At 69.6% G+C, this 57671-nt stretch carries 29 protein-coding genes (2 of these 29 cut by a window edge); 15 read left to right on the top strand and 14 right to left on the bottom strand.

Going from position 1 to position 57671, the window contains the following annotated elements; all coding sequences use genetic code 11:
* The 4 genes from LXT12_RS06815 to LXT12_RS06800 form a co-directional block, all read right to left on the bottom strand.
* Window positions 1-725: the 5' portion of an N-acetylmuramic acid 6-phosphate etherase gene (locus LXT12_RS06815; protein WP_233390669.1), read on the bottom strand. Its footprint begins 169 nt before the window's first position; the window shows 725 of its 894 coding nt (coding positions 1-725); the start codon lies at window positions 723-725; the stop codon falls past the left edge of the window.
* Window positions 726-733: 8 nt separating this feature from the next.
* Window positions 734-3571 (bottom strand): TonB-dependent receptor, encoded by a 2838-nt coding sequence (locus tag LXT12_RS06810; RefSeq protein WP_233390668.1) that lies wholly within the window; start codon window positions 3569-3571, stop codon window positions 734-736.
* Window positions 3572-3609: 38 nt separating this feature from the next.
* Window positions 3610-4386, bottom strand: coding sequence for a GntR family transcriptional regulator (locus LXT12_RS06805; protein ID WP_233390667.1), 777 nt, complete (start codon window positions 4384-4386; stop codon window positions 3610-3612).
* 166 nt (window positions 4387-4552) lie between these two features.
* Entirely contained in the window at window positions 4553-5776 is a 1224-nt protein-coding gene (locus tag LXT12_RS06800; protein ID WP_233390666.1) for a serine hydrolase domain-containing protein, read from the bottom strand.
* A gap of 215 nt (window positions 5777-5991) precedes the next feature.
* On the opposite strand from LXT12_RS06800, the gene LXT12_RS06795 reads away from it, so the two are divergent.
* Complete coding sequence (locus tag LXT12_RS06795; protein ID WP_233390665.1) at window positions 5992-6198, top strand: hypothetical protein; 207 nt, start codon at window positions 5992-5994, stop codon at window positions 6196-6198.
* Between the two features lie 12 nt (window positions 6199-6210).
* Here the strand turns inward: LXT12_RS06795 and LXT12_RS06790 are convergent, their stop codons facing one another.
* Complete coding sequence (locus LXT12_RS06790; protein ID WP_233390664.1) at window positions 6211-6984, bottom strand: ThuA domain-containing protein; 774 nt, start codon at window positions 6982-6984, stop codon at window positions 6211-6213.
* Between the two features lie 369 nt (window positions 6985-7353).
* Here LXT12_RS06790 and LXT12_RS06785 point away from each other — a divergent pair, with 369 nt between their 5' ends.
* The 14 genes from LXT12_RS06785 to LXT12_RS06720 all read left to right on the top strand — a co-directional run bounded on the left by LXT12_RS06785 (window position 7354) and on the right by LXT12_RS06720 (window position 36281).
* Window positions 7354-8436, top strand: a complete 1083-nt coding sequence (locus LXT12_RS06785; protein ID WP_233390663.1) for a LacI family DNA-binding transcriptional regulator — start codon at window positions 7354-7356, stop codon at window positions 8434-8436.
* A gap of 184 nt (window positions 8437-8620) precedes the next feature.
* Window positions 8621-9721 carry a glycoside hydrolase family 5 protein gene (locus LXT12_RS06780; protein ID WP_233390662.1) on the top strand — a complete coding sequence of 367 codons (1101 nt, stop codon included), beginning with the start codon at window positions 8621-8623 and terminating at the stop codon, window positions 9719-9721.
* A 145-nt stretch (window positions 9722-9866) separates the two neighbouring features.
* Window positions 9867-12041: a glycoside hydrolase family 9 protein gene (locus LXT12_RS06775; RefSeq protein ID WP_233390816.1), complete on the top strand. Its 2175-nt coding sequence runs from the start codon at window positions 9867-9869 to the stop codon at window positions 12039-12041.
* Window positions 12042-12247: 206 nt separating this feature from the next.
* Window positions 12248-13738: a tryptophan halogenase family protein gene (locus LXT12_RS06770; protein ID WP_233390661.1), complete on the top strand. Its 1491-nt coding sequence runs from the start codon at window positions 12248-12250 to the stop codon at window positions 13736-13738.
* Between the two features lie 282 nt (window positions 13739-14020).
* Complete coding sequence (locus LXT12_RS06765) at window positions 14021-15442, top strand: hypothetical protein (RefSeq protein ID WP_233390660.1); 1422 nt, start codon at window positions 14021-14023, stop codon at window positions 15440-15442.
* Between the two features lie 173 nt (window positions 15443-15615).
* A complete protein-coding gene (locus LXT12_RS06760) occupies window positions 15616-18786 on the top strand; it encodes a TonB-dependent receptor (RefSeq protein ID WP_233390659.1) in 3171 nt (1056 codons plus the stop codon).
* Window positions 18787-18933: 147 nt separating this feature from the next.
* The gene (locus LXT12_RS06755) at window positions 18934-21276 is read left to right on the top strand and encodes a discoidin domain-containing protein (RefSeq protein WP_233390658.1); all 2343 of its coding nucleotides are present in this window, start codon (window positions 18934-18936) and stop codon (window positions 21274-21276) included.
* Between the two features lie 73 nt (window positions 21277-21349).
* On the top strand, window positions 21350-24013 hold the full coding sequence (locus LXT12_RS06750; protein ID WP_233390657.1) for a WD40/YVTN/BNR-like repeat-containing protein: 2664 nt from the start codon (window positions 21350-21352) through the stop codon (window positions 24011-24013).
* A 192-nt stretch (window positions 24014-24205) separates the two neighbouring features.
* Entirely contained in the window at window positions 24206-26590 is a 2385-nt protein-coding gene (locus LXT12_RS06745; RefSeq protein WP_233390656.1) for a cellulase family glycosylhydrolase, read from the top strand.
* Between the two features lie 89 nt (window positions 26591-26679).
* Entirely contained in the window at window positions 26680-28152 is a 1473-nt protein-coding gene (locus LXT12_RS06740) for a tryptophan halogenase family protein (RefSeq protein ID WP_233390655.1), read from the top strand.
* 196 nt (window positions 28153-28348) lie between these two features.
* A complete protein-coding gene (locus LXT12_RS06735) occupies window positions 28349-29299 on the top strand; it encodes a PA14 domain-containing protein (protein WP_233390654.1) in 951 nt (316 codons plus the stop codon).
* Between the two features lie 23 nt (window positions 29300-29322).
* Window positions 29323-30756, top strand: a complete 1434-nt coding sequence (locus tag LXT12_RS06730; protein WP_233390653.1) for a DUF1593 domain-containing protein — start codon at window positions 29323-29325, stop codon at window positions 30754-30756.
* Between the two features lie 384 nt (window positions 30757-31140).
* The gene (locus LXT12_RS06725) at window positions 31141-32961 is read left to right on the top strand and encodes a hypothetical protein (protein WP_233390652.1); all 1821 of its coding nucleotides are present in this window, start codon (window positions 31141-31143) and stop codon (window positions 32959-32961) included.
* Between the two features lie 176 nt (window positions 32962-33137).
* Window positions 33138-36281 carry a ligand-binding sensor domain-containing diguanylate cyclase gene (locus tag LXT12_RS06720; RefSeq protein ID WP_233390651.1) on the top strand — a complete coding sequence of 1048 codons (3144 nt, stop codon included), beginning with the start codon at window positions 33138-33140 and terminating at the stop codon, window positions 36279-36281.
* On the opposite strand, the gene LXT12_RS06715 is transcribed toward LXT12_RS06720, so the two are convergent.
* The 9 genes from LXT12_RS06715 to LXT12_RS06675 form a co-directional block, all read right to left on the bottom strand.
* Entirely contained in the window at window positions 36239-41155 is a 4917-nt protein-coding gene (locus LXT12_RS06715; RefSeq protein WP_233390650.1) for a family 78 glycoside hydrolase catalytic domain, read from the bottom strand. The two genes, LXT12_RS06720 and LXT12_RS06715, sit on opposite strands and share 43 nt — an antisense overlap.
* Window positions 41152-43332, bottom strand: a complete 2181-nt coding sequence (locus LXT12_RS06710) for a cellulase family glycosylhydrolase (RefSeq protein ID WP_233390649.1) — start codon at window positions 43330-43332, stop codon at window positions 41152-41154. Before LXT12_RS06710 ends, LXT12_RS06715 begins: the two co-directional genes overlap by 4 nt.
* Before the next feature lie 69 nt (window positions 43333-43401).
* Complete coding sequence (locus tag LXT12_RS06705; RefSeq protein WP_233390648.1) at window positions 43402-45972, bottom strand: glycoside hydrolase family 2 protein; 2571 nt, start codon at window positions 45970-45972, stop codon at window positions 43402-43404.
* Window positions 45972-47861, bottom strand: coding sequence for a glycoside hydrolase family 127 protein (locus tag LXT12_RS06700; protein ID WP_233390647.1), 1890 nt, complete (start codon window positions 47859-47861; stop codon window positions 45972-45974). Before LXT12_RS06700 ends, LXT12_RS06705 begins: the two co-directional genes overlap by 1 nt.
* A 145-nt stretch (window positions 47862-48006) precedes the next feature.
* Complete coding sequence (gene galA / locus LXT12_RS06695) at window positions 48007-50469, bottom strand: beta-galactosidase GalA (RefSeq protein ID WP_233390646.1); 2463 nt, start codon at window positions 50467-50469, stop codon at window positions 48007-48009.
* A 24-nt stretch (window positions 50470-50493) separates the two neighbouring features.
* Window positions 50494-52794, bottom strand: coding sequence for a PDZ domain-containing protein (locus LXT12_RS06690; protein ID WP_233390645.1), 2301 nt, complete (start codon window positions 52792-52794; stop codon window positions 50494-50496).
* The gene (locus LXT12_RS06685) at window positions 52791-54851 is read right to left on the bottom strand and encodes a beta-galactosidase (RefSeq protein WP_233390644.1); all 2061 of its coding nucleotides are present in this window, start codon (window positions 54849-54851) and stop codon (window positions 52791-52793) included. Before LXT12_RS06685 ends, LXT12_RS06690 begins: the two co-directional genes overlap by 4 nt.
* Before the next feature lie 92 nt (window positions 54852-54943).
* A complete protein-coding gene (locus tag LXT12_RS06680; RefSeq protein ID WP_233390642.1) occupies window positions 54944-56944 on the bottom strand; it encodes a GGDEF domain-containing protein in 2001 nt (666 codons plus the stop codon).
* A 150-nt stretch (window positions 56945-57094) separates the two neighbouring features.
* On the bottom strand, window positions 57095-57671 hold the 3' portion of the coding sequence (locus tag LXT12_RS06675) for a glycoside hydrolase family 43 protein (RefSeq protein WP_233390641.1). Its footprint extends 473 nt past the window's final position; only the last 577 of its 1050 coding nucleotides appear in the window; its start codon lies off the right edge, out of view; it ends in the stop codon at window positions 57095-57097.

Raw genomic sequence — 57671 nt, 5'->3', positions numbered from 1 at the left:
CGCACGACCAGGTCGGTAGCGCGGGCGACGAGCTTGGCGTTGGTCGCCTTCAGGTCGACCATGAGATTGCCGTAGACCTTCTCGAGCTGCACCATGATGCAGCTGGACAGGGTGTTGAGCGCGATCTTCTGCGCCGTGCCGGCCTTGAGCCGCGTGCTGCCGGCGATGACCTCCGCGCCGGTGTCGAGCACGATGCCGTGCTCGGCCAGGGCCAGCATGGGGGCGCCGGGGTTGTTGACGATGGCGATGGTCAGCGCCCCTAGCGGTCGCGCCGCGCGCAGCACCGCCATGGCATAGGGCGTGCGGCCCGACGCGGCTACGCCGATGACGACGTCGTCGGCCGTCGGCGACAGGGCCATCAGGTCGTGCTCGGCCTGGGCGGCGTCGTCTTCCGCGCCTTCGACGGCCTGGTGCACGGCACCCGGGCCGCCGGCCAGCGTGGCGATGGCGCGCTGTGCCGGCCAGGAGAAGGTCGGCACCAGCTCGACGGCATCGAGCAGGGCGAGCCGCCCCGAGGTCCCCGCGCCGAAATAAAGCAGCCGGCCGCCGCGCCGCAGCCGCGGCACGGCCGCCGCCGCGGCGGCACCGATGCGGTCGCCGGCGGCGAGGGCGGCGGCGACGGCGCCCTGCTGCGCGGCGATGAAGCAGCGCGCCATGGCCAGCGGGTCCAGGGTGTCCAGCTCGGCGTGGGCCGCGGCGACGGTCTCGGTGGTCTCGATCGGCATGCCGCGCCTCAGAACTTCATGCGCAGGTTCACGTAGTACTGCCGGCCGCTCTCGTACCAGTTGGCGGGCGCGTTCTCGGTCAGCATGTAGGTGTGGCGCACCGGGTTGTTGAGGTTGTTGGCATCGAAGGTGACGCTGACCTGGTCGGTGAACTTGTAGCCCAGCGACAGGGCCAGGGCGCCGTAGCCCTTGAAGTAGTGCAGGCCGTTGATGAGGTAGTTGCCCTTCAGGTCCTGCTTGGTGGTGCCCGAGCCGTCGCCGATGACGGTGTAGGCGTAGTCGTCGCGCCAGTTCCAGGCCAGGCGGGCGTTGAACCTGTCGTTCTCGTAGTAGCCGACCACGTTGTAGGTCCACTTGGAGCTGCCGAGCATGGGCTGGCCGTCGGCGTCGCGCGAGCTGACGTAGGTGGCGTTGGACGAGAAGCCGAAGCCGTTGCCGACGGGCATCTCCAGCGCCACCTCGGCTCCGGTGAGCCGGGCGTCCAGGCCGATGCGCTTGGTCAGCGTGTACTGGCGCGTCGTGCCCGGCGCCGACGGGTCCTCCAGCGTCGCGACCTCGGTGACGGGCTTGACGTAGTTGCTCAGGCGCTGGGTGAACACGCTGCCGCTCAGCGAGGCGCGCGGCGCGAAATACCAGGCCAGCGACAGGTCGCCGTTGTTGGCCGTGATGGGCTTGAGCAGCGGGTTGCCCATGCTGGCGATCAGGGTGTTGCTGTTGATCGTCAGCGCACCGGCCAGCTCGTTGTAGTTGGGGCGGCCCAGCGAGCGGCTCAGCGAGGCGCGGGCCACGAGCTGGCGGTCGATGTCCCAGCGCAGGTTGAGGCTGGGCAGCCAGGCGGTGTGCTTGGTGCTGGTGTAGGCCGGCACGAAGGTGCCGAAGCGCGAGCCGACGATGGCGCCGTTGACGTTGCAGGTCGCCAGCGCCGGGCAGATGTTGCTGGGCAGCTGGGTGTAGGAGGTGGTGTCCACCTGGGTCCGCACCGCGCGCAGGCCGACGTTGCCGGACAGCGCGTCGGCGTCGAACTCGCCCATGGCGTACAGGGCGTTGCTGGTCTCCTTCAGGCCGTAGCCGCTGTTCCACTGCTTGCCGGCGACGGGGTCCCAGTACTGGTACTTGTCGGCGAAGGCGGCGAGCTGGCCCTGGTCGAAGCGCAGCAGGTTGCGCGGGAAGGTGCCGTCCAGGCCGCTGGCGTAGTCGCCCGGCAGGGCCGTCGCCGGGTTGGGCACGGGCATGGGATAGGCGGTCTGGTTGATGAGGGCGCCGCCGGTGATGGCGGTGGTGAAGGGAGCGGTCGCGCCGGGCGCGTCCTGCAGCGTCCAGCGGCTGGTGACGACGTCGACGTTGCGCTTGTGCGTGGCGCTGCGCAGGCCGAACTTGAGGCTGCTGAACAGGCCGTCGCCCAGCTTCCATTCGCCGTCGGCGTGGACGTAGTTCTCCTTGTCCATCGAGGTGATGGCCGGGAGGTTGGCGTTCATCAGCTGGTAGCTGGCGATGTTGGACAGGTCGATGGCCTTGCCGCTGGCGTCGCTGATGCTCCAGTCGGTGGGGCGCGTCCGGTTCATCTGCCAGGCGACGTTGGGGTTGACGACGGCCAGCACGATGTTGGGCTGGCGCGTGGTGTAGCCGGCGCCTTCGGTGGAGCCGGCGCGGCCGGTCAGCGTCAGGGCGGGGCTGACGGCGTATTTCAGGTCCAGGTCGTAGAACTTGGAGGTCGAGCGGGCGCCGTCGCGCAGGAAGTGGTCGTACTCCAGGCCGAGGGCATTGGTCGTCGAGCCGGCCGGGCGTGAGAGCTTGCCGGCGGTGATGACGTCACCGTCGACGATGGCATTGCTCAGCCGCCAGCCGCCGGCCATCAGGTTGTTCAGCGTCAGGAAGCCGGAGCTGTTGTAGTTGACCGCCTTGAGCTCGGAGCTGAAGCCGCTGAGCGTCATGTCGAGCTGCTCGGTCGGCCGCCACTGCAGCGACAGGAAGCCGCCCGAGCGCTTGCGCGCGCCCTCGAACATGGTGGCGTTGAACTGGTTGGGCAGGCGCTTGCCGACGAGGCCGGCCGCGGCCGTGGCGTCGCCGCCGGTCAGCGACAGGGCCTGGGCATTGGTCAGCGCCGTGTAGCTGAAGGTCTCCTGGCCGTCGCGGCGCAGGGAGCGGTCTTCCTTGAAGGCCTGGGCGATGACGCCGAAGCGCTTGTCCGGCGACTTCCAGGCCAGCAGCACGCTGGCCTGCGGGTCGGTCTTGCCGGGCAGGTCGGCGTAGACGGCGCCCAGGGCGGCTTCGCCGCTGAAGCCGGCGCGCATGTCCAGCGGCTTGCGCAGCAGCACGTCCACGCTGCCGGCCAGGCCCCCTTCGGTGAGGTCGGCCCGCTGGTTCTTGTAGACGACGGTCTGCCCGATCAGTTCGGACGGCAGCAGGCCGAAGCCCACGCTGCGGCTGGACACGGCATTGCCCGCGGACTGGTCGCCCACGTGCCAGTCGCCGGCGGAGACGGCATGGCCGTTGATGGTGACGAGGTTGAGGCTGGGCGGCGTGCCGCGGATGGCCACGCGCTCGGCCTCGTCCATGGCATTGGCACCGCCGTACTGCACGTTGACGCCGGACACGCGGGAGATGGCGTCGGCGATGTTCTTGTCGGGCATCTTGCCCACGTCCTCGGCCGAGATCACCTCGACGTTGGTGTTGGCATTGCGCTTGGCCGTCATCGACTTCTCGAGCGAGGCGCGGATGCCCGTCACGACGACGGCCTCCAGCTGTTGCTTGTCGTCGCTGGCGGTGGCCTGCTGCGCGGTGGCGGCGGCATGCAGGGCCAGCAGACCCACGGCAGTCGCGACGGCATGCAGGGATGGGGCTCTCATGGAAATCTCCTCGGGTGGCTCGGCGGTGGCCGAAGGGGTCAGGGGCCGGATGCGCCGATGCGCATCTCGACGACGTAGTCATAGAGGTCGCCGCGGTAGGTCGAACGTGTCCATTCGACCGGCCTGCCGTCGGCGCTGTAGGAATGGCGCTCGGTCTCCAGCACCGGGGCGCCGACGTCGATGTGCAGCAGCTCGGCGATGCGGGCATCGGCGATGGCGGCCCGCACGCGCTGCAGGGCGCGCTCGGGGGCGCGGCCATGGCGGCGGATGGCGTCGTACAGGGAGGTGCCGAAGTCGGCCGTGCCGCCGACGAGGTCGGCGCCCACGACGGCGAGTTCGACGGCGATGCGCTGCTCGTCGGCCGTGCGCACGCGCAGGGCCCGCACGACGCGGTCGTTCAGCGACAGGCCGAGGGTGAAGGCTTCCTGCGGCGAGGGGGCGGTGAGCTTGCGCTCCAGCCACAGCGAGCCCGGCGTCATGCCACGGCGACGCATGTCGTCGGAGAAGCTGGCCAGCTCGGTCAGGGGCTCCACCAGCCGGCCGCTGACGAAAGTGCCGCTGCCCTGGCGCACGGTCAGCACGCCCTCGCTGGCGAGTTCGTCGACGACGCGCCGGATGGTCTGGCGCGAGACCGCGAGGCGCTGGGCCAGCTCGCGTTCGGGCGGCAGGCTGCGGCCCGAGGCCAGCTGGCCCTGCTGGATCAGCTCGCGCAGCGTCGCGGCCAGCCGGAAGTACAGCGGCCCGGCGCTCGAGGCGTCGGCCGTGAGTTCCCGGCCCAGGGCGGCAATCAGTTCGTCGTCGTTCAGCGTTTTCATGGGTGCGCCTGTCAATGGATGCGTTGCCGCATTTGGAGCGCGATTGGAGCGTACCAATTGCGAACCAATGGCGACATGCGGGATAACGCGGAGTGTGAGCGGGTACGCCGCGCGGCCTGGCGGCGCGCGGCGTGGGAGCGAGGGTAAGGGCGGCGCGAGGCGCGGCTCAGCGGCCGGCGCCGGCGTCCAGGGCCTGGAGCACGGCCGAGTGGATGGCGGTGCGGGCCGGACCGATCAGCTTGTTGTCGCGGCTGGGGTTGACGCGGTTGGTCAGCAGCACGACGAAGGCGCGCCGCGAGCGATCGATGTAGAGCGAGGTGCCGGTGAACCCGGTGTGCAGCACGGCGTCGGCCGAGGCCCGCGGCCCGGCGAGGCCGCCGGGCTCGGGCGTGTCCCAGCCCAGGGCGCGGCTGCTGCCGGGCGGCTGGTGCTGGCGGGCGAGGAAGCTGTCCAGGGTCTGCGGGCTGAGGAAGCGACGCCCGCCGGCCTGGCCGCGGTCCAGGATCATCTCGGCCAGCCGCGCCAGGTCAGCCGCGGTGGAGAAAAGGCCGGCATGGCCGGCCACGCCGCCCATCACGTCGGCGTTCTCGTCGTGCACCGTGCCGCGGACCAGGCGATGGCGGTAGTGCTCGTCCTGTTCGGTGGCGGGGATGCGCGGCAGCAGCGAGGCCGGCGGGTTGAAGCCCGTCTCGGCCATGCCGAGCGGTTCGAACACGCGCGTGCTGACGAAGCGGTCCAGCGGCAGCCCGCCGACGCGCTGGACGATCTCGCCGAGCAGGATGAAGTTCTCGTCGCGGTAGTGGAACTCGGCGCCGGGAGGCGCCTGCACGGGCAGCCGGTACACGAGGTCGAGCAGTTCGGCGCGGCTGCCGGCGTGCTTCCACAGCAGCATGGGCGAGGGCAGGCCCGAGTTGTGGGCCAGCAGGTGGCGCACGGTGATGCGCTCGTGGCCCGGAACGCCGGCGAACTCGGGCAGGTAGCGCACGACGGGCTCGTCGAGCTTCAAGAGGCCCTGGTCGCACAGCAGGGCGATGGCCGTGGTGGTGGCCACGACCTTGGTCAGCGAGGCGAGGTCGAAGACGGCATCGACCGGCATGGCCGGGGCGCCGGGCGAGCTGTCGAGCCGGCCGAAGGCCTTCAGCGCCACCAGCCGCCCGTCGACGCCCACCGCCAGCACGGCGCCCGGGAAGGCCCGCTTCGCCACCCAGGCGTCGACCTCGTCGAACACCGGGGCGAAGCGCGCCGCCTGGCCCGCGGTCGCGTCGGCCCAAGGGGCGGCCTGCGCGGCCTGCGGAGCCTGTGGCGCCGGGCCGGTCAGCGGCTGCTGGGCGCACCCGCAAGCGAGAACGGCGAAGGCGAGGGCCGGGAGATGTCGGAGCAGGGCGGTCATGCGGGCGGCGTCGGAAGGCGGGTCGCAGCGTAGCGGCGGTGCCGGTGCCAGGCCAGTCGAAACGGCGGCCTAGCCATGAGCTGAAGTCATGCGCCGGCCCCGCCCGCCGGGCGCGCGGTCTTCAATGCGCGTTTGTCCGACAGCGTCGCGCGCCGGGCTGCTCTAGCGTCGAGCCAGGACGGAGGCGCCATCGCATTCCGTCGCAAGGAGTGGACATGCAAGCACTGCAAGCGGACCCATCGCATCCCGGCTGGGTCAGGGGCTGGCTGGTCCTGCGCGTGAAGGAAGCGCTGCCGGGCGACTTCGTCAGCATGCACGAGCATGCCGCGCAGGCGCAGGAGGAGGCTCACCGCCGCGGCCCCGGGCATCAGGTCTTCCACGGCCGGCGCCGCGAGGACACCGGCGAGATGCTGCTGGACTGAGGGGCGCGGCGCTCAGTCGGCGCTGAACCCCTTGCCCGTGGCCGCCCAGTAGATGCCGCCGAACAGGTGGTGCTGGAAACGCTCGTCGCCATAGGTGGCGCTCAGGTGGCCGAGCGCGGTGTAGAAGCTCCGACCGCCGTCCACCTGCTGATACCAGCTGATGGGGTGCTTGGCGCCCATGGGCGCGACCGGTTTGCCGCCCCATTCGGTGGCGGGGCGGTAGGTGTCCTCATCCACCGTCAGCAACAGCTTCAGGCCCTGCGACTGCGGTGGGCCGAACTGGTACCACTCTTCGGTGAACAGGAAGCGCCTGGGGAAGCGGTCCATGCCGGGGAAGTTGGCGTCCTGCACCACCAGCGTGGCCGTCTGGTTGGCGGGGTGGGCCAGGAACATCCGCCCGACCAGCCGCGCGTACCAGGGCCAGCCGTGCTCGGTGTCCGCCGCACTGTGCACGCCCACGAAGCCGCCGCCTGCACGGATGTAGCGCTCGAAGGCCGCCTTCTGCTCGGCGTTCAGGATGTCGCCCGTCGTGAGCAGGAACACCACGGCCTGGTACTTGGCCAGTTCCTGGTCGTTCATCACGCGGTTGGCGTCCTCTGTCCAGAAGACGCCGAAGTCATGCAGCTGTCCCAGCCGCTGGATGGCGGCGACTCCTGCCGGGATGGACTCGTGATGCCAGCCCGCGGTCTTGCTGAAGACCAGCACCCGGAACTGCTCGGCCTGGGCCGAAGCGGCGACGGCCAGCAGGCCTAACGCCATGGCAAGTTGACGCAGAAGATGGGTCATCGTGTCTCCGGGGGGCGGGGCAAGGGCGTGATGATGCCAAGCGGTGCGCAGGCGGCAAGAGCGGTTCAGCCGGCAAGGCGATGTGCCGCCTTCAATCGGCCCGGTGCATGACTGACGGGCCGCAGCCGCGTCGTCTCGCTGCTAGGGTTTATTGGTAAGACCAAATCAGCGAAAGCTGGCAAAGTTGCCATCGGATTTATCGAGAAATCACCCAAGGCACAGGCGTGGTGACTTGTGAGGCCGTACAGCCGGCGGTGTGCCGACACCCGCACCTGCGAGACTGCGTTCTTTTGCCTGTCGTCATGACACCCTACCTGACCGTTCCGGACTTGAAGCTGTGCTGGGCGGGCCCTGCGAAAGAGCAGGCCCATGTCTGAGCAACCCACGCGCCCGCGCCGCGCTGCAACCCTGGCCGACGTCGGCCGTGAAGCCGGCGTGTCGGCCATGGCAGCGTCCGCCGTCCTCAACGGGGTGTCCACCTCCACTCGCATCTCCAAGGAGACCCGCGAGCGGGTGCTGGCCGCTGCCGAGAAGCTGCGCTACCGGCCCAACCGCACGGCGCGTGCCCTGGTCGACCGGCGCATGAACGCCCTGGGCCTGGTGGGCATCCTGTCCGGTGACGAGCCCAACCTCTATTTCCTGGAAGTCTTCGACGGCATCATGCAGGCCGCCGGTGCGCGCGGGCAGAACGTGACGGTCTTCAACGTCGGCAACTGGGTCGACGCTCGCCGCCTCGTGCCGGAGTACTGCGATGGGCGCATCGACGGGCTCATCATGCTGGCGCCCATGATCGACGCGCCGGCCTCCGAATGGCTGCCCGAGCACGCGCCCGCCGTCACCGTGCACGCCAACCGGGCGGTTCCCGGCGTGCCGGGCCTGCAGTCGGACGACGAGGGTGGCGCCTTCCTGGCCGTCAGCCATCTGCTGAGGCTGGGGCATAGGCGCATCCTGCACGTGGGCGGCCCCGAGGGCTCGACCGGCGCCGACCTGCGCCAGCAGGGCTATGAACGCGCCTTCCGCGAGGCCGGCATCACGCCGCCGCCCGACCATGTGCTGCGCTGCCCCTTCACGGCCGAAGGCGGGCGCACGGTGCTGGAGCCCTGGCTGCTTCGGCACCGCGGCGAGCCCTTGCCCGAGGCCATCTTCGCCGCGAGCGACGCCATCGCGCTGGGCTGCATGGAGAGGTTGCAGGCGCGGGGCTACCGCATTCCCGAGGACATCGCCCTCATCGGCTTCGACAACACCTTGTTCGCCCGCGCCGCGCGGCTGTCGACGGTGGCCCAGCCGCTGGGCAAGCTCGGCCGCATGGCCGTCGAGATGCTGCTGGCGCTGATCGACGCCGAGCAGACGCGCCAGCCGGGCGCCGAAGACCGCGAGGTCGTGCTGGGCACCGAACTGGTCGAGCGCGCCACGCTGGCCGGTCCGCGGGCCGCAGAGTTGCTGATCGCCTGAAGCCCGGACGTTCATCAGGCCGAGGAGGAGACGCCCCACATTCCACCGCACTCCCTAGAGGATGAGTCGCCTGCAGGCCCGGTTGCCGGGCTTGTCGGGATCCTCGTCAATGCATCCAAGTGATGCCCACCGGCCGGTGGTGGAGCGGCAAGTCTCCCCTGCGGCCGACCTGCTGCTGATTTCCATGAACACGAACTTTTCGCGCCGCGATGCGCTGCGCGTGGCTTCGCTCGCCCTGACGGGTGGCTGGGCAGGCCATGCCAGTGCCGCAGAGGGCCAGACGGCGTTGCAATTCGCCGAGCGCATGACTCCGGGCATCAACCTCGGCAACACGCTGGAGGCCTTGCCCAACGAAACCTCCTGGGGCCAGCCGGCGACGACGCAGGCGACGATGGATGGCTTCAAGGCCGCCGGCTTCAAGAGCGTGCGTATCCCGGTGGCGTGGTTCGCCCATGCCGATGCCGAGGACCGCGTCGATCCGAGGTGGATGGCCCGGGTCAGGCAGGTCGTGGACTACGCGCTGCAGGCCGGCTTGATCGCCATGATCAACACCCACTGGGACGGCGGCTGGCTCAACCACACGAGCTACGACAGGCAGGCGTCGCTGAACCGGCGCCTGGCGGGGCTGTGGACGCAGATCGCCACGGCCTTTCGCGACTACGACGAGCGCCTCGTCTTCGCCGGCACCAACGAGGTCGGCATGGAGAACCTGTGGACGCCGCCGACGCAGGAATACGCCGACGTGCAGAACAGCTTCAACCAGACCTTCGTGACGACGGTGCGCGCCACCGGCGGCGCCAACGCCAGCCGCTTCCTCGTCGTGCAGGGCTACAACACCAACATCGGCCATACGCTCAAGTACGCCGTCATGCCCACCGACAGCGTGCCCGACCGGCTGATGATGGAGGTCCATTACTACGACCCCTACGAGTTCACGCTCAACGGCAAGGGCAGGATCTGGCAGTGGGGCGCCAAGGCCAAGGACCCCAAGGCCACGCAGACCTGGGCCGACGAGCCCTGGGTGGAGAAGGAGTTCGCTTCCCTCGAGGAGCGTTTCGTGCGCCGCGGCATCCCGGTGCTGATCGGCGAGTACGGCGCCTATCCCAAGAAGCAGTACCCCGGCATGCGCGCCTATGTGCATGACTGGATCCGCGTCGTGACCTCGTCCATGCGCCGCCATGGCCTGGTGCCGATGTGGTGGGACACCGGCGGCCTGATCGACCGCCGCACCGGCAGGCCGAGGGAGGCGGAAATGCTCCGGCTCATCGTCGACAACGGCCAGTGAGCGGGGAGGGCGCAGACCGCATTGCATCTCAGGGGCGGCCATTGATTGCTGGCCATGGGCCGCCCGACAGGGCGCATCGCGAGATGCGCCGCTACTGCCAGCGTCGTTCCACTGCACACACATCAAACAGGAGACAACCGTGGACATGAAGAAAGGCCTGCTGCTCGCAGCGGTCGCGTTGGGAACGCCCGCCTGGGCGCAAACGTGCCAGCCCACAGCCCTCACCCCCTACCTCAACATCAACGGCACCAGTTCGTGGGTGGCCAAGTCCTCCGCCTCGCTGAACGCCGGCTCGCGCGTCGTGCTGGGCCCGCAGCCGACGTCCGGGAGCTGGTCCTGGAGTGGTTGCGGCGCCTCGGGCAGCTCGCGCGAGCAGACCCTCAAGCTGACGGCCTCCTGCACGGCCACGGCCACCTACGTCAACAGCTGCGGGGCCAGGTCGACGCTGTCCTACCAGTTCAACGTCTGGGCGCCGCCCGCCGCCAACGCCGGCCGCTTCATCATGGTCGACCAGTTCGGCTACCTGACCAACGCCAAGAAGATCGCCGTGATCCGCAACCCCAAGGTGGGTTTCGACAGCAACGTGGGCTTCTGGCCCCAGCAGCTGCGCCTGGTGAACTCGGCCACGGGCCAGATCGTCAAGGACAACTGGTGGCCCAGCTCGAATTGGAACAACTACGGGGTGGACCCCGCCTCGGGCGACCAGGTCCTGTACGCCGACTTCAGCGACGTCACCGCGCCAGGCACCTACGAGGTCGTCGACATCAACACCGGCGAGCGCTCGGCCCGCTTCGAGATCGGCGACAACGTCTACCGCAACGTTCTCATGCAGGCGGTGCGGATGTTCTTCTACCAGCGCGCCGGACAGAACAAGACGGTGGGCAATGCCGGCGTGGGTTGGGCGGACGGCCCCAGCCACGTGAAAGCCGGGCAGGACCCCGAAGCCCGCCGCTTCCTCGACAAGGGCAATGCGGCCACCGCGCGCGACCTGCGAGGCGGCTGGTACGACGCGGGCGACATGAACAAGTACACGAGCTACGCCACCGGCTACATCCAGGGGCTGCTCGATGCCTATCTGGAATCGCCGGCCGCTTTCACCGATGACTTCAACATCCCCGAGTCGGGCAACGGCGTCCCCGACATCCTGGACGAAGTGAAGTGGGGCATGGACTGGCTGGTCCGCATGCAGAACGCGGACGGCTCGGTACTGTCCATCGTCGGCGAGGGCGGCGGCAGCGTGCCGCCATCGACGATCACGACACCGAGCTACTACGGCGATGCCAGCACCACCTCGACGCTGGCCGCGGCCGCCGCCTTCGCGCACGGCGCCAAGGTCTATGCCAGCCTCAACAACCCGGCGTTGACGGCCTATGCCGCTGACCTCAAGCGGCGCGCCGTGAGCGCCTGGCAGTGGGCCATCGCCCACCCCAGCGTGCTCTTCTACAACGACGCCGCCCACGGCAACGGCGGACTCGGCGTGGGCCCGATCGAGACCGACGACCATGGCCGCGACATGCTGCGCCTGACTGCGGCGATCCGCCTGTTCGCCCTGACTGGCGACGCCACCTATCGGCCCTACATCGACGGCAACTACCAGACGACGCAGTTGATGAAGGACTGGACGCTCAGCGGCGTCAACGCGGGTTCCGCGCGCGAACTGCTCTACTACGCCTCGCTGCCGGGTGCCACCGCCAGCGTTGCCAACGACATCCGCTCGCGCTACCAGTCGCTGGTCACTCGGTCGGACTATCCGAGCTGGGGTGGCGTGCTGGGCCAGAAGGACGCCTACCTGGCCTTCATCGGCGACCAGTACATCTGGGGCAGCAACAACCTCAAGGCCAGCCAGGGCAGAATCTTCTTCGACGATCTCGACTACAAGGTCAGCGGCCATACCGCGGACGAGGTCGCGGCGGCGGCAGGCGGCTATCTGCACTACCTGCACGGCGTGAACCCGCTCGGCAAGGTCTACCTCAGCAACATGGTGAGCTTCGGCGCCGAGAACTCGGTGAACCGGATCTGGCACAGCTGGTTCATGGACGGCGACCCGAAGTGGGCCAGCGCCGCGACCTCGACCTACGGGCCGGCACCGGGCTACCTCGTCGGCGGGCCGACCAACTCGCAGTGGAGCTGGGACTCCGGCTGCCCCGGCGTGAGCGCCCAATGCGGCTCGGCGCCGCCGGCGCCTCCCTACGGACAGCCCGCGGCGAAGTCCTACCTCGACTTCAATACCGGCTGGCCGCTGAACTCCTGGTCCATCAGCGAGCCGTCGGACGGCTACCAGGTCTCCTACATCCGCCTGTTGGCGCGCTTCGTGAAGTGAGCCGATGACCCGGGGAGCCACAGCGGCGACGCCGTCCTGCGCTGGCAGGGCGGTTGCAGGTGTGGCTCCTCGCTCGGCTGCCTGCCCCAATCCACCATGAACGCTCTTCAGTCTCATCGCCCGGCCGTTGCGCATGGCCGACTCTTCACCTCCTTGCGCATCGAGGCGGCTGGCTTCGGTGGCGAGATGCTCTCGCGGGAGGTCTCATGAACCCGGCAGTGCCCGCGCGCATCCAGCGCATCGTGATCGTCGGCGGCGGCAGCGCCGGCTGGATGACGGCCGCCGCCCTGGCCACCGGTCTGCGGGGCAAGGGCATCGACATCGAGCTGGTGGAGTCCGAGCAGGTGGCCACCGTCGGCGTGGGCGAGGCGACCTTCCCGTCCATCCTCAACTACAACCGGATGGTGGGCATCGACGAGACCGAGTTCCTGCGCGCCACCGATGGCACCTTCAAGCTCGGCATCTTCTTCCACGACTGGCGGGTCAAGGGCGAGCACTACTTCCACAGCTTCGGCGACCTGGGCCAGTTGGCGGGGCCGCATGCGCTGTGGGGCCAGCATCGGCGGCTGGGGCTGGCCGGCAACCTCGATCACCAGTCCCTACCCGCCGTGATGGCCCGTGAGGGCCGCTTCGTGGTCGCCGAGCCACCCAAGCCGCCCTACGACTACGCCTACCAGTTCGACGCCGCCCTGTACGCCGCCTTCCTGCGCCGCCTGGCCATGCAGCGCGGGGTCAGGCACACCCTGGGGCACATCGTCGACGTGCAGCGCCGGCCCGATGGCGGCGTGGCCGGCCTGCTGCTCGCCGATGGCCGCCAGCTCACCGGCGACCTGTTCATCGACTGCTCCGGCTTTCGCTCGCTACTGCTGGGCCAGACGCTGGCCGAGCCCTTCCTCGACTACAGCCATTGGCTGCCGGTGGACGCGGCCTGGGCCTGCCCGACCGAACGCGTGGGCGAGGCGCTGCCGCCCTACACCCGCGCCACTGCACTCGAAGGCGGCTGGGCCTGGCGCATCCCCTTGCGCAGTCGCACGGGCAACGGGCATGTCTTTTCAAGCCGTTTCATCGACGTCGAGAAGGCGCGCGAGCAACTGCTGCAGCAGCTCGACGGGGCGCCGCTGGCCGAGCCGCGGCTGCTGCGCTTCACCACCGGGCAGCGCCAGCGCTTCTGGGTGGGCAATGTGCTGGCCATCGGGCTGTCGTCCGGCTTCCTGGAACCGCTGGAGTCCACCAGCATCTACCTCATCCAGTGCGGCATCTCGCGGCTGATGGTGCAGCTGACCGAAGGCGGGCCGCTGGACGACGAAGCCGTGGCGCGTTTCAACGAAGGCGCGGCCACCCAGTTCAGGCGTATCCGGGACTTCATCATCCTGCACTACTGCACGACCGCCCGCCGCGACAGCGCGCTGTGGCGGCACGTGGCCTCGATGGAGTTGCCCGACACCCTGGCCTTCAAGATGGAAGCGTGGCGCCGCTTCGGCGTGGTGCACCAGTACGACGAAGAAGCCTTCGGCACCACCAGCTGGCTGTCGGTGTATTCAGGCATGGGCTGCTGGCCGGAATGCGCCGACCCGGTGCTCGACGAACTGCCTCGGCAAGAAGCCGCCCAGGCCCTGGAAGGGCGGGCCCAGGCCATCCGCCGGGCCGTGGAACCGCTTCCAGCCCACCATCGTTACCTGGCCGACCGCTTGCGCTGATCTGCGCAGGTGCCGGCGGATGCCACAGCCCGGCGAAGTGCCAATTGGTCAGACCGCTCGTTTGTCCTAATGGGGGTGATTGATGGTTAAATTAAGATTGCATCCAGAAATTTGATCAGACCACCTGCGGTAACTTTGCGGGGCTTGAAACCGCACAGCGTGGGGGCGTAGTGGCTTGCGGCTTGCAATAGATTCCAGGGCGCGCCGCAAGTTTATCGATAAATCATAAATCTGGACAGGAGACTGCACGTGAAGCAAAAGGTATTTCGGCACGGCCCGAAGTTGACGGCACTGGCGGCATGCGCCGCGTTGGCGGCTTGCGGCGGCGGCGGGGGCGACGGCAGCAGCGGGAAGCTGCAGACCATCACCTTCGCCTTCCCGGGCAACGCCACCTTGGGGGTCGGCGCGGTGAAGCTGGATGCTTCGGCCACGTCCGGCATGCCGGTGCAGTTCACGTCGGGAACGCCGGAGGTCTGCACGGTGTCTGGCGACGCCGTGACGCCCTTGAAGGCGGGGTCATGCGTGATCACGGCCAGCCAGCCCGGCGGCCAGTCGGCGGATGGAGCCACATGGGCTCCCGCCGATGCGATCAACGAGGTCTTCAACGTGGTCAAGGGCACGCAGACCGTGCAGCTGGTGCTGCCGAACTCCTTGCAGAGCACCGACAGCTTGACCGTGCCGCTGACGGCCAAGGCGAAGAACGCCCTGGGCGCCGACAACGGCTTGCCGATCACCTACGCGGTGACGACGCCGGCCGTCTGCTCGATCAATGGCTCCAACCTCGAGCTGAAGGGCAAGGGCCTGTGTGCCGTCACGGCATCGCAAGCGGGCAGCACGGACTACGAACCTGCCCAGACGCTGGGCATCGTCGCCGTCGACCCGGTGCTGGTCGCCGATGGATTCAATCCGGCCACCCTCGGGACGGGTGCGGGCAGCACCACCGCCATTCGCACCAAGCAGGGCGGCGGCGTGTCGGTCAATGCCTGGCACTGGAGCATCGGCCAGGATGCCATCGGCAACGGCGGTTGGGAGAACTGCGATCCCAAGCTGGGCGACTGGTGCTACCAGCAGATTCCTGCCGACGGCACCGCCCTGACCTCGGCCCTGCACACCAAGCAGTCCGCCAACGCGGGTTGGGACAACGGCAGTGCCTTCAACCGCGTCGACATCTTCGTGCCGGGCGTGACCTCGCTGGTCAGGGACAAGGACACGCCTGGCGGCAAGCAGGTGACCACCGAGCAGAGCCTCATCTTCTCCGCCGGCGTGTCGGATGGGCGGGTGACAACGAAGAAGCCCCTGCATGTGGAACTCGTGCTGAGCAAGAACGGCGGCAAGGATTGCAATGTCACGCTCAGCGCGCCGCTCTTCCCGGCCGGGACGGGGATGCGCAGCTATGCCATTCCGCTCAGTTGGTTCGCCACCACCGCGAGCTGCGGAACGGGGGCGGCAAGCACATCGCTCGATACGGTGCGCGGCCTGCCCTTCTACGACCCTGCCGCCCCGGACGCCTTCCTGGCGGCGTTGGACAAGGACCCGCTGAAGTCGGCCCGCGCCTCTGCGGCCACCTTGCTCAAGACCTACCCGACCGTCCAGGTCCGCATCCGCGATCACTCGCTGCAGTTCTCGACGACCTCGAAGGACAGCAAGCAGAACATCATTTTCAACAACGACTTGAAGGTCGGCGGCTTCATCGCGCTGCTCTGACGAGTCATCGGTAGAGCGGGGCGGCTCCCGGTGGCTGGAAGTGACGTACTCCCTGGCCAGGTGGCGCTGGGTGTGCACCGAAAGCTGAGATTCCGGGGAGGGCGGGTCCGCCTTTCCGCCGTGCAGAACACGCCGCCCCATCCATGGGTGAGCAAACAAAGGAAGAGAGACAAATGAAACAACCCAAGCAGACCGCGATCTCCGTCGCTGCGATGCAGCTGGTCCTGATGATCGGCGTGGCGCAAGCGCAGACGGCGGACGAGTCCAAGCCTCAGACGCTCGACACCGTGACCGTGACCGGTCAACGTGCGGCGCTGCAGTCGGCGCAGAAGCGCAAGCAGGACGCCGAGGAAATCATCGACGCGGTGACCGCCGATGAGGCCGGCAAGTTGCCTGACCGGTCCATCACCGAGGTGCTGCAGCGCGTGGTGGGCGTGACGGTGCAGCGCCAGCGGAACATTCAGGACGACGCCTTCCACTTTTCCGAGGAAGGGTCGGGCATCAGGGTTCGCGGTCTCAAATGGGGCGCGTCCAACCTCAATGGCCGGGAGATCTTCTCTGCCGGCTGGCCGGGCAAGGATCTGAGCTGGGGAGCCGTGCCGACCGAACTGATGGTCGGCGTGGATACCTACAAGAACCCGTCTGCAGAACGCATCGAGGGCGCGATCAGCGGCATGATCGATCTGCGCACCGGCATGCCCTTCGACTACAAGCCCAACACGGCGAAGGCAGCGTTCGGCGTGGACTATTCCACGAGTTCCAAGAAGACGTCGCCGCGGGTGTCCGCCCTGTATTCGACGTACTGGGACACCGAATTCGGGCGCGTCGGCGTGCTGGCCGACGTGGCGAGCAACCTGTCGGTCTATGGTTCTGATTCCCTCAGCCTCGGCCCTTACTACCCGCGTACCAATGTGCTTGCGGGCCAGACCGTCTGGGCGCCCAGTGGCATGACCTGGGGTTCGTCGACCGGCGAAACCCGACGTGACGGCTTCTATGGCGCATTGCAGTGGCGCAAGAACGATATGGAGTCGGGGCTGACCTACTTCATCTCCAAGGGGCACGACACCGACAAAGGCACGAACTTCTACTCGAGCATGGAGAACGTGTATCAGTCGGTGATCACGGACGCCGAAGTCGATGACCGCGGCATCGTGGTCAAGGGGCACTACACCTACCCGGGCATGAAGCAGACCGGCGTGGACAAGGATGGCAAGCCCACCTACACGAGCGCCTACGGCTATGGCCCCAACCAGTTCGCTGCCGGCGGTATCGCCATGGGCAACTCGCGCTTCTACAACGTCAACGACACGACGACGGGCGAGCTGGCCTGGAACTTCAAGTGGAAGCTCAACGATCGCTGGAGTGTCCAGAACGACTTGCAGTGGGTGAATTCGAAGTTCGAGACCACGGGCCGGCAAATCCAACTCGGCACCTTCCTGCCGAGCATCGATGTCGACACGTCCAAGGGCGGGCCGGTGCAGCTGAACTTCGACCAGACCACGCGCGACTTCCTCGCCAACCCGAACAACTACTACCTGAACATCATCCAGCCCAAGCTGTACAAGGGCGACTCCAATCTCTATGCCTGGAAGGCTGACGCCAGGTACAACTTCGAAGACCCGGTGCTGCGCGATCTCCGTTTCGGGGTGCGGGTGACGGAGCGGCACTCGGTGCGCAAGGAGGCTTCCTACGCGTCCGACCCCGGTGGTACCGGCTGGAAGTCGTTGGCCGAACCCTGGGCGGTGGCCCAGACCACCGTGGCTGGCACGGAGCCGACGGGCAACGGGCGTGGCAACTTCAGCTATCTCGGCGCGCCGGGCTACTACAACAGTTTCACCGTCCCCACGGAGTTGTTCAACTACTCCAACCTGCTGGGCGGGCGCATGGGCAACCTGCCCGACGTCATCTTCCCGACCTTCGACTACATCCGCGACTTGCGCAGCTACGGCGAGGCGGTTCAGCAGGCGAAATTCCAGCAGTGCAACGACACGTTCAGGAATAGGCCGAACGTCCCCAACACCTGCAAATTCGAGGATTACGCCTTCGACACGACGCTGCTGTACGACCAGGCCCCGGCTCGCACCGCCAGGGCGAAGATGCGCACCGCGGCGCTCTACGGCAACCTGCGCTTCGGCTTCGATGACTGGAAGATTCCGGTGGAGGGCAATGCCGGTGTGCGCGCGGTCTACACCAGCGTCGTCTCACACGGGCACATCTCCTTCGACACCAGCAAGACCTACGACAACGCGCCGGCCAGCCTGCCGCGATTCACGTCTCGCAATGAGCCGCTCGATGTGACCGACAGCCACGTCGACCTGTTGCCGTCGTTGAACCTGAAGGCCAATTTCACCGACAAGCTGCAAGGCCGGATCGCCATGGCGCGCAGCATCTACCGGCCTGACTTCAAGCAGCTGCAGGAAACGATCACGCTGAAGCAGGACTACAACGCAGGCGCCAATGCGGCCACCTACAAGGGCGAGAACTCCGGCAATGCCAAGCTCAGGCCCCTGAAGGCCGATAGCTTTGATCTGTCGCTGGAGTGGTACCCCAAGCGTGGGCAGTCGCTGACCGCGGTGGCCTTCTACAAGCGGGTCAAGGACATCATCTACAACAGCACCTACACCCGCAACTACGACACCGTCGACGGTCAGCCCCAGACCTTCGTGATCACGGGTCCTGCCAACCTGGCCAAGGCGAATCTGCGTGGCATCGAACTGTCGGGGGACACCTATCTCGACCACTTCGATTTCCTGAAGGATGTGTTGCCGACATGGGCCAAGGGCTTCGGCGTGTCGGCCAACTACACCTACATCGACCACGACCAGAAGTTCTATCGCGATGGCAGCTTCACCTATTGCCCCACCGGCGAAGTGAAGAATTCAGCGATGCAGATCTACGGCTGCGACACCAACGGCTTGCCGTTCAAGAACAAGCTGCCGCTGGAGGGCGTGGTCAAGAACGCTGCCAACTTCGCGTTGCGTTACGACGGTGAGGGCTGGTCCCTGCGTCTGGCCTACAACTGGAACAGCCGCAGCCTGCTCGGCCTCGACGCCGGCGGCACCCAGTGCTACGACAACTATTGCCCGGGTGGCACCAGCGCCGATCCGGCGCGGGCGGGCAAGACCGACACCTGGTACGGCCTGCCGCGGTGGCAGGAAGCCTACGGCCAGTGGGACCTGGGCGGCGGCTACACCTTCAGCAACAAGTTCTCGGTGAACTTCAGCATCTCCAACCTCAACAAGGTGACGGTGCGCGAAACGTATCAGCAGAACGGTGGCGTCGTGGGCCATGCCTGGAAGTTCCCGGGCCAGACCTACAGCCTGTCGGGCAACATGGAGTTCTGACGAGGACACCGGTCCGAGGCCGCTCGCCGGGGCCCCGCCCCGGCAGCCAACGGGCCGACGTCAAGCGCGGGTGGCGGCGTCGCTGCCACCCGCATCTTCCTTGCTCGCTGCCGATCCCATCCCGACAGCGCTCGCATGTCACGCGCCATGACCCGCCGAATCAGCGACTTCCTGCCCGACCGTGCCCGTGTGGCGGCCCTTCTCGCCGGCCTGGCCTGCATGGTCGCGCCGAGTGCACACCCGGCGCCCTCCGTCCCCTACGCCCACGAGCACGTCGTCGAAACGGGCGACTCGCCGGCCGTCGTCGCCGAGAAGGCCGCCAAGGTGCTGCCGCGCGCCAACCAGGTCGAGTGGATGCGGCTGGAGCGCACCTTCTTCCTGCACTTCGGCGTCAACACCTTCAACGAGGTCGAGTGGGGCACGGGCCGCGAAGATCCGGCCATCTTCAATCCTGCCGCGCTGGACGCACGCCAGTGGCTGAGCGCCGTCAAGCAGCTCGACGGCAAGATGCTGGTGCTCGTCGCCAAGCACCACGACGGCTTCTCGATGTGGCCGACGCGGTACACGGCGCATTCCTCGGCCGCCAGCCCCTGGCGCGGCGGCAAGGGCGACCTCGTGCGCGAGGTCTCGCAGGCGGCCCGCGAGGCCGGCGTCAAGTTCGCCATCTACCTCTCGCCCGCCGACCTCTACCAGCTCAAGACCAACCCCAAGAACCCGGCCGGCTACTACGGCAACGGCAGCCCCAAGCTGGCCTCCACCATCCCGACCGACCCGGCCAGCTTCAAGACCGACCCGGGCAAGGGCAGGGCGCCCACGCCGGGCTTCAAGATCTACCGCTACGAGGTCGACGACTACAACCGCTACTTCCTCAACCAGCTCTACGAGCTGCTGACCGAGTACGGCCCCATCGCCGAGGTCTGGTTCGACGGCGCCAACCCTGACCCCAGCGTCTCCCAGACCTATGACTACAACGCCTGGTACGACCTGATCCGCCACCTGCAGCCGGGCGCCGTCATCATGGGCAAGGGCCCGGACGTGCGCTGGGTCGGCTCGGAAAGCGGCTATGGCCGCACCACCGAGTGGAGCGTCGTGCCGCTGCCCAAGGCGCCCGAACGGTTCGACTGGCCGGACTGGCAGGGCGGCGACATCGGCAGCCGCGCGCAGCTCAAGCCTGGCTCCCACCTGTGGTGGTATCCGGCCGAGACCAACGTCACCATCCTCGGCAACGGCCAGTGGTTCTGGGCGCGCAGCAAGCGCCCTCGGCCCGTGCCGCAGCTGGTCGACATCTTCTACTCGAGCATCGGCCGCAACGGCAACCTCATCCTCAACCTCTCGCCCGACAACCGCGGCCTCGTGCCTGACAACCAGGTTCAGACCCTGGCCCAGGTCGCTGAGATCGTGCGCGACACCTTCCGCACCAACCTGGCCGCGGGCGCGCGGCTGAGCGCCGACCATGCGGCGCCCGGCCATGGCGCCGGCGCGGCGGCCGACGGCAGGCTCGGCACCTGGTGGGAGGCCGCCGCTGGCCGCACCGACGGCAGCCTGACGCTCAGCCTGCCCCAGCCGCAGACCTTCGACGTGGTGTCGCTGCAGGAGGCGGTGGACAAACGCGGCCAGCGCATCGAGCGGTTCGCGCTCGAAGCCTGGGACGGCCAGCGCTGGGTCGCCCTGCCGAGGATCCGGTCCGACGAGACGACGACGGTCGGCCAGCGCCGCCTGATCCGCCTCAGCCAGCCGGTCACGACCGACCGGGTCCGCGTGCGCATCGAGCAGGCCCGCTTCGCGCCGACGCTGGCCGAGGTGGCGCTCTACCGCCAGTCGCTGGACCTGATGCCGCCCAGCATCGCCGACCGCGACGCCGAGGGCCGTGTGGCCATCAGCCATCCGGCCGGTGGACGCTTCGTCTACACCACGGACGGCTCGATGCCCACCGCCCAGTCTCCGGTCTACGCGGCGCCGCTGGCCCTGCCGTCGAGCGGCATCATCAAGACGGCGCGCCTACAGCCCGACGGGCGCCTGGGCGTGATTGGCGTGCGCAACTTCGTCGGCCTGTCACCGCGCGGTTGGAAGGTCGTCGACGTCGACAGCGAGGAGACCGCCGGCGGCAACAACGCCGCGGCCCTGGCCATCGACGGCGATTCCTCCACCTACTGGCACACCCGCTGGGGCGCCGACCTCAAGCTGCCCCACCACATCACCGTCGACATGGGGCAGGTCCACCGCATCGCCGGCTTCGTCTACCTGCCGCGCCAGGACGGCGTGCTCAACGGCACGGTCGAGAACTACCGCCTGGAGACCAGCGAGGACGGCCAGGCCTGGAGCGTGGCCGTCGACAAGGGCACGTTCGCCAACGTGCGCAACAACCCCGACCTGCAGGAGGTGCGCTTCGCCCCGGTGAAGGCGCGCTTCTTCCGATTCACGGCGCTGGACGAAGTCTGGCGCAACGGCTGGACCAGCGCCGCGGAGCTGTCCGTCATCCCTGCGCAGTAGCGCCCGCATCCAAAGTGCCCGAGGTCGTTGGAGACAAGTTCGCCCGGGCGTTCTCCCTCGAAAGGTCAGACCCATGAAGTCACCACACAAGATCGCCAGCCTCGTCCTCGCCCTGGGCGTGGCCGGGCTCGCCCAGGCCCAGAGCTGCGGCAGCGGCGGCGGCGCCACCGTCTGCCTCACGGCCACGGGCAATGCCAGCAACATCCAGCTCGGCTGGACGGTGCAGGGCGCCGTCTCCGGCCTGCAGGTCTACCGCAACACCAGCAGCGACCCGAACGGCCGCCAGCGCATTGCGCAGCTCGCCTCGAGTGTGCGTTCCTATGCCGACGCCACGGCCGCGGCGGGATCGCACTATTGGTACTGGGTCAAGTTCACGACCGCAGCCGGCAGCTACAACTCCGGCGCCGCAGATGCACAGGCCGGCACGGCGCCTCCGGCCGGCAGCTGGGCCAATGTCAAGTTCGGCGGCGGCGGCTACGTGCCCGGCCTCATCTACCACCCGACCGTGCCCAACGTGCTCTACGCCCGGACCGACGTGGCCGGGGCCTATCGGTGGGACAACACCAACTCGAAGTGGATTCCCATCACCGACATGTTCGGCTTCACCGAGGGCCGGTTTCAGGGTGTTGAAAGCATTGCGCTCGACCCGACCGACGCCAACAAGGTGTATCTGGTCGGCGGCTCTTACGTGAACGGCGGCAACGCGCGCCTTTACAAGTCGTCGAACCGCGGGGACACCTGGACCTATGTGGACCTGCCGTTCCCTGCCGGCGGCAACAACGCCGGCCGCGCCATTGGCGAAAGGCTCATGGTCGATCCCAACAAGCCGTCGGTGCTGTTCTATGCCTCGCGGACGCAGGGGCTCTGGAAGAGCGCCGACAGCGGTTCGACCTGGAACCAGGTGACGGGCCTGTCGACCTACAAGATGACGACCTCGGGATCGAACCCGGACATCGCGCAATTTGGCAACAGCCCCATCGGGATCGAAGGCGTGGTCTTCGACACGGCGGTGCCCCCGACAGGATTCGTGTCTTCGGGAACGCCCACCCAGACGCTCTATGTTTCCGTCGCACCGGACTACAAGGGCCTGGCCGGCTTGTCGCACTACCTGTACAAGTCCACTGACGGCGGCGCGACCTGGACGGGCGTTGCAATTCCGTCCTTGGTGACTACCTACACCGACGCGTCGCAGACCACGCCGATCAAGCCGCACATCCCCCATTTCGTCCGCGACATGGACACCGGCGCGAGTCGCAAGTTCTACGTCGTGTTCACCAAGGACACGGGACCCGGCGCAGGCGGCCCTGCCTGGCTCTACAGCTTCGACGGTACGAACTGGAGTGCGCCGCTGAAGACCGGCCCCTGGACCGCAGCCGGCCTGGGCGGCGTATCGGTCTACGGTTCGGGCGCGACCACGCGGATCGCCCTGGGCGCGACCAACACCTGGTACGGCGCCTCTCCGGCGATCTTCTACTCGAAGAACGCCGGCACGAGCTGGACCACCATCGGTTATGGAGGCATCACGTCGATCGGCTGGATGGACGACGTCGAGATCGACCCCTTCAACCCCGACCATGTCCTGCACGTCCATGGCGGCGGGGTCGAGTCCATCGCCAATGCCTCAGCCGCGACGCCCAGTTGGACCCCGATCGTCGACGGCATCGAAGAGCTGGCGACCCGCACCCTGATGACGCCGCCGGCGGGGGCTTCCTACCGCTTCCTGGCTGGCTACTGGGACGTGGGCACCCAGGTGCACACCGACCTGAACACCAAGCCGACCACCAACCCCGGCAACCTGACGTTCGGCAACGGCAATGGCGTCGACATGGCCTGGGAGAATCCGGCCTACATCGCGGCCATCGGCAACACCAACGGCGGTAGCAACCTGTCCACGGTGGGGGTCTATTCGACCAACTCCGGCGCGACGTGGTCGGCCTTCCCCAGCCGGCCGCCGTTCGCACCCGCGGGCGCCAATATCGACCAGGGCGGCGGAACCGAAGCCAACATCGCGGTGATGGCGCAGGGCAGGCTGGTGTGGGCGCCGTCGACCTACAGCGGCAACACCACCTCCAATGGCGTGCCCTACTACACCAACGACAACGGCGCCACCTGGACGGCAACGAACCTGCCGCCCCCCACCCAGACGTCGATCGGCAGCGCCTACCACCTGGCCGCCGACCGCAAGAACCCGAACAAGGTCTATGCCTACGACAGCGGTGGCGCCCGGTGGTCGAACACCAACGGCAGCTTCTACTACTCGTTCGACGGTGGCAAAACCTTCACCAAGTCGACCGACCCCACGCTGGCCAGCGGACTGAGCTTCCAGTCCTATCTGAGCTCCTGGCTGGCGGTGAACCCCTACGTCGAAGGCGATGTGTGGCTGACCAATGGCCACAACGTTTTCCACTCGACCAATTCGGGCCTGACCTGGACCAAGTTGACCACCATGAGCTCGGTGCCGGCCAACTTCAATCAGTACCAGGGCCCGACGCTGCAAGGCGCGTCGCGGGTTGCCCTGGGCAAGCCGATGCCGGGCTCAAGTTATTCGGCAGCGGTCTACCTGGTCGGAACCGTGGGCGGTGTCGCGGGGATCTTCCGCTCCGACAACGCCGGGGCCAGCTGGGTCCGCATCAACGACGACGCCCACCAGTGGGGCGGCATCGGCGCGCTCGCAGCGGACAACGTCGTTGCAGGCCGCGTTTACCTCGCCGGGCGCGGGGTGCTCTACAACTACTGAGCATCACGCTCCAGGCCATGGCAGGAAGGGGTGTCGCCGCCCCTTCTTGCCCATCCAGTCACCCCTTCGGCAACGGCTGGACCAGCGCCGCGGCGCTGTCCGTCATTCCCGCGGCGTAGCGCCCGCATCCCATCCGCCCGAGGTCGTTGGAGACAAGTTCGCCCCGGGCATTCCTCTCGAAAGGTCAGACCCATGAAGTCACCCCACAGGATCTCCGCCCTCGTCCTCGCCCTCGGCGTGGCCGGCTTCGCCCAGGCCCAGAGCTGCGGCAGCGGCGCCGGCACCACCGTCTGCCTGACCGCCAACGGCACGAGCAGCAACGTCCAGCTCGGCTGGACGGTCAGCGGCGCCGTCAGCGGCCTGCAGGTCTATCGCAACACCAGCAGCGACCCGAACGGTCGCCAGCGCATCGCGCAGCTGCCCGTCGGCGATCGCTCTTACGTCGACACCACCGCCGTGGCGGGCACGCACTACTGGTACTGGGTCAAGTTCACGACCGTGGCCGGCATGTACAACACCGGCGCTGCGGATGCACAAGCCGGCGCGACCGCGCCACCGCCCGCCGTGTCCGCCGTCGTGTCGACCACGGCGGACTTCAGCGCGCCGGCCACCCCGCGCATGAACCAGCGGGCCTACTACCGGGTCACCGGCAGCAAACTGACGAGCGCGACGGCACTGGACGTGGCCGATTGCGTCGGCATGAACCTGCTGGCGAGCAGCAGCACCGAACTGCGCTTTTCCTGCATGCCCAGCTTCGGTGATGGCACCAAGGCCATCACGGTGAAGGCCGCTTCGGGCGGCGCCCCGCTGTACAGCAGCTGGATCAGCGTGCAGGCGGCGACCACACCCCTGCCCATGCCGACCGTTGGTTTCAACCTCGGCAACACCTTCGAGTCGACCTGGGGCCACCCCGACCCGACGCAAGCCGTCTTCACCAATGCCGCCAAGGCCGGCTTCAATGCCGTGCGCATCCCCTGCGCGTGGGACTTCAACTCCGACAAGACGACCGGCCAGATCAACGCCGCCTACCTGGCCAAGGTCAAGCAGTCGGTGGACTGGGCCCTGGCGGCCGGCATGCACGTGATGATCAACATCCACTGGGACGGCGGCTGGTTCGAGAACCACATCGGCGACACGGTCGATCCGGCCATCGATGCGCGGCTGAAGTCCCTCTGGCAACAGATCGCCACCGCCTTCGCCGGCTACGACAACCGCCTGCTGTTCGCGGTGGCCAACGAGCCCAATGCCGACACCGTCACCAAGACCAGGACGCTGTTCGCCTACTACAAGACCTTCATCGACACCGTGCGCGCCGCCGGCGGCAAGAACGCCAACCGCTGGCTGGTGCTGCAGGGCACGGACCCCTCCTGGTTCACGCTCCCGGCCGACCCCACGCCCGGCCGGCTGATGATGGAGTACCACAACTACACGCCGTCGCTCTTCACCATCATCCACGGCGACCAGTCCTGGGGGAAGGCCATCTATTACTGGGGCAGGGCCTATCACTACGCGGGTGACCCGACCCGCAACGCCACGTCCTGGGAAGAGGGCTATATCGATTCCGGCATGCAGCAGCTGAAGGAGGCCTTCATCGACAAGGGCGTCCCGGTGCTGATCGGCGAGCTGCAGGCCGCGCCCGCGCCGGGCCTCACCGGCGCTGCGCAGACCTGGAACAAGGCCTCCACGCTGTACTGGAACAAGTACGCCATGGAGTCGGCGCAGGGCCATGGCATGAGCCCGTTCTACTGGAGCACGCCGAACAGCCCGTTCGACTACGCCACCGGCGCCATCCTCGACCAACCCGTGGTGACCGTGCTGACCGGCGGCGCCGCGTCGGCGCCGCCCAACGGCGCGCCCAAAGCCGTGACCGGCCTGGTGGCCAAGGCGGCCGGCAGTGGCCAGGTGAACCTGAGCTGGAACGCCGTCGCCGGTGCCAGCAGCTACCAGCTGTATCGCTCGGCCGAGTCCGGCTACCAGCCCACCGTGGCTGCCGTCAGCGGCATCACTGGCACCAGTTACAGCGACGCCGGCCTCAATCCTGGCACGACCTATTACTACAAGGTCGTGGCGGCAAATGCGTCCGGCATTTCGGGCGACTCGCCCGAGGCCTATGCCAGCACGTCCGGCGCCAACCCCGATCCGGCCAAGTTCAGCTTCGAGACCGACACGCAGCGCTGGTCCTTCAGCGGCGGCCAGATCACCGGCATCGCCACCTCGACGGCGCAGAAGTTCGCCGGCCAGCGGTCGCTCGCCGTCAACATCAGCGCGAGCGCTGCAGGCTCTTCGTCGCTGGACCTGTCGGACCTCACCGTGCCGGCCGGCGCGACGATCACTTTCCGCGTCTGGGCGCCTGCCGGCCACACGATCAGCAGCATCGTGCCCTTCATGCAGGACTACAACTGGGGCTGGACGCAATCGTGGAGCGGCAGCCCGGCGGCCAACGGCTGGAGCACCGTCACCCTCCAGGTGCCCGCCAATGCCGTGTCGCCCCTGAAGCGGCTGAGCCTGCAGTTCAACACGGGCGGTGCCTGGGCCGGCACGGTCTACGTCGACTCGATCAGCGTGGTCGCACCATGAGCTGAGACGGCGCTGAGCGGGATGACTGTCTGGCTGCCGGTGCGGCCGGGCAGTGCCCTATCTGCCATCCTTGTTGAAAGCAGTACCTCATGTCGCAGAAATTCGATCGCATCGTCGTCGTCGGCGGCGGCAGTGCCGGCTGGATGACGGCCGTGGCGCTGGCCACCGGCCTCCAGGGCCGCGCCAGCATCGAGCTCGTCGAGTCCGAGGAAATCGGCATCGTCGGTGTGGGCGAGGCGACCTTCCCGTCCATCCGCGTGTTCAACCAGCACGTCGGCATCGACGAGGCGGATTTCCTGCGCGCCACCAACGGCACCTACAAGCTGGGCATCCGCTTCTGCGACTGGCAGGCGAAGGGGCAGGACTACTTCCACACCTTCGGCCACTTTGGCAACCTGTCCGGGTCCCAGACCCTGTGGGCCCAGCACCGGCGCATGGGACTGCCCGAGTCGCTGGAGGGGCAGTGCATCCCGTCGGTGATGGCCGCCAAGGGCCGTTTCGTGCGGCCGGCCGATCCGGGGCATTTCACCTACGCCTACCACTTCGATGCGGCGCTGTACGCCGAGTTCGTCAGCAAGCTGGCCATCGGCCGCGGGGTGCGTCACACGCAGGGCCGCATCGTCGAGGTGCTGCGCCGGGAGGACGGCGACGTCTCCGGCCTGCTGCTGGCCGATGGCCGGCGCATCGAAGGCGACCTCTTCGTCGACTGCTCGGGCTTTCGCTCGCTGCTGCTGGGGCAGACGCTGCAGGAGCCCTATGTCGACTTCAGCCACTGGCTGCCGGTCGACGGTGCCTGGGCCTGCCCGAGCGAACGCGTGGGCGAGGAGATCACGCCCTACACCCGCGCCACGGCGCTGGAGGGCGGCTGGGCCTGGCGCATCCCCCTGCAGACCCGCACAGGCCATGGCCACGTGTTCGCCAGCCGCTTCGTCGACGAGGACGCCGCGCGCCGACAGCTGATGGCGCAACTGGACGGTCCCGCCATCGGCGAGCCGCGGCTCATCCGCTTCAAGACCGGCCACCGCCAGCGCCTGTGGGTGAACAACGTGGTGGCCATCGGCCTGTCCTCGGGCTTCCTGGAGCCCCTGGAATCCACCAGCATCTTCCTGATCCAGGATGGCATCGCGCGGCTGATGAAGGCCCTGGAGCTGCAGCGTCCGCTCAACGAATCGGACGTGGCCTTGTTCAACGAAGGCTCGGCGCGCCGCTTCGCCCGCATCCGGGACTTCATCATCCTGCACTACTGCCTGACCCGGCGCCGCGACAGCGAGCTGTGGCGTTACGTGGCCGGCATGGAGTTGCCGCAGACGCTGGCCTTCAAGATCGAGCTCTGGCGCCGTTATGGCGTCCTGCACGAGTACGACGAAGAGTGCTTCGACCAGACGAGCTGGCTGGCCGTGCATACGGGCATGGGGCATTGGCCCGAGCGCGAGGACCCGGTGATCGCCGAGATCGCGCAGGAGCGCGCCCTGCGCGCGCTGGCCGGCCGCCGCCAGGGCATCGCCGCCATGGTGGAGGGCATGCCGCTGCACCACCAGACGCTGCAACAGGTGCTGAGATGAAACTGCCCCCGGCCCAACCCCGCGCGCTGAACGCGGCGCGTGTCTGGTCCGCCCCCCGAGGGGGCGGCGATGCTTGCGGCATCGAGCCGCAAGCACATCGCCAGCGCGGGCCGGCTCGGGAGCGGCCCAGCGCTCGGCCCGCAAATACCCCGTTTCATCGGCTGTGGGTGGCGCGCCGCGCGGTGGAGCAACTGAGATGAACTTTGCCACGCCGGCCGACATGGCGGCACTGCCCTGGCGCCGCCGGGGCTTCAGCGGCTACGGGCTGGTGGTGACGGTGCTCGTGCACCTGCTCATCCTGGCCGCGGTGCTGAGCTGGCGCTCGCGCATGCCGCCGCCACCCTCGCCGCGCATCCTGGACGTGAGCCTGATCTCGCCCAAGGAGCGGCCCAGGCCGCCCGAGCCTCCGCCGCTCGCGCCCAAGCCGGAGTTCCAGCCGCCCAGCCTGCCGGCCATTCCCGAGCCGCCGCCCATTACGGTGGTCGAGATTCCGCGGCCCGCGCCGGCCGCCCAGCCCGTGGTGGCGCCCCCGGTGGCCGGCCCCGGGCCTGGACCGACCGCCGCTCCCGCCGCGGCCAGCCCCGCCAGTGCGGCCGTCGCCGCCCCGGCCGGCAGCGCCGTGGGCAGCACCCGGCTGGCCGAAGCCTGTGCCGACGCGCCCGACCGCATGATGGTGGCCCAGGTCTACAAGCTCAGCTCGCGTGCCACCTCCGTCAAGGAGATGGACCGACGCAAGCCCGTGGGCACCTTGTGCCTGGCGCAGCTGGACATTGCGCCGCGCCACATGGGCCTGGGCCTCCCGGGCCTGGATTTCAGCGAGTGGTTCGGGCTGGACATCCGCTTCACGATCGACATGCCCGTGGATGCCGAGCGCGACTTCGTGCTGCTCTGCGACGACGGCGGCATCCTCTACGTGGACGACAAGGAGGTCGTCAATGCCGACGGCCTGCACGGGGTCGACGCGGTGATGGGCACGGTCTTTCTGACCAAGGGCATCCATCATCTGCGCGTGCGCTACTACCAAGGCCCCGGCGACGGCGCCCTGATGCTGGGCTGGAAGAAGGTGGGCGCGCCGACTTCCGAAACCAGGCCCATCCCGCGCCGCCTGATGGGCCGGCCGCCGGCCGCCGCCACGGCGACCTCATGAGAAGGGTAGGGCGCCGTCGCTCGATGGCGAGATGGCTCGCCGCCCTGCTGCTCGGGTTGTGCGGGCTGGCCGCTGCCGCAGCTGCGGCGCCCGGGCGGCCCCGCCTCATCGTCCTCACCGACATCGAGAACGAGCCCGACGACACCCAGTCGCTGGTGCGCCTGCTGCTCTATGCCAACGACATCGAGCTGCGTGGCCTCGTGGCCACGACGTCCACGCATCTGCGCGACCGCGTCCATCCTGAATCGATACGCCGCCTCATCGGCCGCTATGCCCAGGTGCTGCCGCGGCTGCGCCAGCATGATCCGGCCTATCCGGCCGCTGCGGAGCTGCTCGCGCGCGTGGCAGCCGGCCAGCCGGGCTACGGCCTGCAGGCCATCGGTGAAGGCCACGACACGCCGGGCTCGGAGCTGTTGCTGCGCGAGCTGCTGCGTCCCGACCCCCGCCCGCTGTGGGTGAGTGTCTGGGGCGGGGCCAACACCCTGGCCCAGGCCCTGCACACGCTGCGCCGCACGCACAGCGCCGCCGAGCTCGAGACTGCCGTGAGGCGCCTGCGCGTCTACACCATCTCCGACCAGGACGACAGCGGCGCCTGGCTGCGCCGCGAGTTCCCCGAGCTCTTCTACATCGTCAGTCCGGGGGGGTATGGCAACGGCACCTGGGGCGCGATGTTCGGCGTCGTCGACGGCATCGACAACACGAACGTCGGCAACGCCTGGATCGCCCGCCACATTCAGCAGGGCCACGGTCCGCTGGGTGCGGCCTACCCCGACGTCGCCTACGGCATGGAAGGCGACACGCCGTCCTTCCTCGGCTTGATCCCCAACGGCCTGAACGCGCCCGAGCATCCCGACTGGGGCGGTTGGGGCGGCCGCTACGAGTCCTACACGCCGCGCCGCGAGGACACCGACCCCGACGGCTTCAACGGCCGCGTGCCCGTCGAAGCCGAGACACGGCCGATCTGGACCAACGCGGTGGACCGCTATCGGCCCTATGTCGCCGCCACCCATGGGCGGCCGGTCAAACCCGGCGAGCGCGAGTTCAGCGGCGCCGGCGTGACGCTGTGGCGCTGGCGCGAGGCCTTCCAGAACGACTTCGCCGCCCGCATGCTGTGGACGACTCACCGGCCCGCTGAGGCCAACCATGCGCCCGTCGTGCGCCTGGCCCATGCGGCCGAGCTGCAGGTGCGCAGCGGCGACTGGGTGACCCTGGACGCCAGCCCCTCGACCGACCCCGACGGCGACAGCCTGAGCTTCCTCTGGTTCGCCTACCCCGAGGCCGGCACGCTGAAGACGCCGCTGGCCCTCGGCGCCGAGAACCTGCGCCGCACCGGCCTGCGCGTGCCGGAGGTGGATGCCCCCGCCACGGCCCACGTCATCGTGCAGGTGACGGACAAGGGCAGCCCGGCGTTGACGCGGTACCGTCGCGTTATCCTGCACATCCAGCCCAAGCGATGATGAGTCTGCCCCCGGCCCAGCCCCGCGCGCTGAACGCGGCGCGTGTCTGGTCGTCTTGCAGACCGCGCAGCCGGCAGTGCGGCTGCTCTTCGGCAGGCACGACAAGTCCACTGGACTTGTCGTGTCCGGCCTCAGCCCCCCGCGGGGGCGGCGATGCTTGCGGCATTGAGCCGCAAGCACATCGCCAGCGCGGGCCGGCTCGGCGAACTGGAGTCGGACACAAGCAGTCCCTGCGGACTGCTTGTGCCTACGACAGGCCAAGGGCCTCTGGCCCTTGGCAGCCCAGCGCTCGGCCCGCAATGCCCCCGTTTCATCGGCCTCGGGTGGTGCGCAGCACCATGGACAACTGAGATGATGGCCGCCCTCACACGAAGAAGGAAGTCGATGTCCCACAGCCGCCGGGTTCCCGCACTCGCCGCCGCCCTCTGCCTGCTGTCCGCCGCCTGCGTGCAGGCCCAGTCCGCCGCCCCCTCGAACCTGGAACGCGTGCAGGTGAGTGGCAGGAAGGCCGAGGTATCCAAGTGGTTCCGTGCCGAGAGCCCGCATTTCGTCGTGTTCTCCGACACGCGTGAGGAAGACGTCGGCCTGCTGCTCGACAACCTCGAGAAGCTCGACCACCTGCTGCGCATCTACGCCCGGCCCGACGGGCCGTCGGCGCCGGCCGAGCCCAAGCTGACGCTCTACTACCACGCCAGCCTGGCGGACCTGCGCCGTCTCGACGACGACATGCCGGCCGATGCCGTCGGCCTGTACGCCAGCTGCGCCTCAGGTGCGCAGGGCTTCGGCGTGCATCTGGAGCGCATCGCCAGCCTGGAGGACGGGCAACTCGAGAAGGCCACGCCGAACGCGACGCTGGCCTATGCCTTCGAAGCCTATGCGCGCCACTTCCTCTATCGGCACACCGACATCCGCACGCCGGCCTGGTTCATCGACGGTTTCGCGCAGTACTTCTCCAGCGTGCGCTTCTCGGAGCGCCAGATGGTGGTGGGCCGTGCGCCGCAGGCGGTCGCGCGCTATCTGCGCTTCCTCGACGAAGGCCGGCGCTACGGCCTGGACTATGAGGACGTGCTGCAGGGGCATCTGGCCGGCGCCCACAGTTACGGCGGCACGGTGGGCGTGCGCCTGGAGTTCGAGGCGAAAGCCTGGCTGCTGACGCATTACGCGCTGTCGTCGGAGGACAACCGCCGGCGGCTGAACCGCTACCTCGCGCTCACCGGCGAAGGGGCGTCGCCGCGCGACGCGTTCGAGCGCGCCTTCGACATCAAGCTCGCCGAACTCGACCGCGTGCTGTGGCGCTACCGGCGCCTGGGCCTGGAGATGCAGCGGGGGATTCCCGAGGCCTTGCCGGCCGTGCAGCCGCGTTTGCAGACGCTGTCGCGGCCGGCGGGAGAGTTCGTCCTGGCCGATGCGGCCTTGAAGGCCTGCCCGGGGCCAGCGGCCGGCCAGGCCCTGCTCAGGCAGGTCACCGAGCTGGCGGCGCGCTTCCCCGACGACGCGCAGGGCCGCCTGACCCTGAGCCGGGCGCAGATCGACTGGGGCGATCCGCAACCGGCCCTGGCCCGCCTGGAGACCGACCTGGAGGACGGAAGTGGCGGCACCTTCGAGGCACGCTACCTGGCCGGCATGGCCAACCTGAAGCTGGCCGCTCGCAGCCAGGGCGAGGCCCGCCTGGGCTTCGTGCAGGCCGCGCAGCGGCATCTGCGGCTGGCCAGGGCCTTGAACCCCCGTTCGCCCGAGGCTGCGCTCGCTTCCCTGAAGGCCGAGCTGGCCGCGGTGGAGATGCCGGACGCAGCGGCCTTGAAGACCGTCATCTCCGCCTGGCGGACCGCCCGCGAGGTCGACGCGCTCGCCGCTTCGGCGGCGCTCGCCTATGCCTATGCCGGCCAGGCGGACGAGGCCGACCGCGTGCTCGCGGCCCTGACCCAGAAGGTGCGCGACGAGGACGCGGCCCGCTGGCTTTCACAGTGGAGGAAGCGCCTCGAAGCGGGCGTCACCCGTGGCGAGATCCTGGCCGCGATGCGCAGCGACCCGCTGCCCGGCGCGGCCTTCAAGGAATGGACGGTCGACAAGGAAAGCGCGATGCAGAAGGTCGAACTCGCCCATGGCCTGGAGGCGGCGGATGCCTTCATCAAGGATCAGCAACGCCAGCAGGGCGGGGCCGCGCAGCGCTCCGACCCCCTCCCAGCCGGCGGGGAGAAGCGCTAGCTTGGAAGCCCCCCCGCGTTTCCAGGGGTGGGCGCTTGTCCGGCGCGGATGCGGTAGGCGCGGAACCGATACTGAGGTTTCGATAACCGCCCGACTCGTGGTTGTCATGGGCGTGAGCTGCCCACGATGACGCGCCAAGGGCACGCGGCCAGCCGAATTCAAAGAACAACTCGCCGATGCGTCTCTGGTTCCTCCTGCTCTTCCTGCTTCTCGCGCTGAACCCGGTCCGGGCGGAGCGCGACCCCATGGCCGAGCTGCGCTTCGTGCCCGCCGGCGGCACCTCGGCCCTGGTCGATGGCATCGTCTCCTCGATGGCCCAGGATGAACGCGGCCTGCTCTGGATGGGCACCGCCGTCGGGCTGATGCGCTACGACGGCTACCAGACCAAGGCCTTCCCCATGACGGGCACCGGCGGCGAGCGCGGCAACCGCTTCCTGCGCCAGCTGCTGGCCGATGGCGACCTCCTCTGGGCCGGCGGCGATGCCGAGGGCCTGGCGCGCTTCGACATCCTGGCCGAGCGCTGGACGCTCTACCGCCATGACCCGGCCCGGCCCGACTCCATCTCGCCAGGCAGCGTCTTCAAGATGGCCAAGGCACCCGACGGCCGCATCTGGCTCGGCCTGCTCGCCGGCCTCGACTGCCTGGACCCCGCCAGCGGTCGCTTCGAGCATCATCGCGCGGCCGACGGCAGCGGGCTGCCCGATGACCGCATCAGCGCGCTGCTGTTCGACCGGCGGGGCGACTTCTGGGTGGGCACCTGGCGCGGCGTCGTCAGGCGCCGTGCCGGCGCCGACCGCTTCGAGCCGGTCAGTGTTGAACTGCTCGAGGGCACGGCCGTCGACGGGCTGATCGAGGGGCCGGACGGCCGCATCTGGGCGGGCGCGCGCGACGGCCGGCTGATGACCATCGACCCCGCCGACGGCACGGCGCGCCTGCTCGAGAGCGGCGAGGCCGCGATGGGCACTTCGCAGCTGATCGCGCTGCTGAACGTCAGTGGCAGCGAGGTCTGGGTGGGCCGCACCGCCGGCATCGAGGTGCGCGACCGCGACGGCCGCCTGCTGCACACCCTCAAGCCCGACCGCCGCAGGCCGGGCAGCCTGACCGGTACCGTCTTCCATGCGCTGCTGCAGGACCGGGCGGGCGTGGTCTGGGTGGGCAACTACGGCGGAGGCCTGCAGCGTCACAACCCCGTCCGCAACGGCCTGTGGGTGCGTCGGCAGGACGACGAGCCCGCCAGCCCGCTCGCCGACCCCGACGTGCGCAGCGTGCTGCAGCTGCACAGCGGCGAGATCTGGCTGGGGACGGCGGGGCGCGGCATCGCCATCCTGGACACCCAACTGCGCAGCACCGGCGCCATCCTCCCCGACGGCCGCTTCACCGGCCTGGTGGGCGCGCTGGCCCAGACGCCGGATGGCAGCGTCTGGGCCGGCAACAACCGCAGCCAGCTGTTCCGCTTCGATCGCGATCGTCGATTGCGCGACATCTTCAGCACCAGGCAGGCGGGCGTGCGCCGGCTGCTCGGCGGGCGCGACGGCACGCTGTGGGTCGGCACCATCGAGGACCTGTACCGCCTGGCGCCGGGCGGGCGCGATCTGGAGCGCGTGCCGCTGGCCGGCGGCGGACGCCGCCTGGGCAACGTCAATGCCATCGTCGAGACCGCCGAGGGCCGGCTCTGGGTGGGGGCCGACAACGGCCTGTTCCGCGTCGAGGACGGCGTGCTCAAGCCCCACGACGGCGGGCCGGGGCTGCCCAAGGCCGCTGTGCTCGGCCTGTTGCTGGACGCCCGCGGTGCCCTGTGGGTGGACACCAATCTCGGCCTGTTCCGCCATGCCGAGGGCCAGGGGTTCGAGGATGTCAGCGCCCGCGCCGGTTTCGGCGACCGCAGCTTCGGCGCCAACCTGCTGGACGATGCCGAGGGCCGCATCTGGACCCATCGCGGCGTCTACGAGCCGGCGCTGCGGCGCTTCACCGAGTTCAGCAAGATCGATGGCGCCGACATCGGCACGGGTTGGTTCCGTTCGTATGCCAAGCTGGCCGACGGCCGCATGCTGTTCGGTGGCAGCACCGGGCTGCTCGTCGTCGAGCCGCAGCGCTTCAGGCGCTGGGACTTCAAGCCGCCGCTGGTGGCGACGGACCTGCGCATCGACAGCCGGGAACTTCCGGCCGGCCAGCTGGCCCGGGGACTCACGCTGGCGCCGCCGCAGCGGGCCTTCTCGGTGGGTTTCGCTTCGCTGGATCTCAGCACCCCTTTGCAGAACCGCTACCGCTACCGCCTGGAGGGCTACGACGAGGACTGGATCGCGGCGCCGGCCGAGCAGCGCGTGGCCAGCTACGCCAACCTGCCGCCGGGCCGCTATGCCCTGCTGCTGCAAGGCAGCAACCGCCTCGGCGAATGGAGCGAGCCGCCGCTGCGGGTCGCGGTGGAGGTGCTGCCCGCCTGGTGGCAGACCTGGTGGGCGCGCGGCCTGGGTGCCCTGCTGGCGGTGCTGGGGGTCTACGCCCTGGTGCTGCTGCGCACCCGCCAGCTGCAGAGCCGCCAGCTGTGGCTGGAGCAGAACGTCCGGCAGCGCACGACCGAACTGCAGGCCTTGTCGGAAGCACTGCAGCAGAAGTCTGAGGCGCTGGAGGTCTCCAGCCTCAGCGATCCGCTGACCGGCCTGCACAACCGCCGCTACCTGACCCAGCACATCGACACCGACGTGTCGCTGGCGCTGCGTCACCGGGCCGGGCCGGCGTCCGCCGTGGCCAGGGACCTGGTCTTCATGCTGGTCGACGTCGACCACTTCAAGCAGGTCAACGACCAGTACGGCCACTCCGCCGGCGACGCCGTGCTGGTGCAGATGAGCCAGAGGCTGCGCCAGGTCTGCCGTGACAGCGACCATGTGGTGCGCTGGGGTGGCGAGGAGTTCCTCATCGTCGCCCGCGACGGTGCACGCCAGCATGCCGTCAAGCAGGCCGAGCGCATCCGCCAGGCGGTGGCGGACAAGCCCTTCGTGCTGCCCGACGGGCAGCTGCTGGCGCGCAGCTGCTCGATCGGCTTCGCCTGCTTCCCGCTGGCCACGGACCATCCGCAGGCGCTGGCCTGGAGCACCGTCGTCGACGTGGCCGACGGCGCCCTCTACGAGGCCAAGCGCAGCGGACGCAATGCCTGGGTGGGCGTTCTCGCCGCCATGCCCGGCGTGGGCGAAGCGGCCCTGTCGGAGCTGCTGCGCAAGCCGCCGGCCGAATGGCTGGCCAGCGGGCAGTTGGAGGTGGTGCGCTCGGCGGCCTCGGCCAGTCAGGCCGGTGCTTCAGGGCCGGCAGGCACGAAGAACCCGTAGCGGCCCGATCCCAGGCGCAGCCTCAGCAGGCCGTCCTTCCAGGCCGCCTGCCGCACGCCTGGCGCGCGGGACGCGGCCCGCCGGCCTTCGCGCACGCGCTCGGGCGCCGTGGTCGGCAGCAGGACTTCTGCCTCGGTCCCCACCGGCACCTCCACCTCCAGGTGCAGGCCGTCGGGCGCACGGCGCCAGCGGCAGGCCAGCAGGCCGAAGGGGGTCTTCAGGCTGGCCCTGGCCTGGCTCACGGCAGGGTGCGACATCCACGGTGCGATGCGGGCCTTCCTGTAGCCCGCCTCGACGATCTGCAGGCCGCCGAGGCGGCCGAACATCCAGTCGGCGACGGCGCCGTTGGCGTAGTGGTTGAAGGAGTTCATCTCCACCGGGCCGAAGGCGCCGTCCGGGCCGATGCTGTTCCAGCGCTCCCAGACGGTGGTGGCGCCCATGCGGACCTCGAAGCCCCAGGACGGCGCATCCTCGTTGAGCAGCAGCTGCATCGCGAGGTCGTCGCGGCCGATGGCGGACAGGGCCGGCAGCAGCCAGGGCGTGCCGAGGAAGCCGGTCTTGAGGTGGAAATCGTCGCCGGCGATCTTCTCGACGAAGCGCGCCGCCGTGGCATCGCGCTGCGCTCCCGGCGCCAGCAGGCCCATGCCCAGGGCCATGGCGTAGACCGTCTGCGTGCCGGGCTCGATGCGGCCGTCCGGTGCCCGGTAGGCCTGGGCGAAGGCGCTGCGGATGCGCGCGGCCAGGGACTGCCAGGCCTCGGCCTGCGCCGCCTCCCCGAGGGCCGCGGCCATCTCGGCCATCATGCGCGTGTCTTCGGCGAAATAGGCCGTCGCGATGACGGGGTGCTCGCGCAGGCGGTCCACGCCTTCCAGGCTCAGCCAGTCGCCCGAGAACCAGGAGGCTCGCCCCTCCTCCAGCAGATTGCCGTCGGCGGTCGCGCTGGCGTGCACGAAATCGTAGAAGCGTCGGATGGCCCGCCAATGGCGGCGCAGCAGGGCGGTGTCGCCGCTGGCTCGCCAAGTGGCGTAGGGCACGGTGATGAAGGCATCCGACCAGCCCACGCCGGTCTCGCCGAAGTTGCGGCCAGGGAAGGGCACGACGGCCGGGATGTTGCCGTCCGGCCGTTGCGCGTCGGCCATGTCGTCCATCCACTTGGACAGGAAGGCGCGCATGTCGAAAAGCCGGGCGGCCGTGGGCGCGAAGACGTTGATGTCGCCCGTCCAGCCCAGGCGCTCGTCGCGTGCCGGCGTGTCGGTGGGGATGGACAGCAGGTTGCCGCGCGCGCCCCAGCGGATGTTGCGCACGAGCTGGTCCAGCATGGGGTGGGACAGGCGCAGCTCGCCCACCGCCGGCAGGTCGGAGCCCAGCACGACGGCCTGCACGTCGGCGAGCGCCGGTGGGGAGTCCAGGCCGCTGATCTCGAGGTAGCGGAAGCCGTGCTGCGTGAAGCGCGGCTGCCAGGTCACGGTGCCGTCGTGGGCGAAGGTGTAGCTGTCGGTCGCCGCGGCACCGCGCAGGTTGTCGGTGTAGAGCTGGCCGCGGCGCTCGCCTCTTCGGTGGAGTTCTTCGGCATGGCGCAGTCTCACCGTCTGGCCGGCGCGGCCGGTCAGCCGCACGCGGGCCACGCCGACGAGGTTCTGGCCGAGGTCGTAGACGAAGGCGCCAGCAGGCCCGGGCAGGCGGGCCTGGGCGCGGCGCACTTCGGTCGCTCGTACCGGCTCGTCGGGCTGGGGAACGAGGCGGGCTTCGGTTTCGGCCACGGCCACCACCGGCTGCCAGGCGCCGTCATCGAAGCCCGGTTCGGCCCAGCCCGCGGGCAGGCGGCGGGCGTCGTAGTGCTCGCCGTCCTGCAGGTCGGCCTGCAGCCAGGGGCCCGGCAGGCTGAGCCATTCGGAGCCGGTGCCGGTGCCGAAGGCCTGGCTGCTGCCGTCGGCATAGGTGATGCGCAGCACGGTCTTCAGCGCGAGCTGCTGGCCATAGACCGCCCGCCAGCCCATGCCCACCTTGCCGCGGTACCAGCCGTCGGCCAGCGCGGCGCCGACGGCATTGGCGCCAGGGCGCAGCAGGGCGGTGACGTCGTAGGTCTGCACCTGCAGCCGCCGGGCGTAGTCGGTCCAGCCCGGTGCCAGGGCCTGGTCGCCGACGGGCCGGCCGTTCACCCAGAGCTGGTAGACGCCGCGGGCGCTGGCGTAAAGCCGCGCCCGCAGAACCGGCTTGTCCAGCCGCAGCGAGGCGCGCAGCAGCGGGCGCGGCTGGTCGGCGGCGTCGAAGGGGGCGGCGATCCATTGCGCGCCCTGCCAGTCGGCCGCGGACTGCAGGCCAGTCTCGAACCAGGTCGGCCGGCTCCAGGGGCCGACGCGGCCCCGGCCATCCCAGGCGCGAACCTGCCAGTGGTAGCGCGTGGCGGGTTGCAGCTTGGCCGGCAGGCGCACGTCGGCCTGGCGCTCGGACGCCACCTTGCCCGAATCCCAGACATCGCCGCGCCCCGGCTGCGTGCCGACGCGCACCTGGTAGGCCTGCTGGACTGCGCCGCGCGTGTGGGCGGTCAGCGTCCAGCCCAGGGAGATGTCGTCGCCGGAGATGCCCAGCGGCAGCGTGCGCCCGTTGGTGCTCAGGCCCGCGGTCGTCAGCTCGCCACCCGTCGTCGGCGCGAGGATGGCTGGCGACGGCTCGCCGGCATAGACCTCCGGGCAGCGCGGCTTGGCGGCGTCGGGCGGGCAACGGCGGGCCAGGTCCTGGTACCAGCCCAGCGCATGGCCAGGCGCCGCATAGCCGGCAGGCAGGTCCCGGCCGGAGACGCTGGCGAAGTACTGCAGGCTGGCGTCGCGCCACCAGCGCGCCTCGTGGTGCTGTATGCGCAGGAAGTCGGCCACCTCGGCAAAGCGCCTGCCGTCGATGCGGCCATGCAGGCCCTGCCAGGTCTCTCGCATGGCGTGCACAGCGTCGACGCCGGCGCTGTAGCGGTGTACCAGCTCCGCCCAGACCGAACGCCCCGACGCCAGCCGTTCGTCCCAGCCGACATGGTGGAAGAACAGCAGCAGGTCGTCGCCGACGGTCGCGCGGCTGGCGAAGCGGTCGCGCACCGCTGGTGCATATTGCGCGACGGCATCGCTGCCGGACTCGCTGCGGTCGAAGCCGATGCCGTCGCGGTCGGCGCGGTGGTAGTAGGCCGGGTTCCAGCTGGCGTTGCCGAGGTCCTTGACCCACGGCGACGGGCCGTAGTGGTGGTCGGTGCCCATCTGGTGCACGAGGCCGAGGGGCGTCATGTAGTCGACGACGGCCTGGCGCGAGGCCATCATCATGCGGGTCACCGGCCCGACGACGGCAGGGTCGTTGCTCCAGGTCTGGCGTACCCATTCCTCGGCGATGTCGCGCGCCGAGGCGTCGGGGTCCCAGGCCAGGCGGCCGAAGGCATACCAGTTGGCCTGGTTGAAGTGCGAGCCGGTCCAGTTGGCGTCGCTGCCGATGTTGGCGACGCCGGAGATGGCGCTCAGGGCGTGGCCGTCCAGGCTGCCGTCGACGACACGCGCGACCGTCGAACCCGGACCCTGGGCGTGGGTGTCGGACCTCAGCACCTCCTCGAACAGCGTGCCGAGGTAGGCGAGGTGGCTGTCGGCGCCGAGGTATTCCTTGGTGATCTGCAGCTCCAGAGCCAGCGGCGTGCGCGGCATGGCGCCGAACAGCGGATGGAAGGGCTCGCGGGGCTGGAAGTCCAGCGGCCCGTTCTTGACCTGCACGACGGCGTTGGCGCCGAAGTCCCCGTCCAGGGGCTTGAACTCGTCGTAGGCCTGGCGCACGCGGTCGGGACCGTGCTCGCCGTAGACGAAGGCGCGCCAGAGCACGACGCCGCCGTGGGGGCCCAGCGCATCGGACAGCATGCGGGCGCCGTCGGCGTGGCTGCGCCCGTAGGTCTGCGGCCCCGGCTGCCCTTCGGAATTGGCCTTGACGAGGAAGCCGCCGAAGTCCGGGATCTTCGAGTAGACCTCCGCGACCTTGTCCTTCCACCAGGCTTTGACGGCCGGGTCGAGCGGATCGGCCGTGGCCAGGCCGCCGATCTCCATCGGCGCGCTGAAGCGGGCGCTGAGGTAGACGCGGATGCCCCAGGGGCGCAGCGCGCCGGCCAGGGCCGCCACCTTGTCGAGCTCGGCGCTGCGCAGGATGCGGGCGTCTGCGTTGACGTTGTTCAGGACCGCGCCGTTGATGCCGATGGAGGCATTGGCGCGGGCGTAGTCGCGGTAGCGGGGTGAAAGGGTGGTTGGCAGTTCGTTCCACTGCCACAGCGAGCGGCCGGCGTAGCCGCGCTCCACGCTGCCGTCGGGGTTGTCCCAGTGGTTGAGCAGGCGGCGGGCGATCTTCGGCGTGCCACTCAGCGCGAGGCCGGCGATGGGGCGCTGCATCTGCAGATGGCGCAGCAGCGCGAAGCTGCCGTAGAGCACGCCGACGTCGGTGTTGGCGGCGATGACGAGGGCGGGGCGGCCGTCGAGCTTCACGGCCTCGACGAGATAGCCCTCGGGGCCAAGGCCGGCCAGCCGGCTGTCCCAGCCCAGGCTGCGCACGCGGGGCGAGGAGGCCGGCGTGCCCAGCACGATCGCGCCGGCAGCCGTCGGTGCGTCGGAGACGGGCAGGGGCCTCCCGAGCAGCCCGCCCAGGCCGGTGACGAGTTCGTCCTGGGCGGCCTGCAGCGTGGCCGAGTCGCTGGCGCGAACGACCTGTGTGAGCGCACGGCGGTAGTCGGCCAGGCGCTCAGCCTGGGCGACTTCGGGATAACGCAGCCACAGGCGCGAGCCGTCCTCTTCGGCCTGGGCCGCCAGGCACAAGGCCAGGCCGAAGAGCGCGGCGGCCCGGCGCAGCAGCCTCAGGGCCTGAACCTTCAAGGGACGCTCCAGCTGATCGAATCGACGTAGACCGTGCCCGTCCAGGCTCCGCTGGTGTTGAACTTCAGGCTCAGCCGCTTCAGCGGAGCCACGGCGTTGTCGGGCACCTTGAGGGTGACCGTGCTCCAGCCGTTGGCCGAAGGGGCGCCGCTCCAAGAGGCCGTCCAGGTCCAGTTGTAGTCCTGCATGAAGGGCTCGATGCTGCTGATCGCGTGGCCTGTCGGCGCCCAGACCTTGAAGCTGATCGTCGCGCCGGCCGGCAGGTTGACGTCCGACAGGTCCAGCGACGACGAGCCCGCGGCCGTCGCGGCGATGCTGACGGCGAGCGAGCGCTGGCCGGCGAACTTCTGCGCCGTCGACGTGGTGATGGCGGTGATCTGGCCGCCGCTGTAGGACCAGCCCTGGATGTCGGTCTCGAAGTTGAAGGGCGTCGGATCGGGGTTGCTGCCGGAGGTGCTGGCATGGACCTCGGGCGACTGGCCCGACACGCCGGACGCGTTCACCGCGACCACCTTGTAGTGGTAGGTGGTGCCGGCATTCAGGCCGGTGTCGCTGTAGCGGGTGCCGGAGATGGCGCTGACGGAGGCCTGGTCGGGCTGTCCGCCGGACTGGGCCGATCGGTAGAGCTGGTAGCTGGTGGCACCGGCAACGGCCTGCCAGCTCAGGTCGACCTGGCTGGCTCCGCTGGCCTGGGCCGTCAGGCCCGTGACGGCCGCCGGCGCGCCGTTGGGCGGCGGCGGTGCCGTGCCGCCGGTCAGCACCTGGACGACCGCGTCGTCCAGGATGGCCCCGTCGCTGTAGCGGAAGGGGCTGTCGGGCGTGCTCCAGTAGAACGGGCTCAGGCCATGGCCTTGCGCCGAGTCCACGGCGTACTTGTTCCAGTACAGCGTGGAAGCCTTGTTCCAGGTCTTGGCGTCGCCGGTGAGGCCGGGCGTGGGCGCGGCCTGCAGCTCGCCGACCAGCACCGGGATGCCCTTGTCGACGAAGGCCTCCTTGAGCTGCTGCATGCCGGCATCGATGCTGCCTTCTTCCCAGGCCGTCGCATTGCGGCTCGGGTCGCCGGCGTAGTGATAGGCCTTGCCCCAGTAGTAGATCGACCGGCCCCAGGACGGGTCGTCGTGGATGATGGTGAAGAGGGACGGCGTGTAGTTGTGGTACTCCATCATCAGCCGGCCGGGCGTGGGGTCGGCCGGCAGGCTGGTGGACCAGGGCACCTGGCTGCCTTGCAGCACCAGCCAGCGGTTGGCGTTCTTGCCGCCGGCGGCGCGCACCGTGTCGATGAAGCTCTTGTAGTAGGCGTAGAGCGTCCTGGTCTTGGCGACGGTGTCGGCATTGGGCTCGTTGGCCGCCGCGAACAGCAGGCGGTTGTCGTAGCCGGCGAAGGCGGTGGCGATCTGCTGCCAGAGGGACTTCAGCCGGGCATCGATGGCCGGATCGACCGTGTCGCCGATGTGGTTCTCGAACCAGCCGCCGTCCCAGTGGATGTTGATCATCACGTGCATGCCGGCCGCCAGGGCCCAGTCCACCGACTGCTTGACCTTGGCCAGGTAGGCGGCGTTGATCTGGCCGGTCGTCTTGTCGGAGTTGAAGTCCCACGCGCAGGGGATGCGCACGGCATTGAAGCCGGCCTTGGCGGCGTTGGTGAAGACGGCTTGCGTCGGGTCCGGATAGCCCCACGTGGCCTCGAAGGTGTTGCCGAGGTTGAAGCCATAGGTCGGCATGGGCAAGGGCGCCGTGGCGGCCTGCACGGTGACGGAGCCCGAGAACAGCGCCGCCGCGTCCGCCGCGGCCGCCTTGACGCTGATGGCCTTGGCGCCTTCGGTGAAGCTGGGCATGCATTGGAAGCGTGCCTCGGTGCCGCTGATCGAGATGGCCGTCATGCGGGCGCAGTCGGCCACGTCCAGCGCCAGCGTGCCGGGCAGGTTGCTGCCGGTGACGCGGTAGTAGGCGCGCTCGTTCATGCGCGGCGAGGCCGCTGCGCTGAAGTCGGCCGTCATGGCGCTGACCGCTGTCACGCTGGCCGACGCGGGCGGGCTGCTCGGCCCGGGCCCGGGGCTGGTGCCCGTGGCATCTGCGCCGGCACCGCTGCCGCCACCACCGCCACCACCGCAGCCCGCTGCCACCAGGGCGGCGGCCAGGGAGGCCAAAGCCAGCGTCCAGAAGTTCTTCCTGCTCATGAGCATGTCCCAATCAGTTGTTGTGTGAACGGCCAGACGGCTGGCGATGAATCCCGGCGCCCGGACGCCTCATGGGTTGACCAGGCGACCGAAGACGCCGAACTCCGCGATGCCCCCACCCCGGACCTTCAGGCGCACCCGGCGGCCCGTGAGGGCCTCGGTCGGCAGTTCGAGCGGGCCGCCGTCGAGCTCCCGTTCGGGGCTTGCCGCCAGCGGCAGCCATTGGCCGTTGAGCTGCTGCACTTCGGCCTGCAGCGCATGGCGGCCGGGCCCGCAGGGACGCACGACGACGCGGCTGATGGCCACGATGCGCTCCAGGTCCAGGGCGATCCAGGGATCGCCGTCACCGGGCTCGGGCTGCCAGCATGTCGCGGCATCGCCGTCGTTGACCAGGCGCGGCGCGTGGCCGGACGCGGCCGAGCTGGCTTCGGTGGGGTTGTTCCGGCCGAAGGCCTGCTCTTCACCGGCTGCCGCCACCGCAGGGTGGTAGGGACGTGGCGGCGCGAGCGGCGTCACCCCGGGCCGGAAGGCCGGCCCGGCCAGGGTGGGAACGTCCAGCGTCGCGTCGCGCAGGCCCGGCGAGCTGGCGCGCAGCCGGCTCACGCCCGCCTGCCAGCTGCGCATCGCGATGGCGGCCTGGCCGTCGCGGATGGCGATGTCGGAGCCGGGCGCGAAGTCGATGGCGCGGCCCGTGGGCAGCTCGCCGGGGCCGGACTCGATCTCCAGGTGCACCGGCGGGCTGTTGCTCAATGGCCGGCCCTGCGCGTCGACGACGGTGACCACGAGCTGCACGTCGTCCGTGCCGTCGGCACGGCGGATGGCCGGCGCGCTGGACGCGAGGCGCAACGCCGCGGCGCGGCCGGCCTCGGGCCAGGCCGGCGGGGCGATGCCGCGCTGGTGCTGGCGATACCAGTACCACTGGCGCTTGGGCAGGCGGAAGTAGTCGACCAGGCCCATCGAGCCGAACTGCCGGCCGGCGATGGAGCCATGGTCGAAGCCGGCCCAGATGGCCTCGCCGGAGCGCCAGGCCGGCCGCCAGCTGTCGGGCTGGCCGGGGCGGGCACCGGGCGTGCGCTCCAGGTCGCCCCAGCCGGGCGCGAATTCGCCGGGGCGGTCGGCGATGGTCGAGCCGTATTCGGCGACGAAGTTGGGCACGCCGGAGTCGGGAAAGAGCACGGCGCCGTCGCCGTTGTAGCCGGCGATGTCGCCCAGCCGGTCGAGCTCGCCGCGCTGCACGCCCGAGACGGCCGCGGGCCGCGAGGGGTCGAGTTCGTGCGACAGCGCCACCATGGCCTTCAGCAGCTTCCTGACCTTGGGCAGGGTCGCGTCCGCCGTGAAGAAGGCCTCGTTGCCCATGCTCCACGCGACGATGGACGGGTGGTTGCGATGGATGCGGATCATCTCCGCCAGTTGCTGCAGCACGCTGGCCTCGAAGCCGGCTTCGTGCGCCGGATCGGTCGGGTAGGCCGAGGCGCCCCAGGGGCTCTTGAAGCCGGCGGTGCCCCAGAACGGCGCCTCGGACAGGAAGAGCAGGCCCAGGTGGTCGGTCGCCGCCGCGAAATGCGGGTCGTGCGGGTAGTGGGAGCCGCGGATGAAGTCGAAGCCGGCATCCTTCATCAGGGCCACGTCCCGCTCGATGGCGGCGTTCGTGACCGCGTCGCCCCAGCCGGCCTGGTCCTGGTGGACGTTGGCGCCGCGGAAGTAGTGGTGCTGGCCGTTGAGGAAAAAGCCCTTGTCCGCCGTCCACTGCGTCCAGCGGAAGCCGAACTCGGTCTCGAGGCGGTCCGTGAGGCGGCCATCGACGATGAGCTGCGTCAAGGCGCGGTAGAGCCGCGGCGTCTCGGGCGACCACAGCGCGGGCCGCGCGACGGGGGCCGAGCGCTGCGTGGCCACGACCATGCGGCCGGCCGGCACGCGCAGCCGCGTCTCGGGCAGGCGGCTGACCCGTGCGCCATTCGCATCGACGATGTCGGTGCGCACGACGACCGTCTGCTCGCGCGCCGCGTCGTTGCGGACCTCGGTCTCGGCGACGACAGTGCCTTGCTCGGCCGAGAGCCCTGGCGTCGTGATGCGCGTGCCGGTCCAGGGCACGTGCACGTCGCGCGTCTGCACCAGCCAGACGTCGCGGTAGAGGCCGCCGCTGAAGACATGCTCGCCCGCGCGCGGCGCCAGCGTCGGCTCCCAGCGGTTGTCCACCCGCACGGCGACGAGGTTGCGCCCGGCCTTCAGCGCAGGCGTGAGGTCCACGCTGAAGCCGGTGTAGCCGCCACGGTGGGTGGCCAGGCGCTGGCCGTTGACGTAGACGTCGGCCACCTGGAAGGCGCCTTCGAACTCGAGGAAGACGCGGCGGCCGGCCGGCACCTGCGCCAGCTCGAACGCCTTGCGGTACCAGCCCTCGCCGACCGGGAAGGAGGCCGACTGGAAGTAGGGCAGGCTGAAGCTGTGCGGCAGGCCGATGGCGGTCCAGCCGGCGTCATCGAAGGCCGGCTGCTCGGCGTCGGCGGCGGAGCCGAAGTGGAAGCGCCAGCCGGCGTTGAAGCTCTCGCGCTGCCTCGGCGAGGCCTGGGCGGTGAGTGCGCAGGCAAGGACAAGCAGGACGGCGATGAGCCGCAGGCTCCGTCGCATCATGGTGTCAACCATCAGCTGATCTTCCAGTAGAGGCTGTAGCGCTCATGCGCGATGCGGTGGAAGGGCACCAGCTCGACTTCGCGGCCTGTCTCATCGGCCCGGGTTCTATAGACCAGGGGCGCATGGCCAGGCCGCACGGCCTGATCCAGCGCGCGTCCGGCCAGCGCTAGGCGCGGCAGGGGTGCCTTCGACTCCAGCCGGTGGCCCCAGTACCCGTTGTCCGGGCCGACGTCGTCCCCGGGGCCGAAGTCTTTTGCACCCAGCCGGGCCGCGAGCACGATCGGGCCGGTCATGACCGCCGCGATGTCCGGGGCCCCGGGCAGCAGCTGCATACGCAGCGGCATCGGCAGGTCCAGCTCGAGCACGTCGCCTTGGCGCCAGAGGCGGTCGATTTCAACGTAGCGGCCGGGGTCTACGTTCTCCAGCAGCGGGCGGCTGTTGAGCCGCACGGTAAGTCGCGGGCACCAGCCGGGATGGCGCAGGCGCAGGGTGAAGCGGGTCGGCGTGGCGGCGTCGATGGCCAGGCGCGTGCGAGGCTCGTCGGGGAAGACCGTGGTCTGCCGCACGCGGACGCGCTGCTCCGCCCAGTCGAGCGTCGAGGCGATGAACAGGTTGACGTAGAGCGCCTGGCCGTCGTGGAAGTAGATCGAGTCGCCCAGCTTGGCGAAGTTCTCCAGCCCGGTGCCGGTGCAGCACCAGAATGAGCGCTCGGGCGAACCGTACAGCTTCGGACGGCTGGGCGCGACGGGCTGGAAGTACGTCACCATCCCGCTGTCGGGGTCTTGCGAGGCGAGGATGCCGTTGAACAGGGCGAGCTCGTGGTAGTCCGCATAGCCCACCGCAGGGGCGGCGCTGAACAGCGCACGTGTGAGCCGCAGCATGTTGTAGGTGCAGCAGGTCTCCATGGTTCGGCCCGACGACACGTGCTTGGGCGTCTCGTCCACTGGGAAAAAGTGCTCGGCGTCGCCGTTGCCTCCGGTGGCGAAGGAGCGCCGGTGCACCACGGTGCCCCAGAAGTAGCGAGCGGCCCGGCCGTAGTGCGGCTCGCCGGTGGCTTCGGCCAGTCGCGCGAAGCCGATCACCTTGGGAATCTGGGTGTTCGAGTGCTGGCCGTCCAGCGTGTCGCGGCCTTCGGCCAGGGGATCGAGCAACGCGCGGTGGCTGAAGCGCTGCGCCAGCTGCAGGTGGCGTGGGTCGCCGGTGAGCGCGTGCAGGTCCACCAGCGCCTCGTTCATGCCGCCGTGTTCCAGGTCCAGCATCTTCTGGAAGCGCAGCTCGTCGAGGTCCCGCGTGGCGTCGAGCATCCAGTCCACCAGACGCACCATGACGGGCAGGGCGCGGGGATTCGAGGCATGCAGGTGGGCGTCGCGCAGGCCGGCCAGGATCTTGTGCATGGTGTACCAGGGCACGCCGGTGACCGACCGACCCGCGATGGCGTTGCGCAGCTGCGTATCGCGGTCGGGGAAGGCGCATACCAGGCCGCTTCCGGACGCCTGCTGGCAGGCCTGCAGCTCGTCCACCACGTAGGCCACGCGCCGGTGAAAGTCGGCCTGACCGCTGGACGCGCCCATCATGGCGCAGGCGCTCAGGTAGTGGCCCAGGGTATGGCCCGGGCAGAGCTCCTGGGATTCCCAGCCGCCGTAGCGTGCGGCCTTGGGCACGAGCCCCGCGTTGACGCGAAAGCCGTGCAGCAGCCGGTCGGCGTTGAGCGAGCGCAGGTAGCGCTGGTCCAGCGCCTGCGCGGTCTCGAAGAGGCCCGGCAGCAGGCGCACCTGGGACAGGGCGAAGGGCCGCACGTCGTGGCCGCGTGCAGCCGGTTGTGCGGCGCGGGCCTCGGGCAACAGGGCGGCCAGCAGCGGCGCTACGGCGGAGCCGGCCAGGAAGTCACGTCGATCAGTCATGTCAGTTTTCCATTCCGCATTCGCGGCACCCGCGACGCATGCAAGACGAGGTGCCGTGCGGGAAGAGAACACAGCCACAGAGGCACAGAGACACAGAGGAACCTTCATCCCGCCCTCTCTGTGCCTCTGTGGCTTTGTTTGGTCTTCAGGGCGCCAGCACCGGCACGGCGGCCATCGCCGGCACGGCCCTGACCTCGATGGTGGTTTCGGCGGCCTTGAGGCCGGCCGCGGTGGCGCGCAGCACGAGGTCGCCCGCGCTGTCGCGCCGGCTCTGCAGGATGACCTGCGCCAGGCCGTTGTAGATCCTGACCCGGTTGCCCTTCTCCGGGTCGTGGCTGTTCGGGTCGCCATTGCCCACGCCGATGTTGGCGCCTGGCCCACGGAGCGCCAACTCGACGGCGAGGTTGGCCGTCGGCACGGGTCGGCCTTGCGCGTCGACGGCCTCGACGGTCACCGGCACCGCATCGCGGCCGTCGCCAGCCAGCGCCTTGCGGTCGGGCGCCAGGCGCAGTGCGACGGGAGCGCCGGTGGTTTCCACGGCGAAACGTGCCACTTCCCGGCCCGCCTTCTTCGCGACCGCTTCGAGCCGCCCGGGCGCGTAGGGCACCTGCCACTCCACCATCTTGAAGGGGTCGACCTTCTTTTCCTCGACGAGCTGGCCGTTGAGCGACAACGCCACCGTCTCGGCATTGGTCAGGCCCAGCACCTTGATGTTCTGGCCTTCCTTGCCGGCCCAGTTCCAGTGGGGGACGAGGGTCAGCACGGGCCTGTCCTTCACGAACATCGCCTGCCGGACGAAGAACTCGGTCTTGGGGAAGCCGCAGAGGTCCAGCGCGCCGAAGTGCGAACTGGCCGAGGGCCAGCCGTAGGGCGTAGGTTCGCCGCGGTAGGCAAAGCCAGTCCAGGAGAAGCCGCCGGCGAAGGACGTCTGCTTCATGATCGCCTCCCACGAGTTGCGGGCGCTGCTGGTGGCGGCCCAGCCGGGGAAGACCTCGTCGTAGGAGGCCACGACCTGCTTCCAGTCGGTGGTGTATTCACCGCGCGTCATGACCTGGGAGGTGTCCTCGGTGCTGACGATGGGCTTGTCCGGGTAGGCGGCGCGGATCTTGTCGTAGAGGTCGGCCTCGTAGTTGATGCCCACCACGTCGAGCACCTGGGCGGCGTTCTTCGGGTTGGCCTTGCCGTCGGGCCCCAGGTGGCCCTTGTTCTGAGCGCCGGTCGTGGGCCGCGTGGCATCGAGCTGCTTGACCACGGCGTTCATCACGCGCGCCATCTCCATGCCCTCCTCGGTGCCCTGCAGCCCTTCCTCGTTGAACAGGCTCCACAGGATGACGCTGGGGTGGTTGCGGTCGCGGCGCACCAACCAGCGGAGTTGCTGCAGGTATTCCGTCGAGGCGTTGAAGTGCCGCGTCTCGTCCATGACCAGCATGCCCAGCCGGTCCGCGGCATCCAGCAGTTCCTTGGCCGGCGGGTTGTGGGCCGTGCGGTAGGCGTTCGAGCCCATCTCCTTGAGCTTGCGCAGGCGGAACTCCCACAGCGAGTCGGGCATGGCGACGCCGACACCGGCGTGGTCCTGGTGGTTGCTCGTGCCCTTGAGCTTGAGCGGCTGGCCGTTGAGCAGGAAGCCCTGCTTCGCATCGAAGCGGATCGTCCGGAAGCCGGCCGTCGTATCGACCGCATCGACCGGCTTGCCGTCGCGCAGCACGGTGGTGCGCACGGTGTAGAGATTCGGCGCGTCGATCGACCAGAGCCTGGGCGCCGTCACGCGGACGGTGAGCTTGGCGAGCGCCTCGCCCTGGGGCACGACGCTGACGGCCGCCGAGCTGCCGCCTGCGACGCGCTGGCCCGCTGCATCGAACACCGCGACCTCCACCCGGGCCGAAGCCACTTCGGGCCCGGTGTTGGCCAGCGTCACCTCGGCCGGGATCACCCATTGGCCGTCTGTCGCTTTGACGGGATTGGCATGGACGCCGTCGGTGGCGATGTGCAGCGGGCTGCGCTTGACCAGCCAGGCATGGCGGTAGAGGCCGCCGCCTTCGTACCACCAGCCCTCGGTGTCCGCGGCGTCCACCCGCACGGCGATGGTGTTGATGTCGTCGCCATAGCGCGCCATCGGCGTGAGGTTGACGTACATGGAGCTGTAGCCGCTCCAGTTGTGCTGGACCTCGCTGCCGTTGAAGTAGACCGTTGCGTGGGTGGCCGCGCCGTCGAGCTGCAGCTCCAGGTTCTTGCCGCGGTCCGCGGGCGACAGCTTGAAGGTGCGCCGGTACCAGCCGATACCGCGCGGACGGTAGCCCTGCTGCTTGAGCGCCTTCTCGTCGAAGGGCTGCTCGACGACCCAGTCATGCGGCAGGTCCACCCGCTTCCAGCCGCTGTCGTCGTAGCCGCGCGCCGCCGCACCCCAGGCGCTGCCGGCCTTGGCGCCGTGGTAGGTGATGTCGGGGCCGTAGAGATTGACGCCCTGGCCGCCGGGAAAGGACTCGCGCGCGATGTCGCCCAGGTGGAAGCGCCAGCCCTCGTCGAGCGACAGCGTCTCGCGCAGCGGGGCGGCCCGGACCGAGGCGGCCAGGGAGAGGGTCAGAAAGGCGAGGGCTAGCAGGCGGTTCATCGTGGGATTCATTTCAACCGGCGCTCATGGACTGGGAAGGCGCAGCCGCGCCTGGTTGCGGACGAGGACCCACTCGCCGGGTGTCGTCAGCGCGGCCAGGGCGGCCACGTCGTCGATGGCGCTGCCCGAGGCGGTGGCGACGATGACGTCTCGCGCCCGATAGCCGGCACGCTCGGCCGCGCTGCCGGGCTGCACGGCCAGCACGAGGACGCCGGCCGGGCGGCCGAGGCCGGCGGCGGACTGCTCGCCCAAGGTCTGCACGGTCTTTACGGTGAGGCCGTTGGCCAGCGTGCGCGGGGCTTCAAGGGCCACCTCGACCGCGGCGGCGTCCGGCCTGGGCAGGGGCGGCTGGGCCGCCAGCGCCCGCAGCCGCGCCGGCCGCACGCCGAAGTCGTCCATCGGGAAGTTCTGGAAGCCGATGGCCCGCAGCAGCTTGGCGTTGGTGACGGTGTAGTCGCCCGCGGTCGGGTCGGCGAAGCCGGGGTCGGCGGCGATGGAGTGGGCGTCGGTGCCCGCGGCCCGGGCCTGACGCAGGTCGGCCTCGCGCGTGAAGGCATTGCCGTCCACGCGCAGGCCCCAGTGCTGGATGTTCACCGGCGCATGGGCGCGCATGACGATGTTGGCCTCGAAGACATCGCCGCTGTCCTTGAACCACACATGCGGATGGAAGCCGCCGTTGACCAGGATGTTGTTGCGCACGATGCGCCGGAAGCCCTCGCGCAGCTTGAGGCCGCCGGCCAGCAGCAGGTTCTGCTCGATGAGGTAGTTGGACGAGCCGTCGTCGAGGTCGATGTCCCAGCCGCGGTCGCAGCGCAGGCGGTTGCGGCGGATGACGATGGGGGCGAGCGGGTCCAGTGCCGTCAGCCCGGGATGGGCGGCGACGCGGCGGTCCATCTCGGCGCGGTCGGGGTGCCACCAGCGGTCACGGCCCCAGCTGTTGAAGCTGCCGTGGTCGCCGGTCTCCAGCACGGTGTCGAAGGCGTCGTTGTGGCTGATGACGTGGCCGCCCCAGGTGCCGTCGCCGACGTTGATGGCGGCGCGCGGCAGGTGGTGGAGGGTGTTGTGGTCGACGGTGATGCGGGCCGCCATCGCGATCTCGATGCCGGCAGCCTGCTTGTCGACGTGGCCGATGTCGTGGACGAGGTTGTCGACGGCCTCGCTGTCCTTGGGATAGTCGTCGCTGCGCGGGCCGGGCAAGGGGTCGATGGCGGCCAGCTCCAGGCGCTCGCCGTACTCGTACAGCGGCGAGCGCACGGCGCCCGGCCGGCCGACGAAGGCGATGGCCGAGCCGCCGATGTCGTGGATGTGGTTGCCGGCGATGCGCACGGCCTCGGCCCGGCCGTTGACGACCACGGCATGGCCACCCAGCGCCCGGAAGTCGCCGTCCTCGACGGACACGCCGCGGGCGTTCTCGATGGTGACGGCGCCGACGCGGTGGAACTTCCAGTCCGAGCGCAGCAGGGGTTCGGTGGCCTTGAGGAAGGTGGGCTCGGTGTCCTCGAAGACGAGGCCTTGCAGGCGGATGTCGTGGGCCTCGTGGCCGCCGCGGCCCTCGATGCGCACCAGCGCCTCGGTGGCGCTGGCACGAAAGCCGCGCGCGGGCGTCCGGCCCGAGGCGGGCTTGACGTAGAGCCAGCCGCCGCGCGTGTCGAGGTACCACTCGTCGGGCGCGTCCAGCTCCTCGAGGATGTTGTCCACCCAGCGCCGCCTGGCATCCGGCTCATGGACGCGGTTGTTGCCGACCTGGGGGCCGAAGTCCAGGCTGCCATCGGGCTTCTTGCCGAGGATGGGCACCTGCACGCCGCCCCAGTCGAGGCCGTGCATGGCATGCAGCACGCCGCCGGTGGGGTCCTGCCAGCGGGCGATGCGCTCGGGGGCCGTGGCATCGGCCGCGGTGCCGCCCATGGGCTGGCGCGGGTCGAGGTTGGGGTAACGGGCTCGGGTGAGTTCGTGCTCGCCCAGCCACAGGCGCTGGAAGCCGCGGCCCGTGAGCTGCGCGCGCCAGATGCCGTCGCGCCAGGCCTGCCAGGCCAGGGGCGGCAGCGGCACGGCGCCCGAGAGCACGACGCGCGCGCCCGGCGCCGCGGCGATCTCCAGCGGCGCACCGGCGCGGCCGGAGTGGCGCTCGTCGAGCTGCAGCGGTGCGTCCAGCGCGTAGCGGCCGGCGGCCAGTTCGATGCGGCGGGTTTGGCCGCCGGCAGCCACGGTTGCGAGCGCCTCGCGCAGCGCGGCCACGTCGGCCACGCGCAGTACCGGCGCGGCGCCCCAGGCCGGCACGGCCAGGGCTGCGGCCAGGGTCAGCAGCGCCGAGGCAGCCGCCCTCATGGCGAGTCGAGCAGTTCGGCGCCGAGCGGCGCGAGCTTGAGCGTGCCGGTCCAGGTCTGGCCGCCGATCAGGCCCTTGCGCGTGCCGGTGATGGCGATGTCCTTGGTGTCGCCGGTGGTGTTCACGTAGTAGGCGCGGCCCTGCACGGTGCGGGCGATGACACCCTCGGGCGTGGCGGGGCCGCGCTCGATGCCGAGCTCGGTGTAGAGGCGCCGGTACAGAGGCGCCAGCAACTGCGGCTGGCCCGAGGTGGCCAGGTAGATGGCCTGGCCCTTGCCGAAGCGGTTGACGGTGATGGCCGGCGGCTGGCCGTCGGCGTTGACGATGCGCGCCAGCGCCTGGGCCGTGGAGGGCTCCAGCACTTCGACCGGCGCCAGGCCCTTGCCCTTGAACTCCGCATCGGGCGCGTCGGCATAGCGGACGGTCACGTCGCCGACGTTGTAGAACTCGTTGGTGCGCAGGCCGAAGACGTCGGTCAGGCCGCCGGGCAGGGGCGTGGTGTGCCACTGGTTGAAGTCATTGACCTTGGCCGATTGCGCCGTCATCAGCGCCGTGCCGCCGGCGGCGACGAACTTGCGCAGGTTGTCGGTGGAGGCCCGGTCCAGCAGATACATGCCGGGCACGATGACCAGCTTGTAGCGGCTCAGGTCCTCGTGGCCGATGTGGATGACGGCGACGTCGACGTTGTCCTTGTAGAGCGGCTCGTAGGCGCCCAGCATCTGCTTGTGGTAGCCCGGGTTGATGTAGGGCGCGACGCTGTTGGAGATGCCCTTGGGCGGGTTGGTGGCGATGATGTTGTCGAAGGCGTAGGCGATGGCGACCTGGGGCTTTTGCAGGCGCGGGAAGCCGAGCTTCTCCAACTGGGCGAACTCCTTGGCGATGGTGGCGAACTCGCCGAGCTTCCACGAGGGGCGGTCGTCATGGTCGATGAGGCCGAAGAGGGCCTGCTCCTCGCCGCCGTGGTGGCTGTGCCAGGTCCAGGGCATGACGGCCTGCGCACCGAGCGCCAGGCCGAAGTGCGCCCACATGCGCGAGCGTCCGCGGGTGCCGTAGTAGCCGGTGCCGCCGGCGGTGAACTCGTTGAACCAGATGGGCGTGTCCATGCCGGCGCGCATCATGGTGGCCTCGAAGGCCGCGTACAGCGGGTCGCCGGGATAGAAGCCCATGGCGCCGTAGCTTGCATAGCCGCGGTAGCTGGACAAGTAGTCGAAGCCCTTGCGGGGCGCGCTGTCCCAGAGGTTGGAGATGGTGGGCTTGTCGGGCGCGTGGCGGCGGCGGGAGGCGTCGAGCAGCTCCAGCACTTCGATGGTCTGCTGAGACCAGAAGCGGCGCAGGTCGAGATTGGGCTCGTAGGCGCCGGGGCCGTCCTGGTAGGGCAGGGTGACTTCGTCCCACTGGCCGAAGCGGCGCGACCAGCGCTGGGTGGCCCAGGCCTTGTTCAGCGCGTCGAGCGTGCCGTACTTCTTTTGCAGCCAGGCGATGAAGCGCTGCCGGTCGGCCTCGGAGTACGACAGCATGCCGTTGCCGCTCTCGTTGTTGTAGCCCACGGCGAACAGGGCCGGATGCCTGGCATAGCGCTTGAGCAGGGTGTCGGCCAGGCGCACCAGCAGGCGGCGGTAGTCCGGGTCGCTGGTGTTGTCCATGTAGCGCTCGGCCGGCGCGAGGCGCGTACCGGCCGCGTTGACGATGTCGACCCCTGGGTATTTGTGATGCAGCCAGCGCGGCGCCGGCTGGCCGGGGATGTCGAGGAGGACCTTGAGGCCGGCGGCCTGCATGCGGTCCATGATCCAGTCCGCGAGGCGGAAGTCGAACTGGCCCTCGGCGGGCTCGAAGGAGTCCCAGGACAGGTCGCCGAAGCGCACGACCTTCATGCCGGCGGCCTTCATGCGCTCGATGTCGCGCTCGATCTGCTCCCGGCTGCGGTCGAAGGGCTGGTAGTTGGTGCCGACGAAGAGCTGGCCGGCGCCAGGCCAGCCGGGCGGGAGATCGGCAGCGCTTGCGTGGCCTGCGGACAGCAGCAGGGCGAGCACCAGGGCGTGGATTCTCGAAGGCTTCATGGACGGTGGGCGTCGAATGAGAGGAGGGTAGGAGATTTGTCGATAAATCAATCGATTAAACCTCAGTGTAAATTGGTAAGACCAGAGAGTTTTCACGAATTTTGGTCTGACCTATTTCCGCCCGACTTCGCCGTCGGCGAGTACAGCGCCACGACGAGGTTCTGCGCGATGGCCTGCTCCAGGCCGCAGCTCGGCGCCTCGGTCGCCGGCGGCTTCAAGCGCAGCACGCCGCACCAGCCGTTGCGCCCCCTGGCCTTGGCCTGGTAGAGCGCCTGATCGGCCAATTCCACCGAGGCTTCCCAGGAGCCGCCGCTGCCCAGCGGATAGGGCGCGAAGCCGACGCTGCAGGAGACGGCCAGCTCTTGCCGGTCGGGCAGCTGGAAGGAGCGCTGCAGCAGTGCCTGCCGCAGCCTTTCCGCCAGCGCGGCGGCGTGGTCGCGTGGGGTGTCCCGCGTCATCAGCAGGAACTCTTCGCCGCCCCAGCGGATCAATTCGTCCTCGCGGCGCACCAGGCCCTTGAAGCGGGTGGCGGCCTCGGCCAGCACGGCGTCGCCGGCGGGATGGCCGTGGCTGTCGTTGATGCGCTTGAAGTGGTCGAGGTCGATGAGGAAGAACAGCAGGTCGACCGGGGGCATGCCGGTGCGGGCCTGGTCGCGGTGGGCGCGGTCGGCCGCGGCGACGTGGGCCTCGATGCGGGACAACAGGTGGCGGCGGTTGTGCAGGCCGGTCAACGCGTCGGTGACCGCGGTCTCCCGCAACTGGGCGTTGAGGGCCGCGAGTTCGCGCCCATGTCGACGCGCGGCACGCACCAGCAGCCAGGCCGTGCCCGCACAAGCAAGGGCCGCGGCGATGACGGCCGCGGTGATGACCTGCTGGGTGCGGCGTTCGCTGGCCTGGCGCTGGCTGCGCTCACGGTCCGCCTCGGCCAGCGCCTGGTCCAGGCTCAAGCCGGCGCGGTGCGCTTCCTCCTGGCTCTTGAGCAGGCCCTGCAGATGCTCCTGCAGCGTGGCATAGGCCTGCTCATGGCGGTGGGCGAAGGCGTATTCCTCGGCCAGCTCGTTCAACATCTCCCAGCGCTCGGGGCCCTGGGCCTCGGCTTCCAGGATGGCCAGGCCCTCGCCGTGCCGGCCCAGGCGGTTCAGGGCCTTGCCGCGGTTGAAGCGCGCGACGTGCGTGGGCCCCGGGGCGCCGCGTGCCGCGACCAGAGCGGCATCGGCCATCTCCAGGGCGGGGGCGGGCATGCCGGCGAGCAGCAGGGCGTCCGACTGGTTGCAGAGGAAATGCGGCAGCAGGGTGGGCGTTCGCCCGAGCTGGTCGGCGATGCGGATTGCGCGCGGGCCCAGGGGCAGCAGCTTGTCCCACTCGCGGCCGCTGCGGTAGAACATGCCGAGGTTGACGAGGCTGCGGATCTGCTCGATGCCGTCGCCGGCCGTGACCTGCTCCTGCAGCACCTCCAGCAACAGGCGCTCGGCCTCGGCGCGCCGGCCCTCGGAGCGCAGCCGGTCGGCCCACTCGCTGCGCGCCCACCAGGTCAGCCGGTCGCCGGGGTGGGCGACGGCCAGGCGCATCGCATCCTCGATGTAGCGGCTGAAGGCGTGGAACTGCTCCCAGCCTTCCTCCAGGGCCAGCAGCACCTTGAGCTCGTCGCGCCAGTCGCGGCGCGCGCGGGCGGTGGCCAGCAGCTCGTTGCCTTCGGCGACGGCCTGCTCGAACTGGTGCCGGGCCTTGAGCTGGCCCAGCCTCAACAGCCGGTAGCGGAATTGCAGGGCCGGGTCGGGGGCCTGTCCGAGCAGGGCGGCGCCCCTCTCGAGCAACTGTTCGGCGCGAGGGCCATCTTCGTCGCGCAACTGCTTGCCGAGTTCCAGCAGCGCAGCAGCGGCCATGCGGGCCTGGCCGGCCGCCTCGTGGCGCTTCACGCCGGTTTCCAGGAAGTCCAGCAGTTGTGCCCGCGTGCCGTAGTCCTTCAGCGCCTGGACCTGGGCCTCCCAGGCCGCCAGCTCGTCGGCCGGCGCCTGGGCCCGACAGGGCAGGGCGAGCAAGGCCCAGGCCAGCAGCCAGGCGACCGCATGGCAGGGCGTGAGGGACAGGGCCAAGGCGTTGCTCCGGCGTCGGCTGAGGGGCGGCTCATTGTCCGCGCCAGGGGTCCGGGCCAGGCCGCCCGGAGGCGCGCCAAGGCCCGGGCCGGTACGGGTGAGCGCCATATTTGTCACTGATCGCAGCGCCTGCCGCGACGCCGCGCCGGGTCAAGGATAGGCCGCGAGCAGCCGCTCGGCCTCCTGCTGCGTGACCGGCAGCACCACGCCGTGCCGCGGTTGGCCGGGCATCCGGTAGTCCTTCACCGGCGTCCACCGGCCGCTGTCGAGGTCGGTGGTCTCGAAGGGCACATAGCCGCGCTTGCCGTACTCGTCGATGAAGAGATACCACTTCTCCCCGGTGTTGGACTTGAACACCAGCGGGCCTTCGCCGTCGCCGATGGCGCCGCGGCCGATGCAGTCGGCGATGAACTCGTAGTGGGTGGAGGTCAGCGAGCTCGACCGCTGCGCGGTGATCGACTTGGCGCAGGGCGTGCCGTCGCGTGGCTCGCGGTCATCCTTGGTGAAGCGGTAGTAGCGGCCGGCATGCTCGATGACGGTCGCGTCGATGACCGAGTGGCCCGGGTCGTGCCAGACCCTGGGCTCGCTGAAGCTGCGGAAATCGTCCGTCGTCGCGTACAGCATGCGGTTGTGGGTGAGTTGCTGACGGTCCTTGTCGCCGGGGACGTAGAGACGGGACGCCCAGAACACGACGAACTTGCCGAGCAGCGGATCCCAGGCGGCTTCC

Source organism: Pelomonas caseinilytica (genome assembly GCF_021353235.1).
Lineage (GTDB): Bacteria > Pseudomonadota > Gammaproteobacteria > Burkholderiales > Burkholderiaceae_C > Pelomonas > Pelomonas caseinilytica.
This window is presented reverse-complemented; position numbering and strand designations above follow the sequence as displayed.

Coding starts and splice junctions, on each gene's coding strand:
- LXT12_RS06685 (WP_233390644.1), bottom strand. CDS start 54,851: ATGAAGCCTTCGAGAATCCACGCCCTGGTGCTCGCCCTGCTGCTGTCC.
- LXT12_RS06740 (WP_233390655.1), top strand. CDS start 26,680: ATGTCGCAGAAATTCGATCGCATCGTCGTCGTCGGCGGCGGCAGTGCC.
- LXT12_RS06755 (WP_233390658.1), top strand. CDS start 18,934: ATGACCCGCCGAATCAGCGACTTCCTGCCCGACCGTGCCCGTGTGGCG.
- LXT12_RS06790 (WP_233390664.1), bottom strand. CDS start 6,984: ATGACCCATCTTCTGCGTCAACTTGCCATGGCGTTAGGCCTGCTGGCC.
- LXT12_RS06805 (WP_233390667.1), bottom strand. CDS start 4,386: ATGAAAACGCTGAACGACGACGAACTGATTGCCGCCCTGGGCCGGGAA.
- LXT12_RS06810 (WP_233390668.1), bottom strand. CDS start 3,571: ATGAGAGCCCCATCCCTGCATGCCGTCGCGACTGCCGTGGGTCTGCTG.
- galA (WP_233390646.1), bottom strand. CDS start 50,469: ATGAACCGCCTGCTAGCCCTCGCCTTTCTGACCCTCTCCCTGGCCGCC.
- LXT12_RS06785 (WP_233390663.1), top strand. CDS start 7,354: ATGTCTGAGCAACCCACGCGCCCGCGCCGCGCTGCAACCCTGGCCGAC.
- LXT12_RS06725 (WP_233390652.1), top strand. CDS start 31,141: ATGTCCCACAGCCGCCGGGTTCCCGCACTCGCCGCCGCCCTCTGCCTG.
- LXT12_RS06750 (WP_233390657.1), top strand. CDS start 21,350: ATGAAGTCACCACACAAGATCGCCAGCCTCGTCCTCGCCCTGGGCGTG.
- LXT12_RS06730 (WP_233390653.1), top strand. CDS start 29,323: ATGGCGAGATGGCTCGCCGCCCTGCTGCTCGGGTTGTGCGGGCTGGCC.
- LXT12_RS06760 (WP_233390659.1), top strand. CDS start 15,616: ATGAAACAACCCAAGCAGACCGCGATCTCCGTCGCTGCGATGCAGCTG.
- LXT12_RS06775 (WP_233390816.1), top strand. CDS start 9,867: ATGAAGAAAGGCCTGCTGCTCGCAGCGGTCGCGTTGGGAACGCCCGCC.
- LXT12_RS06800 (WP_233390666.1), bottom strand. CDS start 5,776: ATGACCGCCCTGCTCCGACATCTCCCGGCCCTCGCCTTCGCCGTTCTC.
- LXT12_RS06770 (WP_233390661.1), top strand. CDS start 12,248: ATGAACCCGGCAGTGCCCGCGCGCATCCAGCGCATCGTGATCGTCGGC.
- LXT12_RS06700 (WP_233390647.1), bottom strand. CDS start 47,861: ATGACTGATCGACGTGACTTCCTGGCCGGCTCCGCCGTAGCGCCGCTG.
- LXT12_RS06780 (WP_233390662.1), top strand. CDS start 8,621: ATGAACACGAACTTTTCGCGCCGCGATGCGCTGCGCGTGGCTTCGCTC.
- LXT12_RS06735 (WP_233390654.1), top strand. CDS start 28,349: ATGAACTTTGCCACGCCGGCCGACATGGCGGCACTGCCCTGGCGCCGC.
- LXT12_RS06705 (WP_233390648.1), bottom strand. CDS start 45,972: ATGGTTGACACCATGATGCGACGGAGCCTGCGGCTCATCGCCGTCCTG.
- LXT12_RS06710 (WP_233390649.1), bottom strand. CDS start 43,332: ATGAGCAGGAAGAACTTCTGGACGCTGGCTTTGGCCTCCCTGGCCGCC.
- LXT12_RS06745 (WP_233390656.1), top strand. CDS start 24,206: ATGAAGTCACCCCACAGGATCTCCGCCCTCGTCCTCGCCCTCGGCGTG.
- LXT12_RS06690 (WP_233390645.1), bottom strand. CDS start 52,794: ATGAGGGCGGCTGCCTCGGCGCTGCTGACCCTGGCCGCAGCCCTGGCC.
- LXT12_RS06795 (WP_233390665.1), top strand. CDS start 5,992: ATGCAAGCACTGCAAGCGGACCCATCGCATCCCGGCTGGGTCAGGGGC.
- LXT12_RS06720 (WP_233390651.1), top strand. CDS start 33,138: ATGCGTCTCTGGTTCCTCCTGCTCTTCCTGCTTCTCGCGCTGAACCCG.